Origin of the sequence: Micromonospora sp. NPDC000207 (genome assembly GCF_040300925.1) — a bacterium.
Classification (GTDB): domain Bacteria; phylum Actinomycetota; class Actinomycetes; order Mycobacteriales; family Micromonosporaceae; genus Micromonospora.
Map to the genome: position 1 here is coordinate 1 of NZ_JBEPEQ010000020.1, position 57,671 is coordinate 57,671.

Below are 57,671 nucleotides of genomic sequence, written 5' to 3' on the forward strand. Positions count from 1 at the left end.
GCTCGCGCAACGACCCACCGGCCCCACCGGTCGGCACCCCGACGTCGTCCGGGACCACCGACGACGGTCCGGGGCCGGGCGAGCCCGCCGACCCCCCGGCCTCCCCGGGAACTCCCCCGGCCGGGTTGAAGCTGCGTGACACCCGGGACACGGTGGTGTTGAGCTGGCGTTATCCGGTCGGGGCGGAGGGGCCGGTGGTGGTCTCCGGCAGCCGTACCGGTGAGGAGCCGCGCGCCTTCACCGAACTCCCGGCGGGCAGCGACACCTACACCGTCCACGGTCTGGACCGGGGCGTCGACTTCTGCTTCACGGTCGCCGTCGTCTGGTCCACCGACTCGGTGGGCCGCTCCCGGCAGGTCTGCACCGACCGCCGCTGACCCTCCGCCCGCATCCGACCCTTCCGGTCAGCGCGCCGGACAGCCGCCGTCGGGCAGGGGGCGCGCGGCGGCCGGGTCAGCAGCCGGGTTCCGGGCGGCACGGCGGAGACGGCGGCGGCGGTGGCGGTGGGGTGGCCCGGGCCGGAAGGTGGACGGTGACCCGGAGGCCGGGGGCGTCCGGGAGGTCGGCGAGTTCGACCCGCCCACCGGTACGGCGGACCAGGTCACGGACGATGGCCAGCCCCAACCCGGCACCCCCGGCGTCGCGCGCCCGCGCGTCGTCCAGCCGGGTGAACCGACCGAAGACCCGCTCCCGGTCGGCGGGCGGCACGCCGGGACCGTCGTCGGTCACCGTCACCCGGTGGTACGCGGCCTCCCGCACCCCGTCGACGTGCGGCTGCACCGCCAACGACACTGCGGTACGGGCGTGCCGCACCGCGTTGTCGACCAGGTTCGTCAGGACCCGGTGCAGTTCGTCGGGGTCCCCCTCGGTCCAGGCCGGCTCACCTGTGGCGGCCTCGCCCCGTACCGGTGGCGAGGGGTATCGGGCGGCGACGGCGGTGAGCAGGGCGTTCAGCTCGACCGGTCTGCTCCGGGGTGGGGACTCGGTGGCGTCGAGGCGGGCCAGCAGGAGCAGGTCGTCGACGAGACGGCTGAGCCGCTCGGTGTCGGTGAGGAGGTTCTCCGACACCGTCGACCAGTCGGTGCGGTCGCCGAGCCGCTGGGCCACCTCCAGCTCGGTCCGCATGTTCGTCAACGGGCTGCGTAGCTCGTGTGCGGCGTCGGCGACGAAGGCGCGCTGCCGGTCCCGGGCGCTGGCCAACCGGTCGAGCATGTCGTTGAGTGTCACCGCCAACCGGTGGATCTCGTCGTGTGACGCCGGTACGGGCAACCGTCCCGTCCGGGCGCTGCCGGTGATCTCGGCCGCTCCGCTGCGCAGCGCCTCCACCGGGCGCAGGGCGGCACCGACCACCCGCCAGGCGACCACCGCGAGCAGCGCCACGAACAGGGGAAACGCCACCACGAGGAGGTTGCGCACCACCCGTACGCTCTGGTCCACGTCCGTCGTCGACTTGCCGACCAGGACGGTCAACGGTTCGGCCGTCGTGCCCACCGGCACCGCCACCACCCGTACCCGTCCGTCGAGCCCGAGCCGCTGCCCCGACACCTCGGTACGCTGCGGCACCCCCTGGTCGATGCGGTCGACGGGGAGCATCGGGACGAGCCGGTCGGCGTCGATGGAGGCGGCGACGACCCGCCCCTGGGCGTCGACGACCTGGACCCAGGAGGGTCCACCGGCCACCGGGAGGGGGTCGGGCAACGCGTCGGCGGCGGCCAGTCGGGCGACGGTGTCGGCGGTGCGCAGCGCCTCCGTGTCGACGATGCGCTGCAACGTGTAGTCGAGTACGCCGAGCAGCAGCACCCCGCCCGCTCCCAGGCCCAGGGTCAGCCCGAACACCCCGAGCACCATCAGCCGGGACCGCAACCCCCACCGCCTCGGCGTGAGCAGAGGCCCCTTCCTGTCTCGGAAGCGACGAGAAGGGGTCCTTCCCTCCGTCATACGCGGGGGGTGAGGCGGTAGCCGGCCCCACGGACGGTCTCCAGACGGTCCCGGCCGATCTTGCGGCGCAGGTAGCCGACGTAGACCTCCACCGCGTTCGGGGCGGTCTCCAGGCTGTCGTCCCAGACGTGGTCCAGCAGTTCGATCTTCGAGACCACCTCGCCGGGGCGGCGGATCAGGTACTCCAGGAGGGCGTACTCGCGGGCGGTCAGGGCGACCTCGACGTCGGCCCGGGTGACCTGTCGGCGGGCCGGGTCGAGACTGAGGTCGCCGACTGTCAACACGGCGGGCCGCTCGGGTGCCCCGCGCCGCAGGAGCGCCCGCAGCCGGGCCAGCAGGACCACGTACGAGAAGGGTTTGGTGAGGTAGTCGTCGGCTCCGCAGTCCAACCCGTCGGCCTGGTCGTACTCGCCGTCCTTGGCCGAGAGCATCAGCACCGGCAGCCACTGCTGCTCGGCCCGGAGCCGTCGGACCACCTCGTACCCGGACAGGCCGGGCAGCATCACGTCGAGGATCATCGCGTCGTAGCCGCCGCCACGGGCCGCGTCGAGACCGGCGGGCCCGGTCCCGGCCACGTCGACGGCGAACCCCTCGGCCTGCAGGCCGCGTTGCAGGGCGGCCGCCAGCCGCGCCTCGTCCTCCACCACCAGCAACCGCACGGGTCAAGGGTGCCACCCGTTCGGGCTCCCGGCCGTACGTCCTCAGCCTGCTCACAGGGGGCACCCGGCACCATGGGGGACGGAGGTGCCAGATGTCCGTCCTGAGAAGTCGTCCCGTCCTGCGTTGGCTGGTTCCCGCAGCCGCCGCCGTCACAGTCATCGGCGGAGGTGCCGCGATCGGCACGTTCGCCGCCCAGGCCGAACCGAGCCTGCCGCCCCGAAGCGCCGCCCAACTTCTTGTCGACATCCAGACCGCACGGCTGGAGGGGCTCTCCGGCACCGTGGTGCAGCGCGCCGACCTGGGCCTGCCCCCGCTGGCCGGGCTGGCCGCCGGCGGCAACGACCTGCTCGCCCTGGCCACCGGCACGCACACCCTGCGGGTCTGGCACTCGGGGCCGGACCGCCAGCGGGTCGCCCTGGTCGACACCCTCGGTGAGCGCAACATCGTCCGTGACGGCCGGGACCTGTGGACCTACGACAGCCGGACCAAGTCGGCGACCCACCGGACCCTGTCGGATTCGGGCGAGGAGCAGGTCCCGCCGAGCCTGCCGGCCACCCCGAAGGAGGCCGCCGACGCGGCCCTGGCCGCCATCGACCCGAGTACGGAGGTCAGCGTCGGCCGCTCCGCGACGGTCGCCGGGCGGGACGCGTACGAACTGGTCCTCAAGCCGCGGGACGAGGCGTCCCTGATCGACCAGATCCGGGTCGCCGTCGACGCCGAGGAGTACGTCCCGCTGCGGTTCGAGGTGTTCGCCGACGCCGCCGACCGGCCGGCCTTCGAGGTCGCCTTCACCCAGATCGACTACCGCCGCCCGGACGCCGACCAGTTCCGGTTCAACCCGCCGCCGGGCACCACAGTCACCGAGCAGTCGACCGGGGACAAGCCCGACCGGGACGGTTCCGGGCCGGGACGCCCGTCCGCCGACGAGCCGGGGCACCCGGGCGCGGGGGACGTGACGAGCGTCGGTGAGGGGTGGACCACCGTGGTGGTCGCCGAGCTCGACACCGACGAGGTCCCGAAGCCGGAGGCCGGTGACGCCGGGCCCGGTGGGGTGGTGGACGCGCCGGCCCTGATCGGCGGGTTGCCCGAGGTCAGCGGAGACTGGGGCAAGGGCCGGTTGTTCAGCACCAAGCTGGTGAACGTCCTGCTCACCGACGACGGCCGGCTGCTGGCCGGAGCGGTCACGCCGGAGCGGCTCTACCAGGTCGCCAAGGGCTGACCAGCGCGTACGACACACCCGGGGTCGGGTCGGCACCACGCCGACCCGACCCCGGCGTCGTCGTCGGGGTCGGTATCGGTCGGGCGACGGGCCAGGCGGGGCACAGAGCCAGGCGGGGCCGCGTCGTCGAGGCCGGGGCGGCTTCGTCTGTGGGTGGAGGGTGGGGTGCGAGACTGCTCGGGCACGGTGTGGGCTTGGCCGGAGGCGGCACGGCACGGTAGATTGACCCGTTCAGAAACGCAAAAAGGAATGGCGCGCGGCCATTCCTGCAAGGATCCTAACTTCCGAGGAGACAGCTTGTCAAGACACTCCGACGCCCCCGGTGAGCTGCCCTCCGTCGACGAGATCGACAGCGAGCAGGAGTACGTCTCGATGCTCTACGGCCGGTTGGACGCCCTCCGGGAACAGGCCGCCACCCGACTCACCGAGGCGCTGCGGAGCACCGGCGGCACACTCCAGGACCGCTCCCAACGCGACAGCTCGGTACAGATGTACACCGAACAGGTCGACCAGTACGCCGCAGTCGAGAACGGTCTCGCCTTCGGTCGACTCGACACCGACGACGACGGCCGGCACTACATCGGCCGGATCGGCATCTTCGACCCCAGCGACGACTACGACCCCCTGCTGATGGACTGGCGGGCCCCGGCCGCCCGGCCCTTCTACCTCGCCACCGCCGCCAACCCCCAGGGCGTACGGCGTCGACGCCACCTGCGGACCCGACGGCGTACCGTCGTCGGCCTCGACGACGAGGTCCTCGACCTCGCCACCGCCACCCCCAACGGCCACGAGGAACTGACCGGCGAGGCCTCCCTCCTGGCCGCCCTCAACGCCGGACGCACCGGGCGGATGCGCGACATCGTGGAGACCATCCAGGCCGAACAGGACCAGGTCATCCGCGCCGACCTGCCCGGCGTCCTCGTGGTCCAGGGCGGGCCCGGCACCGGCAAGACAGCGGTGGCCCTGCACCGGGCCGCGTACCTGCTCTACACCCACCGCCGGGAACTCTCCAGCCGGGGTGTCCTGCTGGTCGGCCCCAACGCGACGTTCCTGCGCTACATCTCCCAGGTCCTTCCCGCCCTCGCCGAGACCGGGGTGCTCCTGCGTACCCAGGCGGATCTCTTTCCCGGGGTCAGCGCCCGGCGCACCGAGTCCGCCGAGGCCGCAGCGGTCAAGGGCCGCCCGGTGATGGTCGAGGTCCTGGCCGCCGCGGTCCGGGACCGGCAGTGGGTGCCCGACGAGCCGTTGGAGATCGAGGTGGAGCGGGAGGCGCTGCACCTCGACCCGCAGACCTGCCGCGCCGCCCGGGACCGGGTCCGACGCTCCGGTCGACCGCACAACCTGGCCCGACCGCTGTTCGACGTCGAGATCGTCCACGCCCTCGCCGCGCAGGTCGCCGAGCGGATCGGCGCCGACCCCCTCGGCGGGGACAACCTCCTCGCCGAGGCCGACATCGCCGAGATCCGCCGCGAACTCGCCGAGGAACCCGGGGTACGGGCCGCGCTCGACGAACTCTGGCCGGTGCTCACCCCGCAGCGCCTGCTCGCCGACCTGTTCGCCGACCCCGACCGGATCGCCACCGCCGCACCTCAGCTCACCGACGCCGAACGGGACCTCCTCCACCGGGAACCGGGCGGGTGGACCCCGGCCGACGTCCCGCTGCTCGACGAGGCGGCCCACCTGCTGGGTGAGGACGACCGGGCCGCCGCCGCCCGCCGGGACCGCATCCGCGTCCTGCAACGGGAGTACGCCGAGGGCGTCCTGGAGATCTGGAGGGGTTCCCGCTCCATCGACGTGGAGGACGAGGCCGACGGCGGCGAGATCCTGGGCGTCACGGACCTCATCGACGCCGACCGGCTCCTGGACCGCCAGGAGGAGTCCGAGCGGCTCACCACCGCCCAACGGGCCGCCGCCGACCGGACGTGGGCGTTCGGACACGTCATCGTCGACGAGGCACAGGAGTTGTCGCCGATGGCCTGGCGGCTGCTGATGCGGCGCTGCCCGAGCCGGTCGATGACGATCGTCGGGGACGTGGCACAGACCGGTGCCCTCTCCGGCACCCCGTCCTGGGGTGACGCGCTGGAGCCGTACGTGGCCCAGCGCTGGCGGCTTGAGGAGTTGACTGTCAGCTACCGTACGCCGGCGGAGATCATGGCGGTCGCCGCCGACGTACTCGCCGAGATCGACCCGGCGTTGACCCCACCCCGCTCGGTACGCAGCAGCGGCGTGCCGCCGTGGGACCGTACGGTGTCCCCCGACTCGCTCGTCCGGGAGGCGGTGGCAGCGACCGCCAAGGAGGCCGTCGACCTCGCCGAAGGCCGACTCGGGGTGATCGTCCCGGCCGGACGGGTCGCCGACCTGGAGGCCGCCCTGGTCGGCGAGGTGCCCGAGGTGGCGGTCGGGGAACACCCCGAGCTGGAGAGCCGGGTGGTCCTGCTGACCGTGGCGCAGGCCAAGGGGCTGGAGTTCGACAGGGTCCTGGTGGTCGACCCGGCCGGCATCGTCGCCGAGTCCCCCCGGGGCCGCAGCGACCTGTACGTCGCCCTCACCCGCGCCACCCAACACCTGGGCATCCTCCGCCCTCGGTGAAAGGAGGGGCCCCCTGTTAACGCGTACGGCATAACGGGGCACCCCTCTCACACCCCGTCCACCCCCACCGCCGGACCGGTGGTGGGGGGTGGACGGAGCTCAGTCGTCGGTGAACCCGCCGATCTGGCTGGCCGACGAGGACTGGTCGCTCGTCGGACCGCCGGCCGGCGTACTCATGCCCCCCGTGGTGGCGTCCCCGGTGGTGGTCGGTGCCACCCGCCCGGGGTGCTGCTCCGGTTGCCGGGCGACCCGCCGGACACTCGCCGGTCCGGCGGTTCCCCCGGTGGTGGTCACCGCACCCTGACCTCGGGTGGGTCCACCGTCCCGCAGCACCTCCGGGTCGATCGGTACGTCGGCGGGGTCACCGGGGTCGACGTCCTGGATCACCCGTTCCACGTCGGTCTGGGGGACGGTGACCTCGTCGAGCGCCCCCGCGCCGTACTGGTCCCCGAGAATCCGGTCCTCGGCCTTGCGGGCGGATTCCCGCATCGTGTCGTCCTCACGCACCACGATCACCTCGCAGAAGTGTCGGCAACTCCCTGCCTGCCCGCCCCCACCCCCGCCAAACCTCGACACCTACCCACGGAGGTGCGCGGCGAATGCCTGGCAGCGCGGGCGCTGCCCACAAGGTGTACGGCGAATGCCTGGCAGCGCGGGCGCTGCCCACGGCTGGGTGAGTAGGAAGGCCGTCTCCACCGGTGGCGTCGAAGGGGCCCTTCCCTCCCGAGGGTCGCAGAGATTGTCGGGGGTGGGGGCGGTTACCTTCCCCCTGGCCTCGGGTAGACCCGACGTGCCGCCGCCGAGCACGTCGACCGTGCCGTGGCAGAGACACGGTAGCGGGGCGGAGGACGCACTCATCGCATCCGAGGAGGACAAGATGAGCACGCAGGCTGCATCCACCAGGCCGGCCAACCGGTCCATGCAGGACATGCCGACCCGTTCGATGGACCCGGCGCAGAACCGGGCCATGCAGAACGCGGAGACCCGGCAGATGGCGGCCATGAACGACGGCCACCGACAGCCGATGATCTCCCCTGGTACGGAGACCAAGCCGGCCTTCGCGACCACGGAGTTCTGGGTCTACATCGCTGCCGTGGTAGGTGTGCTGGCCGCCTCGCAGCTGGTCGGTCAGAACGCGCAGGGGGTGGACATCTTCCGCGCCCCGCAGGCCTGGTTCTTCGTCACGCTGCTGACCATCGGCTACCTGGGTAGCCGTGGCCTGGCCAAGGCCGGGAGCAACTTCCGCAGCGGTCGGGAGCGCAAGGGCAAGCACTGACCTGCGAGCACCGATGGCCTCCGGGGTGACCACCCCGGAGGCCATCGTCGTACGCGGGGCGCCGAGGTCCACGTCGACGACCCGCCACACCGCCGTCGCGTGACCGGCACACCCCACATGCCCCGGCCACGTCGGCGGCGGGTTACTCCTCGCCGCCGAAGTCGTCGCCACCGGCGAAGTCGTCGCCGCCGTCCTCGTCGTCACCGTCGAAGGCGTCGGCGACCATTCCGCCGACGACCATGCCGCCGACAGCGCCGATCGCCGCTCCGGCCACCACGCCGCCCATTCCGACGCCGCCGCCACGGCCCTGCTGGTGCTGCGGGTAGCCCGGGGCACCGTACCCGGCCTTCGCGGGGTATCCGGGGGCACCGTAACCGGCCGGGGCACCGTAACCGGGCTGCTGCGGGGGGTAGCCGGGCGCACCGTACCCGGCCTGCGGCGGGTAGCCCGGGGCACCGTATCCGGCCTGGGCCGGGTAGCCGGGGGCACCGTAGCCGGCCGGGGCGCCGTACTGGGCGCGGAGGTTGCCGAAGGCGGCGGTGGTCTCCTGGAGCCAGCCGTCCACCACCTGGACCCAGTCGCCGCGCTCGGCGTCGCTGTGCGGCACCGAGTACCTGCCGAAGACGTCGTGCCCGGGGCGCAGGAACCCGCCCCGCTTGTCGCATTCCAGGACGATGTCGACGCCGTGCGGGTTGGTGACGAAGGTCAGTTCGACCTCGGTGATGTTCTGCGCGTACTGCGGGGCCGCGAAGTACTCGATCTCCTGGTAGAAGGGCAGGGTCTGGTTGACGCCCCGGATGTGCCCCCGCTCCAGGTCGGCGTTCTTGAACCGGAACCCGAGCGCCAGGAACGCCTCCAGGATCCTCTCGTGCACCGGCAGCGGGTGCACCGCCACCGGGTCCAGGTCACCCTTGTCGACGGCGCGGGCGATGGCGAGCTCGGTACGCAGACCCATCGTCATCCCGTGCAGGCGCTGGCCGTACACGTCGGTGATGGGGGTCTCCCAGGGCATCACCAGCTGGAACGGGATGGACATCTGCTGCTTCGGGGCGAGCTGGAGGGGCCCGCTGACGGTCATCCGGTGGAACTCCATCGTCCCGGCGTACTCGCTGTCGCCGCTCTCCATCTCGACCCGGGTGACAAGCCCGAGGGTGATGTGCTCGATGTTGGTGGCGGCGTCCCCGCCGACGAGGTTGACCTGCCCGTCGAGCGGCATCCCGGGACGGGTGTTCGGGTTGGCCAGGACCGTGTCGACACTCGGACCGCCCACACCGAACGCGCTGAGCATCTTCTTGAAGACCATCGAAACTCCCGTACGAGGCACGCCGTGGTCCACCGTGGACCCCGGCCATGGCTCACAGACCCTAGGGGGACCCCCTGTGAAGTGTCTGTGAGCGACCACGGCGTGTCAGGAAGAAGTGTTTCCCTCGCGTCACACCGGCCGGGTCACTGATGGCGGCCCGCCGTCCGCTGCTGGTCGGTGTTCTGCCGTTGCAGATGAGCAGGGGTGGCAGTTGCGCCGCCGGGGCCGGACCGGCCGGAGGCCGTGCGGGTGTCGGCCTGGGTCGGTACCCGCATGGCGGCGATGGAGGCGTACGGGTTCTGCTCCAGGCTGGGGCTCGACGGGGGGCTGTCCGACGTCGGCAGGCCGAGGAAACTGCCGAGCTCACGCCTACTGGCCGGATCCCTGCTGGTCAGTGGAGTGGTGGCAAAGGAGTCCGACTGCGCGGCGTAGACGTCGGGATCCTTGTAGGGGGGTGCCGTATCCTCGGTTCGCCGGGAGTCGGGAGCCGGCCGAGCGAAAGCACGTCGAGCCTGGAGGATCCTCTCCGCCCGTTGTGCCTGCACCGGGTCCAGGTCGTACTGCGCCTGTCGGTAGGTGGGTAGTTCCGACATGGACTGGTCCCCGGCCTGGCCGTCGAGACCCTGCTGCTGGTAGTTGCCGTAGTTGTGGCTGGGTCCGGACATCTCCTGGCTCCCCGATCTCGTGGGGGACGGATTCATTCGGATCTCCGTTCGGTCGGGCCGCAGCGGTCGCGCGACTCACAGAGATTACGAACATCGGCGCGACGGGTTCAACGGCGCATCGGTGACCATCGTCATCCGGTGACGGTGTTTCACTCCTCCGGCGGGGAGGATTCGCGGATCACCGCGATCTCCCCGGCCGGGACCGTCACCTCCGGGTCGTGGGTACGCCCGGTGAGCAGGTCCGTGCCGGTGGCCTCCACAGTGACGTCCTGCTCCGTGTGGTTGATCACGAACAGCCAGCTCTGCCCGTCGGTGCGGCGGCGGACCACCTCCACCTCGGACGGGCTCGGTACGGGCGGCTGCACCCCGGACTCGGTGACCAGGCGGGCCACCAGTCGGGCCGTGCCCGCCCGGTCGAGGCGGGTGCCGACGTACCAGGCGACGCCGGAACCGTACGGGTGTCGGGTGACAGCGGGTACGCCCGCCAGCGGCCCGTCGGCGTACCCGGACATCACCTCGGCGCCGAGGGGGTGCAGCAGCTCCGCCCAGACGTCGGCGGTGCAGCCGTCGTCGAGGTTGACCCGCTCCCCCTCGCCCAGAGGGAAGAACTCCTCGGTGCGGACCCCGAGGAGGTCCCGGAACGCACCCGGGTACCCGCCGAGACGGATGTGGTCGTGCTCGTCGACGATGCCGCTGAAAAAGGTGACGAGCGCGGTCCCGCCCTGGCGGACGTAGCGGTCCAGGGCGTCGACGTCGGCGTCACGGACCAGGTAGAGGGTGGGCACCACGACGAGCCGGTACCCGGTGAGGTCGGCCGAGGGGTGGACCACGTCGACAGTGGTGCCGCACCGCCAGAATGCGTCGTACCAGGAGCGCATCCGCTCGGCGTAGTCGAGGTCCACAGTCGGGTGGGCGTCCAGTTCGGCACCCCACCGGGCCTGCGCGTCGACCAGGATCGCCACGTCGGCGTCGACCCGGCTGCCGCGTACCTCCCCGAGTGCCCGCAGGTCGGCACCGAGCCGGCAGACCTCGCGGAAGACCTTCGTCTGGGTGCCCGCGTGCGGGACCATCGCGGAGTGGAACTTCTCCGCCCCGGCGCGGGAAGCCCGCCACTGGAAGAACAGCACCCCGTCGGCGCCCCGGGCCACGTGGGCGAGGCTGTTGCGGCGCAGCTGCCCGGGGGTCTTCGCCAGGTTGCGGGGCTGCCAGTTCACCGCACTCGTGGAGTGCTCCATCAGTAGCCACGGCGCACCCCCGGCGACACCACGGGTCTGGTCGGCGGCGAGCGCCAGGCCGACGTGCGCCTGCGGGTCGGCGGCGGTCAGGTAGTGGTCGTTGGAGACCAGGTCCATGTCGTCGGCCCAGCTGTGGTAGTCCAGGTACCGTCCGCCGTCACCGAGCATGAGGTTCGTGGTCACCGGGTGGCGCGTCAGCCGGTGCAGGACCTCCCGTTCGGCGCGCAGCTGCGCGCGGTGCTCGTCGGAGGAGAACCGGAGGAAGTCGAGTTGCTGGGTGGGGTTGACGAAGGTCGGGGCGGTACGGGGCGGGTTGATCTCCGCCCAGTCGTGGTACCGCTGGCTCCAGAAGGCGGTGCCCCAGGCCGCGTTGAGCCGGTCCAGGTCGACGTAGCGTTCCCGCAGCCAGCCCCGGAACGCCTCGGCGCTGACGTCGCAGTAGCAGTGGGTGTTGTGGCAGCCCAACTCGTTGGAGACGTGCCACATCACCACCGCCGGATGGTCGGTGTACCGGGTGGCGAGCGCTTCGACGAGCGCCAGGGACCGCTGCCGGAACACCGGCGAGCTGGGACAGTACGCCTGCCGGGCGCCGGGCCACAGCAGGGTCCCGTCGGCGCGTCGGGGCAGCGTCTCCGGGTGCCGGTGGGCCAGCCAGGGCGGTGGACTGGCGGTCGCGGTGGCCAGGTCGACGGCGATCCCCCCGTCGTGCAGCAGCGCCAGGACCCGGTCCAGCCATTCGAACTCGTACCGGTCGGGGGTGGGTTCCAGCATCGCCCAGGAGAAGATCCCGACGGAGACCAGGTTGACCCCGGCCTGGCGCATCAGCTGCACGTCCTCGGCCCAGGTCGACTCCGGCCACTGTTCCGGGTTGTAGTCCGCACCGAACCGAAGTCCGTCGGCGTGCCAGATCCCCATGTGGGCTGAGCCTGGCACCCGGACCGACCCCCGTCAATCGTCGGCGCACCGCGTGGCGGACAGTGACCCGATGACCATTGTTCACCTGAGTCGGGGCGATACCCGGCTGGTGCTCGACTGTCGCGGCGAGGGTCTGCCCCGGATCGTGCACTGGGGAGCGGACCTGGGTCCGGTCACCGGGGCCGACCTCGCCGCACTCGTCGAGGCGGTCCGCCCGCCCGTCGTACCGAGTGGCTTCGACGCCCCCACGGTGCTCTCCCTACTGCCGGAGGCGAGCGCCGGGTGGGGCGGCCGGCCCGGTCTCGCCGGTCACCGCGACGGCACCGCCTGGTCCACCGCGTTCCGGCTGGTCGACGTGGACGTCGCAGACGCCCCGGAGCAGACCGCCCGGGTACGGGTCCGGGCCGTCGACCCGGACGCCGCGTTGACCCTCACCGTCGAACTGGACCTGGACCCGACCGGGTTGCTGACCGTCCGCCACCGGGTCCGCAACGACGGCACCACCGCGTACGAGGTGCGGGAGCTGGTCCCGGTGCTGCCGGTCCCGCCGGTCGCCACCGAACTGCTCGACCTGACCGGCCGGTGGTGTCGGGAACGAAGCCCGCAGCGGCACCCGTGGCAGATGGGGACCTGGGTCAGGGAGGGCCGGCACGGGCGGACCGGGCACGATGCGACCCTGCTGCTGGTCGCCGGGGAGCCCGGGTTCACCTTCGGCCGGGGCGAGGTGTGGGCGGTGCACACCGCGTGGAGCGGCGACCACGTCACCTTCGCCCAACGGCAGCCGACCGGGGAGTCCACCCTCGGCGGCGGTGAGCTGCCGGCCCCCGGGGAGGTACGGCTCGCCCCGGGCGAGGAGTACGCCACCCCCCTGCTGTACGCGGTGCACTCCACCGAGGGGCTGGACGGGATCAGCGCGGTCCTGCACACCCACCTGCGGTCTCGCCCGCAGCACCCGGGTACGCCCCGACCGGTGACCCTGAACGTCTGGGAGGCCGTCTACTTCGACCACGACCTGACCCGGCTGACAGCGCTCGCCGACGTCGCCGCCGAGGTGGGGGTGGAGCGGTTCGTCCTCGACGACGGCTGGTTCACCGGCCGCCGACACGACCGGGCCGGGCTCGGCGACTGGTACGTCGACGACACCGTCTGGCCCGACGGGCTGCACCCGTTGGTCGACCACGTCACCGGGTTGGGGATGGAGTTCGGGCTCTGGGTCGAACCGGAGATGGTCAGCGAGGACTCCGACCTGTTCCGCAGCCACCCCGAGTGGGTGCTCCGGGTCCCGGGGCGGCTTCCCCCGTCCTGGCGTCACCAGCAGGTCCTCGACCTGGTCGAACCGGCCGCGTACGGGTTCGTGCTCGACCGACTCGACGGGCTGCTGGCCGAGTATCCGAAGATCGCGTACCTGAAGTGGGACCACAACCGGGACCTGACCGAGGCCGGTCACCAGGGTCGCCCGGCGGTACGGGCACAGACCCTGGCGGTGTACCGGCTCCTGGACGAGCTGCGACGTCGACACCCGGCTGTGGAGATCGAGAGCTGCGCCTCCGGTGGGGCCCGGGTGGACCTGGAGATCCTGCGCCGCACCGACCGGGTCTGGGCCAGCGACACCAACGACGCCCTGGAGCGGCTGCCCGTCCAGCGGTGGACGGGGTTGTTGCTCCCGCCGGAGCTGATCGGCACGCACGTCGGTCCGGAGCGGTCGAAGACCACGGGCCGTCGGCACGACCTGGGTTTCCGGGCGGCGACGGCGCTCTTCGGCCACAGCGGGATCGAGTGGGACCTCACCTCGGTCGGGCCCGCCGACCGGGCGGAGCTGGCGGCCTGGGTCGCCCTGCACAAGCGGCTCCGGCCGTTGCTGCACTCCGGTCGGACGGTCCGGGTGGATCATCCGGACCCGGCGGTCTGGGTGTACGGCGTCGTCGCGGCCGACAGGTCGGCGGCGGTGTACGCGGTCGCCCAGCTGGCCACCTCGGCGACCCGGGTCCCCGTCCCGGTACGCCTGCCCGGGTTGGATCCGCACCGCCGATACCTGGTCCGGCCGGCCGAGGGGGTGCCCGGCCCGGCGGTCCTGCAACGGGACGCTCCGGGATGGCTCGCCGACGACGGGGTGGTCCTCACCGGGGCGGCCCTGGCCACCCTGGGCCTGCGACCTCCGGCCCTGCACCCCGAACAGACCCTCGTCCTGGAGCTCACCCCGGCCACCTGACCCGGACCCGTCCCGGTGGTCACGGGGTCGGCGGGTCGCACCGCCGACCCCGTGATCGTCACCCGGGGGTCAGGGTCAGGTGGCGTTGCAGGAGAGGGTGGGGGCGGGGTTGGAGCCGTTCCAGGTGCCGATGAAACCGAAGCTGGTGCTGGCACCGGCGGCGAGTCGACCGTTGTAGGACACGTTGCCAGCCGTCACGGTGGAGCCGCTGCTGGTCACCGTGGCGTTCCAGGCCTGACTGACGGTCTGGCCGTTGGCGTACGTCCAGCGGACCACCCAGGAGTTGATCGGCGACACCCCGGCGGTGATCTTGACGTCACCCTGGAAGCCGCCCTGCCACTGACCGGTCACCGAGTACGTGGCGGTGCACCCGATGCCGACCGGCGGGCTGGTCGGCGGGGCGGTCGGGGGCGTGGTCGGCGGGGCGGTCGGGGGCGTGGTCGGCGGGGTGCCGGTGTAGACCGACGCCTCGCGGGCGGTCTGCTTGATGCCGTTGGTGCCGTTGAACAGGCGCTGACCCCAACTGCTGAGGTCGGCCGGGTTGAAGTTCACCGCCAGGTCGAGGTACTCCACGCCGCCGCCGTTGCCACTCCACGACCAGCCCAGCCAGCCGATCCGGTTGGCCTGGGTGTACGACAGGATGGCGTCCTCGTCCGGGTCGCCGTCGGAGTGGTTGTGCCCGAACTCGCCCACCACGATGGGCAGCTTCGCCGTCCGGAACCGGCCCAGGTAGTCGCTGATCTCGGCGGCGGTGTCGAAGACGCCGTACATGTGGATCGAGAAGACGGTGTTGCGCTGCGGGTCGGCGGCGAAGACCGACGCCGCGTTGTCACGCATGGTGAACGACCAGTCCTGACCCCAGTTCGGGCCGTCGACCATGATCGTGTGGGCGAACCCGGCGGTCCGCAGCCGCTTGATCGCGTTGGCGGTGTCGGTGGCCCAGGTGCCGTAGTTCTGGTTGCCGTACGGCTCGTTGCCGATGTTGACGATGACGTACTTCTCCTGGCCGGTCAGGGCGCTCTGGACGCTGATCCAGTAGTCGACCGCCTGGCCCAGGGTGGCCGCGCCGGCCTGTTCGCCGTACCCGGTGGTGTCGTGCACCTCCAGGACGCAGATCAGGCGGTTGGCCTTGCACAGCGACACCACGTTGGCCACGTCGGCGGCCTCGTTCTTCGTCCAGCGCTGACCGCTGGCGAGCACCACCCGGACGGTGTTGGCACCGAGGGCCTTGATGTTGGCGAACGAACTGGTCTGCTGCTGGTACCAGGTGTGGGCGTGGTTGACGCCCCGCATGACGAACTCGTTGCCGTTGGCGTCGTACAGCTTGCCGTCGGAGACTGTGAAACCGGCGGCGGCTCGGGCCGGCTGACCGACGAGGAGGATTCCGGCCAGGAGCGCGAACAGCGCGATCCCGGCGGTGATCAGACGTTTCTTCATGGCACTCCTCAGGGACGGGTCCCCCGGTGCCCAGGTGGGGGTGCGGTCGTGACAGGGGCCGGCGGCTGCAGCCCGACAGCCACCGTCCGGCTCCGGCGGACGCGGCATCAGCTGCCGGCGGCCGGGCAACCGGTTCACACGCTCGGGTCCTGCGACGCGGTGTGGCCTGTGACGACCCAGGGTGACGAGCCGCCACAGGCGCGCCATCCCCACCACAAGGATGTCCGCCAACCCGGCTGAACCGGTTAAGCCGGAACCTTATCCATCGACACCCATCACGTCAAGCGACACTGCGCGCCCCCCGACAGCAAGCGCGAAACGGCGGCGGACGCCGGACGGCGGCGGACGGCGGCGGGCGGGCGGCGGGCGGACGGCGGTGGGCGGTGGGCGGTGGGCGGACGGCGGTGGGCGGACGGCGGTGGGCGGTGGGCGGTGGGTCCCGGCCGGGTGGGTTGACCGGCGAAGCCGGGGGTATCCGAGGACGTTGCGTCGCCCACGAGACGGGTCGTCGGCGAGCGAGTCGAGTGAGGAGCGCCCGAGATGGTGACCGTCGGCTACACCCTCATGTGCGAGCAGGCCGGCCCGAAGCAGCTGGTCGACCACGCGGTACGGGCGGAGGCGGCCGGCTTCGACCAGCTGGTCATGTCCGACCACTACTACCCGTGGCTCGACTCGCAGGGGCACTCACCGTACGCCTGGTCGGTGTTGGGCGCCGTCGCCCACGCCACCTCCCGGGCCGAGCTGATGTCCTTCGTGACCTGCCCGATCCGGCGCTACCACCCGGCCGTGGTGGCCCAGAAGGCGAGCACGATCGGGGTGCTGTCGGACGGTCGGTTCACCCTCGGGCTGGGCGCCGGGGAGAACCTCAACGAGCACGTGGTCGGCGGCTGGCCGCACGTGCAGCAGCGGCACGAGATGTTCGAAGAGGCGCTCCAGATCATCCGTCCGCTGCTCAACGGCGAGACGTTGACCTTCTCCGGAAACCACTTCGACGTACCCGACGCCTACGTCTGGGACCGGCCGCAGCGCCCCGTACCGCTGGCGATCGCGGCCTCCGGGCGGTCCTCGGCGACCCTCGCCGCCGAGTACGGCAACGGCATCATCGCCACCGAACCCGACCGCCGCATCATCGAGATGTACGACGAGGCGGGCGGCATGGGCCAGCCCCGCTTCGGTCAGGTGGCCATCTGCTACGGGCCGGACGAGGCGGAGTGCCGCAAGACCGTGCACGACCAGTTCCGCTGGTTCGGCAACGGCTGGAAGGTCAACGCCGACCTGCCCAACCCGGAGGCGTTCGCCGCGGCGACCCAGTTCGTCCGCGAGGAGGACGTGGCCGAGGGCGTCTCCTGCGGCCCGGACGTCGACAGGCACGTCGAGGCGTTCGCCAAGTTCGTCGAGGCCGGCTTCACCCACGTGGCGATCGTGCAGGTCGGCGGGGACAGTCAGCCGATGTTCCTCGACTGGGCGCGCGAGGAACTCCTGCCCCGCCTCCGGCGACTCTGACCCGACCCCGGTCCGCAGGCCACACCCCTGCCCTCAACCTTTCCGCCCCCTCGACCTTCCGTCTCTTCGCCGCTGTCCGCCCTTCGCCGCTGTCCGCCCTCTCGCTTCCCGCCACCTCGCCACTGTCCGCCCCTCGCCACTGTCCGCCCTCTCGCCACTTCCCGGGAGACCACCATGCGCGTCGGCAACACGGAGATCCGGTTCCTCGGCGGCGGCCTCGGCTGCCTCGGCATGATCCTCTTCTCCATCCTCGCCTCGATCCTCCTCACCATCCTCGTCAACACCCTCCTCTAACCACCCCAAACCCCCACCCACCCCCACCCCTCCCCCGGGGTCCGGGGTCGGGGGTCGGGGTCAGGGCCCCTCCTCCGGGGTCCGGGGTCCGGGGTCCGAAGGGTTGATCAAGGGATTTGCGTCAGATCCGGCCTGGAACCTGACGCAAATCCCTTGATCAACGCACCGGGGCCGGGGGCAGGACCGGGGCCGGGGGCGGGGTGGGGTTCGGCCGGGGTGGGGGTTAGGGGTGGAGGGGGAGGGTGAGGGTGGTGTGTAGGGGGTAGTGGTCGGAGGCCCACTCGGTGTCGCCGCCGCGCAGGACGGTGACGGTGGTGGCCAGGCGAGCCAGGGACGCGGTGGCGTGCAGGTAGTCCAGGCGCATGCCCCCGGCGAACTCCGGTCCCCCGCCGGCCGTCGTCGGGACCGTCTGCCCGGGGTCGCCCGGGTTCCGGGCCGCGTACAGGTCGACCAGGCCGGCGGCGGCGAGGCGGGCGGTCGCCCGGGTCTCCACCGTCCGTCCGTCGCGGCGCAGGTGACGACGCTGGTACGCGGTCGGCAGCCCCGCCACCCGGGCGGTGTGGTCGGTGTCCGGGGCGAGGGTGTTGAGGTCGGCGGCGAGTAGCGCCAACTCCCCCGGGGCGCGGCGGACGGCGGCGGCCAGCCATCCCGCCTCCACCAGCCGACGGGTTCCCGAGTACGGGTCCAGGTGGGCGGCCAGGACGGTCAGCGGGCCGGCGGAGGTGGCCACAGTGACCCGCTGGGCGGCGTGGTGGAACGGCCGACGCAGCGGGGCGACGGTGAGGACCCGTAGCGGTGGGCGGACCGCCACGGCAACCGGTTGCCCGAAGAGGCTGCGGGCCGGGTACAGCCGCATCCCGATCGCCGAGGCGAACCGCCGGGCGTGGTCGTCCCGGTCGAACCCGCGCAGTTCCTGGAGGGCCAGCAGGTCGGGGCGGTGGGCTTCGACCACCCGGGCGACCGCGTCCAGTCGCCCGGTCCCGCCGTCGGCGTCCCGCCCACCGGTCCGGATGTTCCAGGTCATCACCGTCAACATCGCGACCACCCGGCAGCCACCGACCCGGCACCGATCGTCCAGGTCATCACCGTCAACATCGCGACCACCCGGCAGCCACCGACCCGGCACCGATCATCCAGGTCATCACCGTCGACATCCCGTCCACCAGGTGGTCGTCGGCTCAGTGCGGGTGGGCGGCCTTGGCCAACTCGTCGTCGAGGGTGTCCACGTCCTCGGACTCGATGGCCGGCTGGTTGCCCTCGTCGACGTCGGCGTTGGGGCGGACCACCCAGTAGAGCAGGCCGATCCAGGCGGCGGTGAGCAGCATCGCGCCCATGAAGTCGGTCGGGTGGTGCATGCCCCGGTACATCCGGGAGATGGCCACCCCGACCGGCATGACCACCGCCAGGGCCACGAAGACCCACCGCCACCACCTGTCGGTACGCGGGAAGACGACGACCGCGATGGCCACCCAGAGACACAGGGTGGCGGCGATGTGGCCGGACGGGAACGACGAGGTCGGAATCGGGCCGTCCAGGTTCTCGATCGGCGGCCGGGGCCGGTCCACGGCGGCGGCCGTGGCGAGGAAGAGGGTCAGCTCGCCGAACATGGTCAGCGCGACGAACAGCACCGGTCGCCACCGCCGCCACACCGCCAGCACCAGGGGGCAGAACACCATGGAGATCAGCAGGATGGCGTGGGTGTCACCGATCTTGCTCCACCAGTGGCTGACGTCGTCGCCGAAGGCGGTGCGCTGGGCGTCGAACCAGGCGGGGACGTCGGTGTCGAGGGTCTCGAAGAAGGTGCCCCCGGCGTAGTAGCTGACGTACATGCCGAAGCCGTAGAGCAGCCCGAAGATCAGCACCCAGCCGACGACCAGTTCGGCGATCCCGGCGCGGGTGTGCGGGAGCAGCTTCTCCTCCTCCGGGGCCAGGGCCACGTCGCGGGCCGCCTCCGGCTCCAGCCCTTCGGTCAGGTGCGCCACGGGCCGCCCCCGTTCCAGACGCCACAGCCGGAACGCGTACGCGGTCACGCCCAGCCAGGCCGCGCCGAGCAGCCAGGCCCCGAGCACGTCGGAGAGGAAGTGGACGCCGAGAGCGACCCGGGTGAAGCCGATGAGGAAGACCACCAACCCGGTCAGGGCGATCGCCGGCTTACGCCAGCGGGGGGCCATCGCCGGGAGGAAGACCAGCAGGATCGCACCGTAGGCCACCATCGAGCCCAGGGCGTGCCCGCTGGGGAAGCTCTGCCCGGCGAAGTCACCGATCGGCACCTCCACCTCGGGGCGGAACCTGTCGACGAGGGTCTTCAGCGACGGATCGAGGATCAGCGCGCCGAGGCCGGTGACGATCACGTAGACCGCCAGGCGTCCCTGCCGACGGATCAGCAGGCCCACCACCGCCACGCTGACCAGCCAGATGATCACCGGGCGGCCACCGAGGTCGGTGATCGCCGTCAGGACCGTCACGAGTGGACCGATCGGTGCCACCAGCTCGTTGAGCCGGGCCGCGACACCGTGGTCGACGTCGTACAGGGGCTGCCACTCGACCCGGACCAGGACCAGCAGGAGTCCGAACCCGACGCCCGCCCCGAGGATCACCAGGAGTCCGAGGAGACTTCGTTCGGTGAAATGTCCCAGTGGCCGCCGCAGCAGCTCTTTGACCCCGGTCACGGCAGCCTCCCTCGCACGTCCTGGCGTGCCGCGCATTACCCGATGCCCGCCTTCGATACACCAGGACGGCGCGGCGGGGTCACAGGGCTGTCATCTCACCGGTGTCGTCGAGGTTGGCCCGCCGGATCTCCGGCCGCCACAGGTCGGGTCGGGCCGGTTCCCGTACCCCGATGCGCAGCGCCTCCAACTGGGCGGCGAAGGCCAGCCCGCCGAAGAGCGCCATCCCGGTGAGGTTGGCCCACAGCAGCAGCGCCATCATCCCGGCCAGTGCCCCGTAGGTCTGTCCGAACCCGTCGCTGAACGCCACGTACGCGGCGAGCAGGAGGCTGGCCAGCCACCACAGGACGGTGGCGGTCCCGGCCCCGAAGAACAACCAGGACAGTCCGGGCTGGCGGCGGCGGGGCGCGTACCGGAACAGGACCGCGACCGCGATCACCGTCAGTCCGAGGCTCAGCGGCCACCGGATCACGTCCCAACCGGCGTCGAGGCCGCTGCCCCACCGGTAGTGCCGCTGCACCGAGTCACCCATCGGCCCGCCACCGACCAGGATCAGGAACCCGACGAGGGCCGGCAGACCGGCGGCGGCGGCCAACGCCGCGGCGCGCAGGTACTTCCAGAGTGCGGGGCGGTCACGCTCCACCCCGTAGATCCGGTTGGCGCCCCGCTCGATCTGCGCCATCGTGCTCGTCAACGCGAGCAGCCCGGTGATCAGGCCCAGGGTGAGCGCCAGCTCGCCGGCGCGTTCGGTGCGCTCCCCCTCGCCGAGCAGTTCCTTGACCATCGCCTCGCTCGCGCCGGGGGTCAGCGCCAGCACCGTGTCCGCGACGACCTCCCCGCCCTCCTCGACGCCGAGTTCACTGATCAGACCGGTGAGGGCGATGAGGAACGGGACCACGGCCAGGCAGAGCTGGAGAGCGAAGGCCCGGGAGTGGCTGAACCCGTCGCCGTAGCGAAACCGGACGAAGGCGTCGCGCAGCAACGCCCACCCGCCGTGCCGACGCAGGGTGTGCCAGGCGTCGTCGGCGGAGAGTTCCTCGTCGGGCATCAGCCGGGTCTCCGGCACCAGGCGGGTGCTACTCACCGCGGGTCTCCTCGATCAGCTCCTCCCCCCGCTCGCTCGCGGCCTCCGCGTCGGTGCTCAGGTCCGGCGCCTCCTGCGGCTGGGGTACGCACAGCCACAGCGCCTCGGGCCGGACCTCGGCACGCAGGGACCGCCCCGGCTCGATCAGGTCACCGTCGAGTTCCCGGGGCTCGGCCCGGTTGCTGGTGATCTCGATCCGGCGCCCCCGGTACACCTCCATCCGGGGAACCCGTTCCCGGCGTCGTACGACAGCCCAGCCCAGGGCGACCCAGTGGCGCAGACTGTGGGGGGTGAGCACGGCGACGTCGAGGCAGCCGTCGTCGGGCTTCGCGTCGGGGAGCAGACGTACCCCGCCCTGGAGTCGACCCACGTTGGCGATCAGCACCGACCGGGCCCGACGGCGCAGCGGGGGCCGGTCGTCGATGGTGACGGTGACCCGCATCGGCCTGTCGCGCAGGTTGCGCAGCGCCCCCACCACGTACGCCGGCCACCCGATGCGCGCCTTCGTCGTCTCGGAGGTGTCGGCCAGCATCTTGGCGTCGAAGCCCATCCCGGCCATCACAGTGAAGTAGCGGTCCTCCACCGCTCCGACGTCCAGCCGACGCCGGCCGCGCTCCACGGCGACCTCCAACGCGGCGGGCAGGTCGACGGAGAGGCCGAGGTTGGCGGCGAGCAGGTTGCCGGTGCCCTGGGGCAGGACGGCCAGCGCCACGTCGGTGCCGACCAGCGCGCTGACGCAGGACATCACCGTACCGTCGCCGCCGCAGGCGAAGACCACCTCGGCGCCCGCCGCGACCGCTTCCTCGGTCTGTCCCCGCCCCGGGTCCTCGGGGGTCGTCTCGTACCACCGGGGGGCCGGCCAGCCGGCACCGGTGAGGGCCGCGTCGACCGTCTGCCGAAGGTCGTCGAGGTCGGTCACCTTGGCCGGGTTGACCACCACTGCCGACCGGGGTCCCGGCCCTGTTCCGGCGTCCTGTCCACCTGTCACCGCGTCAGTGTGCAGCACCCGGGCGGGTTCGGCACTCCGACCGGAACCGCCGACGGCGGGGGTCTGCGGGGGTAGGCTCACCTGAGAGGCAGCGGCGCCCCGGGAGGTGATGCCGGATGTCCGCACCCGACGGGTCGGCGGCGGTCGTGGCCGGGATCGGTACGACCGGGGAGGACCTTCCGGTGGTCCGGCTGGCCGCCCAGGAGGCCGTCACGCACGGCCGGGCGTTGGCCCTGCTGCACGCCTTCAACTGGGCCGCCTCGACGCCCCAGCCCACCACCATCGGTCCCCGCGCCGAGGCCGAACAGCTCATCGACCGCGCTCTCGTCGTCGCCCACCAGGTCAGCTCGGCGCTGCCAGTCGCCGAGGAGATCGTCGAAGGCGACGCGGTGGTGGCGCTGATCCGCCGGTCGGCGTCGGCGTTCCTGGTGGCCGTCGGCGACGGCGGCATGACCGACTGCGGCCGGTGCGTACCGGCGGACACCCCGGCGGTGCAGGTGGCCGCCCGCGCCGACTGCCCGGTCCTGGTGGTCCGCCGTGACCCGCCCCCGCAGGGGCCGCTGCTGGTGGGGGTGGACGGCTCGCCGAGTTCCCGGGCCGCGCTCGGTTTCGCCTTCGACTGCGCAGCCAACAGGTCCGCCCGGATGCTGGCCGTCCGGGTGGTCGAACCGGACCGGCCCGCCGACACCGGGGAAGGGCTGGCCGAGATCGTCGCCGGGTACCGACAGCGGTACCCGACCGTCGGCGTCGAGTGCCACACCGTCCACGGCGACGCCGAGACGGTCCTCGTCGAACAGTCCCGCTCGGCGCAGCTGACGGTGGTCGCCGCGCGGGGTGACGAGCCCCGGCGGGGAATGCTCGGCCCGGTCGCGCAGACGCTGATCTACCACTCACCGGCCCCGGTGCTCGTGGTCCGGGGGTTGACCGACTCCGCACCCGGAAGGGGCTGACCGGCATGGACGCCGCGCTGGACCCGCCCTCCCCGCTGACCTCCGACGAGCTGTACCGGTTGGACGCGTACTGGCGGGCGGCGAACTACCTGACCGTCGGGCAGATCTACCTGCTCGACAACCCGCTGCTGCGCGAACCTCTGCGCCCCGAACACGTCAAGCCCCGCCTGCTCGGACACTGGGGCACCAGCCCCGGGTTGAACCTGCTCTACGCCCACCTCAACCGGGTCATCGTGCGACGTGACCTGGACGCCGTCTTCGTCACCGGCCCGGGGCACGGCGGGCCGGCGCTGGTGGCCAACACCTGGCTGGAGGGGACCTACAGCGAGCTGTACCACTCGGTGAGCCGCGACGGGGCGGGCATGGCCAGGTTGTTCCGCCAGTTCTCCTTCCCCGGGGGCATCCCGAGCCACGTCGCACCGGAGGTGCCGGGCTCCATCCACGAGGGCGGCGAACTCGGGTACGCCCTCAGCCACGCCTACGGGGCGGCGTTCGACAACCCGGACCTGCTGGTGGCCTGCGTGATCGGCGACGGGGAGGCGGAGACCGGCCCACTTGCCGGCAGCTGGCTGTCGAACGTCTTCCTCAACCCGGCCCGGGACGGGGCGGTCCTGCCGATCCTGCACCTCAACGGGTACAAGATCGCCAACCCGTCGGTGCTGGACCGGATCGGCCCCGACGACCTGCACCAGCTGATGCGCGGCTACGGCTACCAGCCGTACCTGGTGGAGGGCGACGATCCGACGACGGTCCACCAGAGCCTCGCCGCCACCCTGGACCGGGTGGTCGACGAGATCGCCGCCGTCCAACGCCGGGCCCGCACCGGCGGCGACGGGGGACGACCCCGCTGGCCGATGATCATTCTCAGGACGCCGAAGGGCTGGACCGGACCCCGGGAGGTCGACGGCGTGCAGGTCGAGGGGACCTACCGCGCCCACCAGGTCCCCGTCGCCGGGGTCCGCAACGACCCGGAACACCTCGCCGAGTTGGAACGCTGGCTGCGCAGCTACCGCCCGCAGGAGCTGTTCGACGCCACCGGCGCCCCCGTCGCCGAACTGGCCGCCCTGCCGCCGACCGGTGCCCGCCGGATGAGCGCAAACCCGGCCGCCAACGGTGGCAGCCTGCTGCGCGACCTCACCCTGCCGGACTTCCGTGACTACGCCGTGGAGGTGCCCACCCCCGGCCAGCCGGCGGCCGGGGCGACCGGGGCGCTCGGCCCCTGGATCCGCGACGTGATCACCGCCAACCCCCTGACGTTCCGGCTCTTCGGCCCGGACGAGGTCGCCTCCAACCGGCTCGGGGCGGCGTTCGAGGTGACCGACCGGGCGTTCGTCGGTACGACCGTGGCCGGCGACGACCACCTCTCCCCCGACGGCCGGGTCATGGAGGTCCTCTCCGAGCACCTGTGCCAGGGCTGGCTGGAGGGGTACCTGCTGACCGGCCGACACGGCGTCTTCACCAGCTACGAGGCGTTCGTCCACATCGTCGACTCCATGGTCAACCAGCACGCCAAGTGGCTGAAGGTGACCCGGACGATCCCCTGGCGACAGCCGGTGGCCTCACTGAACTACCTGCTCTCCAGCCACGTGTGGCGGCAGGACCACAACGGCTTCTCCCACCAGGACCCCGGGTTCATCGACCACGTGGTCAACAAGAAGGCCGAGGTGGTCCGGGTCTACCTCCCCCCGGACGCCAACACCCTGCTCTCCACGATGGACCACTGCCTGCGCAGCAGGCACTACATCAACGTGGTGGTCGCCGGCAAGCAACCGGCGCCGAACTGGCTGACGATGGACGAGGCGATCCAACACTGCCGACGCGGCCTGGGGATCTGGCAGTGGGCCGGCAACGACACCGGCACCGAACCCGACGTGGTGCTCGCCTGCGCCGGGGACGTACCGACCCTGGAGACCCTCGCCGCCGTGGACCTGCTCCACAGGCACCTGCCGGACCTGCGGGTACGGGTGGTCAACGTGGTCGACCTGATGCGGCTGCAACCCCCCTCGGAGCACCCGCACGGCCTGCCCGACGACGAGTTCGACACCATCTTCACCACCGACCGACCGGTGATCTTCGCCTACCACGGCTACCCGTGGTTGATCCACAGGTTGACCTACCGCCGGACCAACCACGGCAACCTGCACGTACGCGGCTACAAGGAGGAAGGCACCACCACCACCCCCTTCGACATGGTGATGCTCAACGACCTGGACCGCTTCCACCTGGTCATCGACGTCCTCGACCGGGTGCCCGGGCTGGCCGTCCGCACCGCCCACCTGCGTCAGGAGATGGTCGACGCCCGCCAGGCGTGCCGCGACCACACCCGCCGGTACGGTGAGGACGACCCCCGGGTCGCCGAGTGGCGCTGGGTCCGCGAGACCGACCCGACGAACAACTGAGCAGACCGGGAGAACCGAGGCGTTGAGCAGACCGGGAGCACCCATGGACGACCAGGAGATCGTGGTCGGCTACGACGGATCGGCCGACGCCCGTGTCGCCCTGGACTGGGCCCTCGACGAGGCGACCCGCAGCGGACGCCCGGTCCGCCTGGCGTACGTCTTCGAGTGGTTGACGGTCACCGACTGGCTCGGCCCCGGGACCACCCCCGGAACGTGGCCGGACGAGACCGCCCGCCGGGAGGTCGAACAGCAGGTCCGACACGATGCCGCAGAGGCCGCCGCCCGACGACCCGGCCTGCGGGTGCAGGGCGACGTCCTCGACGGCCCGACCGCCCTCGTCCTGTCGGAACGGTCCGCGCGGGCCGCCCTCCTGGTGCTGGGCAGCCGGGGACGCGGCGGGTTCAGCGGGCTGCTGGTCGGCTCCACCGCCGTCACCGTCAGCGCCCACGCCGCATGCCCGGTGGTGGTCGTCCGCGAGGACGCCGAACGTCCCGCCCCGACCGGCGCCCCGGTCGTCGTCGGCTTCGACGGCTCGCCCGGGTCACTGCCGGCCCTCGGCTGGGCCGTGGAACGCGCCGCCGGGCTGGACGTCCCACTCCGGGTGGTCCGGGCCTGGTCGCCGATGCAGTACCGCACCCAGGGATTCGAGGCCGAAGAGGCCACCGCTGTCGAACGGGCCGACACCGACGAGGCCCTGGCCCCCTGGCGGGACCGCCACCCGCAGGTACGCGTCGACGTCGAGGTGAGCGCGGGCAGCCCCGGTGCCCTGCTGTTGGCGGCGGGTCGGGGCGCGCAGGTCGTGGCGGTGGGCACCCGGGGTCGCGGCGGGCTGCGCGGGATGCTGCTCGGGTCGGTCAGCCAACAGATGATCAACCACGCACCCTGCCCGGTCGCCGTGATCCGGCAACCGTCGGAGTGAGCGGGGCGGTTCGGGGAACAGGAGTAGCGGGACCCGCCGTTCCGGGTCGAAGGACCCGGTCCCGGTGGACCGTTCTCCCCTGCGGACCCCACCGGCGGTCGACGACCATGGAGACGACCCGCCCCGACACGGCGGCACGCCGGGGCACGACGGCAGGAACGGAAAGGTCGTGACGATGAGCCACCAGACACCGGGTACCGACAGCTCACTCGTCGACGCCCTCACCGAGGCCGCCGCGACGGCAGGTCACGCCCCGTCGGTGCACAACACCCAGCCGTGGCGGTGGCAGGTCCGGCCCGACGCCCTGGAGCTGCACGCCGTCGCCGACCGGCAGCTCACCGCCACCGACCCGCAGGGCCGACTGCTCGCCCTCAGCTGCGGTGCCACCCTGCACCACGCCCGGGTGGCGCTGGCCGCCGAGGGCTGGACGCCCGTCGTCGACCGCCTGCCCGACCCGGACCGGCCGGACCTGCTGGCCCGGTTGACCGCCCTGGGTCACGAGGGTGCCGACCCGGCCGCCATGCGGGCCGTGCAGTGCATGCGGATCCGACACACCGACCGACGGCCGGTCAGCGAGGACCCGGTACCCGACGCCGCCGTCGAGGAGATCGTCCAGGCCGCCACCGCCGAAGGGGTCCACCTGCACGTCCTCGACCGCGACCAGGTCCTGGCGCTCGCCGCAGCCGCCTCCCACGCCGACACCGTCGAAGCCGAGGACCCGCAGCTGCGCGAGGAACTCGCCTACTGGACCAGCCGGGCCGACACCGGCACCGGGCTGCCCCCGGAGGTGCTGCCCGAGCAGACCCCGCAGACCACGGTCCCGGGCCGTGACTTCGGCCGCCCCGGCACCCTCCCGGTCGGGCCGGGACACGACCGGGCCGCCCGGTACGCAGTGCTCTACGGCGACGAGGACGAACCCGTCGACTGGCTACGGGCCGGGGAGGCGCTCTCCGCCGCCTGGCTGACCGCCACCCGGCTCGGGGTGTCACTGGTCCCGCTCTCCGGGGTGGTGGAGATGCCCGGCACCCGGCAGACCCTGCGGCAGCTCCTCGCCGACCTCGGATACCCGTACCTGGCGCTGCGGATGGGGCTGGCCGACCCGGAGCACGCCGGACCACCCCACACCCCGAGGCTGCCCGCCACTCAGACCGTCGACACCTCGGCGGTACGCGACCCGCAGGGGTGACCCGGTCGACGGAACGAACACCTGCTCACGTTCCGGCGTCGTCACCTCATCTCAGCGGGTGACCGGCGGTAACATCCCCCGGTGCCCTCCACCGCACCCGACTCGGACCACGACCACACCACCCCGTCGTTGGGTCTGAGCCCCCTGTCCCGGGTCCGCCTCGACGAACTCCTCCAGGAGATGCTCGACCGGGTCGGCGAGGTGGTGGCCAGCCGGGAACGACTGCGGGCGCTGCTCGACGCGGTGGTCGGCATCAGCACCGACCTCGACCTGCGCAGCACCCTGGAACGGATCGTCAGGTCCGCCTGCGAACTGGCCGGAGCCCGCTACGGGGCGCTCGGCGTCATCGGCCCAGACCGGATGCTGCACGACTTCATCGTGCACGGCATCGACGACGAACTCCGCGCCCGGATCGGCGACCTCCCGCACGGGCGGGGCGTCCTCGGCCTGCTGATCGACGACCCCCGCCCGCTGCGCATGCCGGACATCACCCAACACCCCCGCTCGTACGGCTTCCCCGCCAACCATCCCCCGATGCACAGCTTCCTCGGCGTCCCGGTCCGCATCCGCGACCAGGCCTTCGGCAACCTGTATCTCGCCGACAAGCAGGGCGCCGCCGAGTTCACCGAGGACGACGAGGAGATCGTGGTGGCGCTCGCCGCCGCCGCCGGGGTCGCCATCGAGAACGCCCGGCTGTACGCGCTCGCCCACCGTCGGGAACGCTGGCTCGCCGCCACCGCCGAGATCACCTCGGTGCTGCTCGGCGAGGTCCGGCGTACCGACGCCCTCACCCTCGTCGCCCGGCGGGCCCGGGAGGTGGCCGAAGCCGAACTGGCGCTGGTGCTCCTCTACGACGAGGACGCCGGCCAGTTCACAGTCGAAGTGGTCGACGGCGCCGACGAGCACGCCTTCGACCTGGTCGGCACGGTGATGCCCGCCGCCGAGACCACCTTCGCCGGGTCGGTCACCGACCGCCGCCACGAACTGCTGGCCAACCTCGCCGAGGCGGCCCCCTGGCCGGTGCCGGTCACCACCGGCCCCGCCCTGATCTCCCCCCTGGCCGCCGCCGACACCCTGCACGGCGTCCTGGTCATCGCCCACGCCCCGGAACGGGGCGTCCAGATCACCTCCGACGACGACGTGGCACTGTTGGGCAGCTTCGCCGGGCAGGCCGCACTCGCCATGGAACGCGCCCGGGGGCAGGAGGAACGGGAACTCCTCGTGGTCCTGGAGGACCGGGAACGCATCGCCCGGGACCTGCACGACGTGGTGATCCAGCGGCTCTTCGCCACCGGCCTGCAACTCCAGAGCGCCGCCCCGATGAGCACCCGCCCCGAGGTCACCAGACGGGTCAACGCCGCCGTCGACGACCTCGACGCCACCATCCGCGACATCAGACGGACCATCTTCGAGCTGCGTACCCCGATGAGCGCCGAGTTGCGGACCGAGATCCGCGACGCGGTCGCCGCCGCCACCCCGGCCCTGGGACACCGCCCGGCACTGGAACTGACCGGCCCGATCGACAGCGCCGTGCCCGACGCGGTCCGCCCCGACCTGACGGCGGTACTCCGCGAGGCCCTCTCCAACGCGGTACGCCACGCCGAGGCCGACCGGGTGTCGGTCGCGGTGACGGTGGCCGACGGCAGGTTGACGGTGACGGTCACCGACGACGGGATCGGAATGGACCCCTCCGCAGCCCGCAGCGGCCTGGTCAACCTGCGGGAACGCGCACACCGCCACGGCGGGGAGTTCACGGTGACCCCGGCCGACCCGCACGGGACCGTAGTGCACTGGAGCGTCCCGCTCTGACCGGCACGGCACCGGCCACCGTCAGGGGCGCTGCCCCAGCAGCCGGGTGGCCAGGACCGCCGCCTGGGTACGACGTTCCAGCCCCAGCTTGGCCAGCACACTGGAGACGTAGTTCTTCACAGTCTTCTCGGCCAGGAACATCCGTCCGGCGATCTCCCGGTTCGTCAGCCCCTCGGCCACGTACTCCAGGATCCGTCGCTCCTGCTCGGTGAGGGACTTCAACTCCCGGGGCTGCTCCACGCCGTTGCGGATCCGCTCCAACACCCGGGTGGTGATCGCCGGATCGAGCAGCGACTGCCCGGCCGCCACCCGCCGCACCGTGTCCACCAGGTCGGTGCCCCTGATCTGCTTGAGCACGTACCCCGCGGCGCCGGCCATGATCGCGGCGAAGAGCGCCTCGTCGTCCTCGTACGAGGTGAGGATCAGGCCCTTGATCGACGAGTCGACGGCCCGGACGTCCCGACACACGTCGATGCCGTTGCCGTCGGGCAGCCGGGCGTCGAGGATCGCCACGTCGGGCCGGAGCGCCGGAATACGGCGGGCCGCCTCCGGGGCGGAGCCGGACTCGCCGACCACCTCGATGTCGCCGCTGCTGGTCAGCAGGTCGGCCAGGCCACGACGGACGACCTCGTGGTCGTCGAGAAGGAACACCCGGATCATTCCTCGTTTCTACCCGGCCGATCCCGGCTCCGCACGGGCCGAAGGTCCCGGCCCCCGTCCGACACCGGCGGTGAGACCCGGTACGACGGGACGTCCGGCCCTGCCCGCCACCGGCCCGAACGGGGCACCGTGACTGTGGAAGGGAGCCTCACCATGGACACCGGTTTCACAGTCGACCACCTGCGGGCCGCCGTCCGGGACGCCGTCCGCGCGCCGTCGTTGCACAACACCCAGCCGTGGCGGTTCCGGCTGCACGACGGCGGGATCGAGGTGGCGGTCGACCCCCTGCGTCGCCTTCCGGTGACCGACCCGTCCGGCTGGGGTGCCCGGCTCTCCTGCGGGGCCGCCCTGTTCAACCTGCGGCTGTCCCTGGCAGTGGCGGGCCGACCGGCCCGGGTACGGCTGCGCCCGTACCCGAACGACCCGGAGGTGGTGGCCCGGCTGGTACCGGACCGCCCCCGCCCGCCGACCCCGGCGCAGCGGACCCTGCACGCGGCGGTGCCCCGGCGGTTCAGCAACCGCGCCCCCTTCGGACCCGACCCGGTCCCGGCCGATCTGCGGTGGCGGCTCGGCGAGGCGGCCCGGGCCGAACGGTGCTGGCTGGAACTGGTGATCGGGGTCAGCGCGGTGAACGCGTTCGCCGAGATCGCGCACACCGCCCACCGGGTCCTGCACCGCGAGGCCGCCTACCGGGCCGAACTGGCCGACTGGGTACGGACCGGACCGGCCGACGACGGGGTCCCGGCCGCCGCCGGTGGCCCGGTGTCCCAGCCCCAGGACCTCCTACCCACCCGGGACTTCGGCGACCGCGACCGCGCCCCCGGCCGGGACTTCGAGGCCGAGCCCCTGGTGGCGGTGCTCGGTGCCCCCGGCAACACCAGCGTCGACCAGATCCTCGCCGGGCAGGCCCTGCAACGGGTACTGCTCACCGCCACCGACGCCGGGCTCTCCGCGTCCCTGCTGTCCCAGCCGATCGAGGTGCCGGGTGCCCGGGAGGTGCTGCGCCGGTCCCTGGGCCGGTTCGGGACCCCGCAGATGGTGTTGCGGGTCGGCTACGGCCGACCGGGGTGGGCGACCCCCCGCCGGGACGTCGACGAGGTGGTGGACCTCCTGGTCGACCAGGTGTGAGGCCGACGCCGCAACGACAACGGCCCGGGAGGGACCCCGGGCCGACTGCGGACGTTCTGATGATCGATGGTGGGCGATACTGGGTTTGAACCAGTGACCTCTTCCGTGTCAAGGAAGCGCGCTCCCACTGCGCCAATCGCCCGTGGGGCCGAACCGGAATCACCGGCTCCGGCAACGGTCTCCCCTGTGGGGGAAGACCACGAGCGGACGACGGGATTCGAACCCGCGACCCTCACCTTGGCAAGGTGATGCGCTACCAGCTGCGCTACGTCCGCGTGCCACCGATCGGTATCGGTGACGGCACCAACTGTACCCGATCCCAAGATCAGGCGTCGCCCACCCCCGTCCACCGGGATTGCCCCGCTCGCCGTCGGGGTACTGGATCCATCGACAGCACACCGCACCCCCGAAGGAGGCTGTCGTGGGAATCGGAACGAGCATCTTTCTGATCGCGGTCGGAGCGATCTTCACCTTCGCCATGGACGCCACCGTCGGCGGCGTCGACCTCGACGTGGTCGGCTGGATCCTGATGGGCGCCGGCGTGCTGGGGCTCATCATGACCGGGCTGATCTGGGGACGCCGCCGTCAGGTGGTCGCCGCCCCGGCCGCGCAGCCGTACGTCGAGGAGCGCCGCGACCCCGCCCCGCCGCTGTAGGGGCGCACCGCCGCTGGGCGCGGGGCCATATGCTGGTCCCGCCCCTGTCGGCCCGCACCACCGGAGGTCGTCGCGTCCAGGCAGACCGGTCGTCAGGTCGTCGCGTCGAACCGTCGGGCGCGACACGACTACGACATCCTCAAGACCTACGAGGCGGGCCTCGTCCTGGCCGGCACCGAGGTCAAGTCGCTGCGCGAGGGGCGGGTGTCACTGGTGGACGCCTTCGCCCAGGAACTCGACGGCGAGCTGATGCTGCACGGCCTGCACATCGCCGAGTACGGCTACGGCACGTGGACCAACCACCAGCCCCGGCGCACCCGCAAACTGCTGCTGCGCCGGGTGGAGATCGACCGGATCCTGACCCGGCTCCGAGAGGACGGGACCGGGCTGACCCTCGTGCCGCTGTCGATGTACTTCGCCGGCGGCTGGGCCAAGGTGGAACTGGCCCTGGCCAAGGGCCGCCGCTCGTACGACAAGCGGCAGGCGCTCGCCGAACGGGACGCCAACCGGGAGATCGCCAGGGAGTTCGGCCGGCACCTCAAGGGCCGACGCCGCTGACCGTCCGGAGGCGGGCGGGGGCGGGTGACAGCGGGAACCGCAAGCGGTTCGGTGCAGCTCCCCCGAGGAATCCCGAAACTGCCGAAAAGCAGCGAGGCGGTTCACCGGTTGTCCGGTGAACCGCCTCGCTGCGCTGGTGGGCGATACTGGGTTTGAACCAGTGACCTCTTCCGTGTCAAGGAAGCGCGCTCCCACTGCGCCAATCGCCCTCGTTCTTGCCGAGGTGGAGACGGGATTTGAACCCGTGTACACGGCTTTGCAGGCCGTTGCCTCGCCTCTCGGCCACTCCACCGAGGTTGCCCCTGTCGTGGCGGCATCTCCGAGCGGACGACGGGATTCGAACCCGCGACCCTCACCTTGGCAAGGTGATGCGCTACCAGCTGCGCTACGTCCGCACGTCTTCCGGTGTTCCCGGGTGACGGATGGGAACTTTAGCCGAGCCCGGGAAGGGTTGCCAAATCGGGGGCGAATTCCGGCGCGGCGGAGTCGGGCCAACTCCGCCTAGAGCTTCCTAGGAGGATGGGTAGGGGCCGGTGGTCGGTCGGGGTGGAGTGGTGGCGGTGCCATCGACGGGAGCCCATCGGAGGATGACGGGTTCCCCTGAGCACGGGGCGCGAACAAACCGACAAACTTGAATGAACCTCGGGGTTCGGTCAGTCCAGGCAACATCACCCGGGCGGTAACTGTTTGTGCACGAACGGATAGGCTACGGTAACGCCGTGACGAGACGCGCGGTCGAAATCCGGCTGGATGCCCTGCTGCGTACGGCCTGCGACGTGATCGCCGAACGGGGCCTGGCCAACACCCGGACAGCCGACGTTGCCCAGGCCGCCGGGGTCAGTCAGGCGCTGGTGTTCTACCACTTCGCCACGAAGGACCGACTGGTGGCGCAGGCGTACGCGTACGCGGCCGAGCAGGATCTGGCCCGGTTGGACGCAGTGGTCCGCTCCGCCGCACCACCCCTGACCAAACTGAAGCGGATCCTGCGGCTCTACCCGCCGACCGGCCGGAGCACCTCCTGGGCGATGTGGATCGACGGGTGGTCGGAGTCACTGCGTACCCCGGAGTTGGAGAAGGTCTCCCGCCGCCTCGACCTGCGCTGGCGCACGGACCTGGCGGCGGTGATCTCCGCCGGGGTGGCCGACGGCACCTTCGAGTGCACCGACCCGGACGGCGCGGCCTGGCGGATCAACGCGGTGATGGACGGCCTCGCCGTGCAGTTCGCAGTGCACGACCGGGTCATCTCCCGTCGCCAGTTCACCGAGTGGATCCGGCTGGTGGCAGCGCGCGAACTCGGCCTCGATCCGTCCCGGTTGGACTGACGAGGCCGGACCGGAAGGCGACGGACCGAGGGACCGACGGAGACCGGACCGAAAGCCGACGTACCGACGGCAGCCGGACCGAGGAAGACCCGAGGAGACCCGGCCGAGGGCGTCGACGCTGTCAGCGGCGGGCGGGGCGCCAACGTTGCGCACTGGCGGGACGCTCCCACCGTTGCCGCAGCGCCGCCCGGTCGTCCGGATCGACCGAGACGGTCAGGTCGTTCGGCTCGTCCGGGGCACCGGCCGGGCGCATCAGGTGCCGCAGGCGCAGCAGCAGACTGACCCCCAGGAACAACAGCAGGCCACCGAGGAGGAAGGCGGCGTGCACCACGCCGAAACCGCCGCCGGTCTGGGCGGCCGGTCGGCCCGCAGCGCCCGCCGAGACGTCGTTGCTGTCGGTGGACTCGATCGGTTCCTCGGCCGGGATCGTCGCCTCGACAGTCGGTTCGAGACTCGGCTCGACAGTCGGTTCCACAGTCGGCTCCGGCGTCGGCTCCGGCTCACGCGGGGCGGCGGTGGTCGGCTCCGGGCGTCCGCCCGCCCCGAACACCGACCGGGTGGCGGTCTGCCGGGACAGCAGCCGGTTGTTCACGTCGTAAGCCTCGGCGGCCAGGCTGATCCGGCCCGGCCCGACGTCCCCGGTCACAGCCAGCCGGTAGGTGGCGGTCACCGTCCGGTCCGGGCAGCTGACCCCCGGGTCGAGCTGCCTGTCGGTCACCCGGGCCGTCGAGCCCTCGGTCCGGACCGACACCGGGAAGGAGCCGGTCTCCTCGATCCGGTCCACCCGGACCTGGTCGAGCCGCAATCCCTGCACCTGCAACACCATCGACCAGCGGACCTTGACGCATCCGCCGTCCCGGTCGGTCCGGGCCACCACTGCCTCGATCGTCTCCACCCGGCCGTCGGCGGTGAACTCCTGCGGCACACCGCGCAGTTCGGTGCCGAACGCCGCCTGCGCCGGCAGGGCCATGGCCCCCTGCACGCCCGCGAGGCAGGCCAGCACCACCCCGACCCGTAACGCGTACCGCCACACCGTCACCACTCCCTCGTGCCTACCGGGTCCTGTCCAGTGATCAACGCTAGGAGCGGACCCGACCCGGCGGTAGACGGGCGTGTTCGCACGCACAGTGAAGTAGAGGGGCCCCTTTCACCGACAGTGGTGAACCCTTCACCCCCCACCCGTGACACGCCCGGGATCCCGCACCGGGCACAATCGGGGCATGCCCGACCTGTCCGCGACCTTCGTCCGGCTGCACGCCCGGCTCGCCCCGGTGGCCTTCGTCCCCGAGGTACGCCTGCACCAGGCCGACGAGCCGATCGGGCTGTGGGAACTGACCGAGGGCGAGTTCCACAGCGCCCAACCCCCACCGTTCTGGGCCTTCGCCTGGGCCGGTGGGCAGGCCCTGGCCCGCTACGTCCTCGACGAGCCGACTGTGGTCGCCGGCCGCCGGGTGCTGGACCTGGCCGCCGGGAGCGGCCTGGTGGCGATCGCCGCCGCCCGGGCGGGCGCGGCAGCAGTCCGGGCCGTCGAGATCGACGAGCGGGCGGTGGCCGCCGTCGCGCTCAACGCCGAGGCCAACGGGGTACGCGTCACCGCCGACCACGCCGACCTACTCGAATCCGACACCGCCGACACCGACGCCGAGGTGATCCTCGCCGGGGACGTCTTCTACAGCGAGGCGATGGCGAACCGGATGCTGCGGTTCCTGCTCCGGTCGGCACGCTCCGGGGCGCGGGTCCTGGTCGGCGACCCGGATCGGGCGTTCCTGCCCCGGGAACGGTTCCGGGAGTTGGCGACCTATGAGGTGCCGGTCCCCCCGGCGTTGGAGAGCGTACGGGTGAAGCGCACCACGGTGTGGGAGCTGAACCCGGCCCGGCCGGGCGCCTCCCGCTAGCGTGTCGGAGTGCTGTTCAGCAGCTGGACGGCGGTCGCCGGTCCCCCTCCCCCGGGTCTGACGAGCGCGCCCGGGACCGACGGGGCCCGGACGGGGTGGCCCGACGTGGCGGTGGTCGCCGACCACGTGGGGGTCGAACATCTGGTGGTGACCCGGCACGCCCTGGTCCGGCAGGTCCTCGCCGACCCGGTGACCTACCGCCCGGACAACGCCCTGGACGCGGTGACCCCGGTGCCGGTGGCGGCCCTGCGGGTGCTCGCCGAACACCGGTTCCGGCTACCGCCCACCCTGGCCAACAACGCCGGGGCGAGCCATCCGGCGATCCGGGCGATAGTCGCCGACGCCCTGCACCCGTCCCGGGTCGAGGCCCAGCGTCAGTGGTTGACAGGGGTGGTCCGGCGGCGGGCCGCCGGGATCGCCGCAGCCCTGGCCGTCGGGGGTGAGGTCGACCTGCACGCCGAGGTCGCCGCCGACCTGCCGCTGCTGGCCCTCGCCCGGCTCGTCGAGTTGCCGGACGCCCCGGTCGGCGTGGTCAAGGACTTCGCCCGGGCCGCCCTGGAACTGTTCTGGGCCCCGGTGGACGCCGACCGGCAGCGGGTCCTCGCCGCCGAGGTCGGACGCTTCCACCTGGTGTTGAGGGAGTTCGCCGCCACCGGGGGCGGCCTGGTGGCCCGGCTCAGGGCCGCCGGACACCCGCCCGACGTGGTGGTCGGCGCGCTCTTCTTCCTCCTGGTCGCCGGGCAGGAGACCACCTCCCAGTTCCTCACCCTGCTGCTGCACCGGCTGGCCGGTCACCCGGGGGTCGTCGCCGGTCTCCGGCGGGGTGAGGTGTCGGTGGCCGACGTGGTCGAGGAGGGGCTTCGGCTGGAGCCGCCGATCGTGACGTGGCGGCGGGTGGCGACGACCGGGACCCGGCTCGGGTCCACAGTGGTGCCTGCGGGAAGCAGCGTCGTCCTCTGGCTCGGCCGGGCCGGCCGCGACCCGGCGGTGGTCGCCCACCCCGACGACCTCGTACCCGGGCAGCGGGGTTCCCGCCGGCACCTGGCCTTCGGCGTCGGCGCGCACCGGTGCGTCGGAGCGCAGTTGGCCCGGATGGAGGCGGGCGTGGTGGTCGAGGAGGTCGCGCCGCTGCTGTCCGGGGCGACTGTGGTCCGGGCCCCCTGGTACCCGGACAATCTGACCTTCCGGATGCCTGACGCCTTCGTGATCCGCCGACCCCGCTGACCGGCGAGGCCGATCAGCCGGCGTCCTCGGCCCAGGCCCGCCAGTCGTCGAGGACGCCGTACAGGGCCGGGGTCAACCAGCCCGGGGCGGAGCGGCGGAACACCCCCGGGTCGATGGCACCCGCGCCGTCGGGCAGCGCGCCGAGCAGATCCGGTACCAGGTCGGTGAGGTTGGTCCAGTGGACAAGTTCGGGCTCGGCGGGCCACGCCCCGATCACGATCCCGGCCGGTACCGCCCGCCGGTGCAGCGCCTCCAGCGTCAACGCGGTGTGGTTGAGGGTGCCCAGCCCGGCCCGGGCCACCACCACCGCCGGGGCGTCCAGGGAGACCGCCAGGTCGGCCACCGTCCAGGGCTCACCGGAGGGGCGTACCCCCATCGGGACGAGCAACCCACCGGCCCCCTCGATCAGCACCAGGTCGTGCTTGTCGGCCTCGGCCCGGATCGCGTCGACGGCGGTGTACAGCTCCAACGGCTCCAGCTCGGCGACCCGGGCCGCAGCCAGGGGTGCGAGGGGGTCGGGAAAGCTCGCCAGCGTACGGCCGGTCATTGGCGCGGCCAGCCGGTTCACCTCGTCGAGGTCGGTCGGGGTGCCGTCGGCCGTACCCGTCTGGCCGGGTTTGACCACCGCCACCCGCAGCCCGGCGGCCTGCGCGGCGGCGGTGATCGCGGCGGTCACCACGGTCTTCCCCACGCCGGTGTCGGTGCCGGTGACCAGCACCGGCCCCTGCCAGGGCGCGGTCACGACGGCACCGTGGCGCACGATCCGGAACGGTCCGCGCCGGCCTCGGTGGGACCGCCGGGTGGCGCGCAGTCGACGACGACCTCCAGTGCCCTGTCGAAGTCGGCTCGGGGCACCCCCGTGTTGATCGTCAGCCGCAGCCGGGACCTGTCGTCAGGCGTCGAGGGCGGCCGGAAACAGCCCACCGCAACGCCCCGGTCGGCACAGTCGGCGGCCCAGGCGGTGGCGGCCTGCGGGCTCGGGGCGGTCACCGACACCACTGCCCCGTCCGGCACCGGAACCGTCAGACCGGCGGCGCGGAGGCGACGGACCACGGCGGCGGCCCGGTCGGCGAGTTCGGCGCGCTCGTCGTCGGCGTGCTGCGCCAACCGCACCGCGGCGAGCACCCCGGCGGCGACGGCGGGCGGCAACGCCGTGTCGAAGATGAAGGTCCGTCCCGTCTCGACCAGGTGCCTGACGAACCCGGCGGGACCCGCCACCACCCCACCGGCACCGCCGAGCGCCTTGGACAGGGTCGCGGTGACCACCACGTCGGGTTCGCCGGACAGCCCCGCCGCCGCCACCCCGCCGGCTCCGCCGGGGCCGAGGACACCCACCGCGTGGGCGTCGTCGACGAGCAGCAACGCCCCGTACCGACGGGCGACGGCGTGCAGGTCGGCCAGGGGGGCGAGGTCACCGTCGACGGAGAAGACCGACTCGGTGACGACCACCGCCGGTCGGCCGGGCGCGGCGGCCAACGCCCGGGCCACCGCCGCCACGTCGGTGTGCCCGGCCACCACCGTCTCCGCCCCGGACAGGCGGCACCCGTCGATCAGCGAGGCGTGGTTGTGGGCGTCACAGACCAGGAGGGTACGCGGACGCACGAGACCCCTGATCGCACCGAGGTTGGCCAGGTAACCGGAGGAGAAGACGAGGCTTGCCTCGACGCCGAGCCAGTCCGCCAGAGCCGTCTCCAACAACTGGTGCGCCTCGGTCGAGCCACGGACCAGTCGGGACCCGGCGGCACCCAACCCGTACCCGGTCAGGGCCTGCGCGGCGGCGGCGACGACCTCGGGGTGGGTGGCCAGGCCGAGGTAGTCGTTGCCGGCCAGGTCGACCACCGCGTCGTCGACGGGGCGAGGTCGCAACCGTCGGGTGAGCCCGGCCCTCGCCCGCAGTTCGGCACGACGATCGAGGGCCGCCAGCCAGTCCGCCACCGTCACTCCCCTCACCGTCCGTCGGGCGAAAATTACCACCCGGCCGCCCCGGACCGGCGTGGCGTGGAGGCCACCCCGCCGTCCCCGGGCGCGTCGCGTACGCGAGCCCTGGTGGGCGCGGAGGGTGGTCGGCGGCGGCGTTCCCGCCGCCTCGGGGGCCTTGTAGGGTACGAGCCATGGCAGAAATCCTCGATCAGGCTCGGGCGCAGGTGCTGGACGACGGCGTCGGCCTGGACGAAGCCGGCGTCCTCGCCGTTCTCACCCTGCCCGACGAGGACCTCTCCGCCACTCTGCAGCTCGCCCACGAGGTGCGGATGCGCTGGTGCGGCCCGGAGGTCGAGGTCGAGGGCATCGTCTCGCTCAAGACCGGCGGATGCCCCGAGGACTGCCACTTCTGCTCCCAGTCGGGCCTGTTCACCTCGCCGGTCCGGTCGGTCTGGCTCGACATCCCGTCGCTCGTCGAGGCGGCGAAGCAGACCGCGGCGACCGGGGCGACGGAGTTCTGCATCGTCGCCGCCGTACGCGGGCCGGACGCCCGGCTGATGAAGCAGATGCGCGAGGGGGTGGCCGCCATCAAGGCGGAGGTCGACATCCAGGTCGCCGCCTCGCTGGGGATGCTCACGAAGGAGCAGGTCGACGAACTCGTCGACATGGGCGTACACCGTTACAACCACAACCTGGAGACCTGCCGGTCGTACTTCCCCAACGTGGTCACCACCCACTCGTGGGAGGAACGCTGGGAGACCCTCCGGATGGTGCGCGAGTCCGGGATGGAGGTCTGCTGCGGCGGCATCCTGGGCCTCGGTGAAACCGTGGAGCAGCGGGCGGAGTTCGCCGCCCAGCTCGCCGAGCTGAACCCGCACGAGGTTCCGCTGAACTTCCTCAATCCCCGCCCGGGTACTCCCCTGGCCGACCGTCAGGTGGTCGAGGGGAAGGACGCGCTGCGGGCCATCGCCGCGTTCCGCCTGGCCATGCCCCGCACCATCCTGCGGTACGCGGGCGGCCGGGAGATCACCCTCGGTGACCTCGGCACCCGGGACGGGCTGCTCGGCGGCATCAACGCGGTGATCGTCGGCAACTACCTGACCACGTTGGGCCGTCCGGCCACCGACGACCTTCGGCTCCTCGACGACCTGAAGATGCCGGTCAAGGCGCTCTCCGAGACCCTGTGACGGGGACCGGGCACGTGGCCCCACTGTGGTGTGACAGGTGTGGCGAGCCGGCGGCGACCGGCACCCATCCGACCTGTGCGTCCGCCAGGTCGCTGGAGCCGCCACGGTTCTGTGCCCGGTGCCGCCGCCGGATGAAGGTGCAGATCCTCCCGGCCGGATGGTCGGCGGTCTGCGTCGAACACGGCGACCTCCGAGGCTGACCCACCCCGCCCGTCGCACCTCCGCGCCTCTCGCACCCTCCACACCTCTCGCGCCCTCGCGCTCTCCGCGCTTGTCGCCGCGAATTTCTTCTCGCCGGAAACGGTCGACTCACCCGTGACCAGCAACTATGGGTGGCCGCACTCGCGCTCGGCCCGGACGCGTTCCTCGCCGGAGTGACAGCGGCAGCCGAAGCGGGCGTACGCGGGCTGCGCCAGGAACCGCTGCACCTGCTGGTTCCCGCTGCCCGGCGACCGGGGCGGGGGGTGCTGCGTTCGATGCCGATCGACATGCCTGCGGTGCTGGTGCACCGGACGGCCACCCTTCCCGAGGCGCACGTGCAGAACGCCCGGCCGATGCGTACCACGACGGCTCGCGCCCTGGTTGACGCGGCGGGTTGGGCGCGGACCGAGGCTGAGGCGGCGACGGTGCTGGCGGCGGGTTGTCAACAGCGTCGGGTCCGGCCCGAGGAGCTACGGAGGGTGCCGCAGGAGCTGCCCCGGACAGCCCGACGGGGGCTGGTCAGGCAGATCGTCGCCGATCTCGAGGGCGGGGCCGAGGCGCTGTCGGAGATCGACTTCCTCCGGCTGTGCCGACGGTACGGGCTGCCCCGCCCCGGGACTCAGCACCGCCGGGCGGACGTCGACGGGCGGACCCGCTGGCTCGACGCGTACTGGCCACGGTGGCGGCTACAGGTGGAGATCGACGGCGCGCACCACATGGACGTACACCACTGGGCTGCGGACATGCAGCGGCAGAACGACGTCTGGGCGGTGGGCGACCGGATCCTGCGGTTCCCGGCCTGGCTGGTACGACCCGCCCGGACGAGGTGGCGGCGACAGTGCGGCGGGCCCTGACCGCCGCCGGTTGGCGTCCCACCTGAACGACGACCGGGCCGGAGGCCGACGGACGACCGGGCCGGAGGCCGACGGACCGCCGGGCGGGCCGTCGGCCGACAGCGGGACGAATCGGATCCGACCTTCGGCCCCGCGCGGAGGTGGGCCGGAGATGGACCAGAAGCTGGCCACCCTCCGGGCCGGCCGGAACACACCGGAAGCACGGACTCTTGCCAGGCCGGCTGCCGGTCACCGCCTGTGAGGGGAGGTGACCGGCGGCCGGGGGGTCGAAGGGTGGTCAGCCGGTGGTGCAGGTCTGACCGTTGAGGGTGAAGGCTGTCGGCTTGGGGTTGGTGCCGGTGTGGGTGCCGTTGAAGCCGAAGCTCGTCGACGCCCCGGGGGCGAGCGCCCCGTTGTAGGACAGGTTCGTGGCGGTCACCGCCATACCGGTCTGGGAGACCGTCGCCGACCATGCCTGCCCGGCTTTCTGGCCGGTGGTGGGGAAGGCGAAGGCGAGGGTCCAGCCGGTCAGCGGGGTGGTGCCGGTGTTCGTGACCGTGACGTTGGCGGTGAAGCCGGTGCTCCAGTCGTTGGTGGTGTAGCCGATCGCGCAGGACGAGGTGGGATTGGCCGGGGTGGTGGTCGCCGTCACCGTGGGTGACGGTGGGGAGACGTTGCCGGCGGCGTCGAGGGCGACGACGTAGTAGGTGTAGGTGGTGTCCGGGGTCAGCCCGGTCACGGTGTGGGTGGTGCCGGTGACGGTGGCGATCAGGGTCTGCGACGGAGCGGCCTGGCGGTAGACCCGGTAGCTGGTCACCCCCACGTCGTCGGTGGCCGGGGGCCAGGTGAGGGTGAGTCCGGCAGCGCCGACGGCGGAGGCGACGGGGCGACCGGGTGCGGCCGGTGGGGTGGTGTCGCCGCTGTTGCCGGCCGGGGTGGTCACCCGGATCTCCGGCGCGGTGGTGGACTGGTTGCCGGCCCCGTCGCGGGCGTTGACCCAGAAGGTGTACGTCCGGGCCGGCATGAGGCTGTTGACGGTCAGGCTGTTGGTGGTGGTGTTGCGGACCACCACCACGTCGCTGCCGGTCTGCTGCTCGCGGACCACGTACCCGGCCAGCCCGCTGCCGCCGGTGTCGGTGGAGGGCGGCCAGGTGAGGGTGACCGAGGTGGAGGTGAGTCCGGAGGCGACCGGGGTGCCCGGGACGGTGGGTGGGGTGGTGTCGGGGGCCGACGGTCCGGGCTCGGTGCCCCAGACCCGGGTGGTCCCGGCGTAGAGGGGAACGTTCCGGTTGGGTCCGGCGGTGCTCTGGTACGAGGGGTCGTCGGCCGGGTTCCAGGTCCCGCCCTCCGGTACGCCGACCTTGAACTGCACCTCCATCCGGTGGGCCGACTGTCCGGCGGGGGCGATGGTGTGGCCGGTGCAGTCGACCTCGACGTACCAGAGGTCGGCGGAGTGCTGCTTGGCGGTGGTCGGGGACGGACAGCCCTGGGTGTAGCCGGGGGTGACCTGGACCGGCCCGGTGCCGTCGGGGCGGAAGTAGTAGCGGAACCTGCCGTCGGTCAGGGCTCGGGCGGGGAAGGCCGACTTGTTGTAGACGATCACCTTCAGTCCGGTGGCCCGGGGCTCGTTCTGCATCACCGTGGTCTCCACGGTCAGCTCGTCGATGTCGGGGGTGGCTACCGGTGGGAATCCCGCGAGCGGGGTGCCGCCGTACTCCTGGGTGAGTCGGGCCAGGGCGGAGGTGAATCCCGAGTTGTAGTCGGTGGCGACCTCGTTCATCACGTAGTCGTCGCGGTCGTCGGTGTACGCGTCGTTCGGCGAGGAGGGTCCGCCGACGAGCGCGCCGTAGAGGACGTGTCGGGTCTCGGTGGGCACCTTGCTGCTGTCCCACCAGGAGCCGTGGGCGGTACGGTGGTGCGGGTTCTTCGGGGAGTTCGCTCCGAAGCCGACCACGTAGCTGGAGTTGCGGGGGTTGTCGCCGAGGGCGTAGTCGATCTGCCGGACGGCGAAGTCCTTGTACCGGGCCTTGCGGGTGGTGTCGGTGGTCTTGTCGCTGTAGACCAGGGCGGCGAAGGCGGTGTTGGCGGCGTACCGCAGCGCACCCCAGGAGTCGAGGACGGCCATCCCACCCGGGGAGTACCTGACCCTCTCCCCGTTGACCCCGACGGTCCAGTAGTCGAGCCAACGGTTGGCGTCGTCCACGTACTTCTGCCTACCGGTCAGGTTGGCCAGCAGCACATAGGCCCCGAACTGCTTGTTGTCCCAGGCGACTGTCCACTTGTACGAGCGAAGGCTGGACTGGTTCTCGGTGCCGAGCCTGTCGTACTCGGTCTCGGCCTTGGCCAGGTAGGCGGCGTCCCCGGTGGCCCGGTACAGCCAGATCGCGCCCCAGACCAGCTCGTCCTGGTAGCCGCTCCAGGACCGGTAGAAGCTGGTGGCGTCGGTGATGCACTCGCTGTAGCTCTTCCGAACCGTGTCGGCGAAGGTGTAGAGCTGCCTGGCGTGGCCGAGCAGCTTGTCGGCGTAGGCGGCGTCGGTGGGGCGGAACACCATCGACGACGCGGCCATCGCCGCCGCCGTCTCCCCCGCCAGGTCCGCGCCCCCACAGCTCGCATCGATCTTGTACGCGGGTCGGGCCATCGGCATCACCTCGGCCGGCCCCCACCACTTGTGGTCGTCGTCGCCCTTGCCCACCTGTCCGTAGAGGACGTTCGGGGCGGGGTGGGCCTTGACGAAGTAGTCGTTGACGAAGCGCAGGTTGTTCAGGAGGTGGGTGAGCTGGCCGGACTGGACGTACCCGGCCCGGTACTCGACGGCTCCCCAGGCGAGCATCGTGGTGCTGAACGCCATCGGGAAGCCGAACTTCACATGGTCACCGGCGTCGTACCAGCCGCCGGTGAGGTCGACTCCGACGTCGGCGCCGTCGGTGAGCGCCGAGTCGCCCCGCCAGGAGACCCGGTTCCAGGACGGTTTCGGGCCGGACTGCTGCGCCTCGTAGAACAGCAGCGACTTCTGCAACGCCTCGGCGTAGTTGAAGGCTGGTGCCGCTGTGGTGGTGGTGGTGGGGGCGGTGGCGGTGGTCGGGGCGGCGACGGCGGCCGGGGGTGCGGTGAGGGCGAGGGCGAGTCCGCTGGTCAGGGCGGCACCGGCGGCGACGAGGCGGCGTAGCCGGCCACGATCGAGCGGTGGGCGGGGGCGGTGGCGCATCGGGGGCTCCTGTCGGAAGGTGCCCGGCAGCCGACGAGGTACGCGAGACGGCGTCGGGGGAACTCGCCGGTGGCCGGTGGTGGGGTGGGTCCGCAGATGAGCGCCCGGGAGCGCTCCCATGGATGACAGACAATGTATCCACCGATCGACGGCTTGGGAACCCCGTCGACCACCACCCGAGCCGTGGCCCCCGGTCAGCCCGTGATCGCCGGGGTCACAGTCAGCGGCAGGGTGACGGTGAGCAGCGGCCCGTCCCGGTCCACCGGGGTGGGGCGGCCCAGCCGACGGAGGGTCTTCAGCATCGGCACGTTCTCCGCCTGGACGTGCAGCACAAGGGCGGCGTACCCGTCCCGCTCGGCGCGGCGGACCACCCGGCGCAGCAGGGCGGTGCCGATCCCACGTCGTTGCCAGTCGTCGCGGACCAGCAGCGCCACCTCGGCCTCGTCCCCCTCGCCCAGCAGGTTCGCCATCGCCACCACCGGCTCCCCCGGGGCGTCGAGGTCGAGGGCGACGAGGGTGACCCCCCGCTCCGGTTCGACCAGTCGGCGCAGCCGGGACGGGGCGGGCACCCCGCAGCCACCGAGGTAGCGTCGCTGTCGACTGCGCTCCGAGGACCTCTCGTGCAGATCGACAAGCGCCGGTACGTCGTCGACGCCCGCCGGGCGTACCCGGACCTCGGCACCGTCGGCGACGACGACGGTGACCTGGTCCTCGGCGCGTCGGGCGACTGTCGCTGCCAACTCCACCAGGGCCTGTGCCCGGGCGTACTCGGCCGGGGTGAAGCTCGGGGCGGCCCGCCGCAGGGTGAAGGTCCCGCCGGTCGGGTCGGCCAACCGCATCCGGTGGTCGTCGAGGCCCGGACGGTCGACAGACGGGGCGGGACGCCAGCTCACCTCGTCCGCGCCGAGCAGGACCCGCAGCGCCTCACCTGACGCCTCCGGGTCCCGGACCAGCCGGGTGGCCAGGCCGAGGACCCGGGTCGGCGGGTCGGCCAACCCCCGCGCCTCGCTGCGCTGGACCCAGCACCGGCGACCGCGCCCCCGCTCCACGGCGGCCGTCAACTCGGCCTCGTCGACCGAGTCGGGGGCGTCCACGAGGAAGTCGTCGATCGCACCGGCCTCGGTGGTGTGCACCTGCACGCTGAGGATGTTCACCCCCCGCAGCGCGAGACTGGCAGTGAGCACCGACAGGAAGCCCGGTCGGTCGTCCACCGTCGCCCGGATCCGCCACAGCGCCATCTTCGTTCCCTTCCTCGCCTGGTCCGACCTTCGCCGCCCGCTGTTGCGAGAGCGTTGCCCTGCGGTGACGGGCCCGGTACCGGGCGCAGATCACATTCACCCGGAATCGGATCGGGCCGACCCCGAACCGGGGTCGGCCCGTCGCCGGAGACCCCGAGGGGTCGGGCGACAGCTCGGTCCCGAACCAGGGCCGAGCCGACGAGGAGGGGTCGGGCCGAAGGCCCGACGGTCAGGACCCGGCGACCGCCGAGGGCGCGCCGACCAGGTCCAGGCGGTCGCCGAGGATGACGGCGCTGGCCCGGACGAGCTGCGCCAGCCGGTCGACCTCGGTGCTGTGGAACGCCGCCGGGGTGAGGGTGTCGGTGCGTTCCCGCGCCACCAGCAGGACCAGCCCGGCCCGGCCGAACGGTGCCACCGCGAAGTGCCCACCGTCGACGCTCGTCAACGCCCGGGCCCGCAGCGGGGTCACCTCCGGCAACCGGGGCGGGGCGGGGGCCCGCCAGCTGGCGTGCGCGACGCTCGCCTGCCCCCCACCGGCGCGGGAGGCCCAGTCGACGGGCACCACGGCGGCCACCGCCCAGTCGGCGGCCAGCAACCCGGGGACCGCGTCGACAACTGTGGCGAGCCCGTCGGTCGGGTTCGCCGCCACCTGGGCCAGCAGCTCCGCGTCCTGGCCGGTGGTGGTGGGTGCGCCGATCGCCTGCCAGACCCCGTCCACCTGGACACCGGGAATGGCCGCCAACCCGATCAGCAGCCGCTCGACCCGACCCGCGCCCGGCCAGACCACCGTGAAGTCGTCGACCGCCCGCCCGCCGAGCCGCTCCAGCACCACGACCTGGACGATGTCGGCGCCGCAGACCCCGAGGGTCCGGGCCACCTGGCCGAGGGTTCCGGGCCGGTCGGGCAGGGTCACCCGAACTCTGAGCAACATGTCTGTCCCTCCACACGGCGGGGCCGGCACATCCGGCAGGCTGGGTGCCAGCCTGCCGGATGACCATTTCGTCCGTGTTGCGGGTGGATGACCCGGGTGCAACTTCCCTGACGGCCGATGCTGGACCGCACCGACCGTCACCGCCGACGGGGTCGGGTGGACCGCACCGACCGTCCCCGCCGACCGGGTCGGGCGGACCGCACCGACCGTCACCGGCGACCGGGTCAGGCGGAGGCCCGTCGCACCATGTGCGTGTCCAGCAGGACGTGCGGGGAGGTGACCTCCTCGCCCCGGATCCGGGCGACCAGGAGCAGGGCCATCTGGCGGCCCATCTCCTCGATCGGCTGGAAGACTGTGGTCAGCGGCGGCTCGGCCTGCCGGGCCACCGGCGCGTCGTCGAAACCGATCACCGCGACGTCCTCCGGGACCCGACGACCGGCCTCCCGCAACGCCCGCAGCGCGCCGAAGGCCATCAGGTCGGAGGCGACGAAGACCGCGTCGAGGTCCGGGCACTGCTCCAGCAGCCGCCGCATGCCGGCGGCACCACTGCCCTCGCTGAAGTCGCCGTACGCGATCAGGTCGGGGTTGAGGCCGGTGCCGACGGCCTTGACCGCCTCCCGGTACCCGCTCAACCGGGCCAGCCCGGCCCCCATGTCCTGCGGGCCGGCGATCGTGGCGACCCGCTGTCGCCCCTGGTCGACCAGGTACTCCACGGCGTGTCGGGCACCGCCGACGTTGTCCACGTCGACGTACCAGCCGGGGGTCGCGGCGGGGTGGAGCATCCGCGCCGGCCGACCGCCCAGGACTGTGGGCAGGCCGCGCTCCTCCAGCAGGGTGGGCAGCGGATCGGCGTCGTGCAGCGAGAGCAGCAGGACCCCGTCGACGTGCTGGTTGGTGAGGTGGTGCTCGACGCGTTCCCGCTCGACCGGGGACTGGGCCATGGCCAGCCAGAGCTGCATAGGCGTCTCCAGCAGGCCGGAGCTGATCCCCCGGACGATGGCGGCGAAGAAGGGCTCGGTGAAGACCCGGTCCCCCGACTCCGAGACCACCAGGGCCACCGAGTCCGTGCGCTGGGTGACCAGCGCCCGGGCGGCACGGTTGGGGACGTACCCCAGCTCGGCGATGGCCTGCTGCACCGCGGCCCGGGCCTCCGGACTCACCTGGGGTGAGCCGTTGACCACCCGGGACACCGTCCCCCGGCCGACGCCGGCACGGGCCGCGACGGCGTCGAGGGTCGGGCGCCCGAGTGACCGGGTGCGCTGCGTAGTCATGGTCTGCTCCTCCGACATCGGGCGGTTCCGGCGTCACCCCAGCTGGGAGAGGCGCCGGAGCCGCCCGCCACTGGCTGGCCCTCGCCTATTGTGCGGCCAGACCGTTGCGTCGGATCACCTCGGCGTACCACCTGGCGCTGGACTTGGGGATCCGCGCCTGATCGTCGTCGTAGTCGACGTAGATCATGCCGAACCGCTTGGTGAATCCCCAGGCCCACTCGAAATTATCCATCAGTGACCAGGCGAAGTAGCCGACCAGGGGCACCCCCGCGCTGATCGCGGCGTGTGCGGCCCGCAGGTGCGCGTCGAAGTAGGCCACCCGGTCGACGTCGTCCACCCGGCCGTCGACGACGGTGTCGACGAAGGCCGAGCCGTTCTCGGTGACGTAGAGCGGCAGGTCGGTGTACTCCTCGTGCACCCGGCGCAGCGTCTCCACGAGGCCGGGGGCGTCGATCTCCCACTGCATGTCGGTCACCGGCACACCCCGACTGACGAACCGGACGTCCTCGCTGCCCGGCCAGGTCGAGCCGGAGACGAAACCGGACGAGGCCGGTTCCGGCGGCCCGGCGGCCACCACGTGTCGGCTGTAGTAGTTGATCCCGACCAGGTCCAGCGGGGCCGCGATGACGGCCAGGTCACCCTCGCGGACGTGGCCGAAGTCGCAGATCCGGCGCAGGTCGTCGCGGACGTCCTGCGGGTACGAACCACGCAACAGCGGGTCGAGGAAGAACCGGTTGGCCAACCCGTCGATCCGTCGGGCGGCGTCGACGTCCTCCGGCGAGTCGGTGGCCGGGTCGACCGGGTACAGGTTCACGGTCACGCCGACCTGTGCCTCGGGGCGGGCGGCCCGCAGCGCCTGCACCGCGAGTCCGTGACCGAGCATCAGGTGGTGACCCGCCCGGACGGCCGCCGCCGAGTCGGTGCGGCCGGGGGCGTGGACCCCCGAGCCGTACCCGAGGAAGGCGGAGCACCACGGCTCGTTGAGCGTGGTCCAGTGCCGCACCCGGTCACCGAGGGCGTCGACGACCAGCCGGGTGTAGTCGGCGAACCGGGCTGCGGTGTCCCGGGCCGGCCAGCCGCCCTCGTCCTCGAGCCGCTGGGGCAGGTCCCAGTGGTAGAGGGTCAACCACGGTTCGATGTCGCTGGCGAGCAGGTCGTCGACGAGGCGACGGTAGAAGTCCAGGCCCTTGGCGTTGGCCGGGCCGGACCCGGTGGGCTGCACCCGGGGCCAGGAGACCGAGAACCGGTACGACTTCAGACCCAGGTCGGCCATCAGCGAGACGTCGGAGGCGAGCCGGTGGTAGTGGTCGCACGCCACGTCGCCGGTGTGCCCGGCCACCACGGTGCCCTCGGTGTGACTGAAGGTGTCCCAGATCGACGGGCCCCGACCGTCCTCGGTCGCCGCCCCCTCGATCTGGTACGCCGCCGTGGCGGCTCCCCAGAGGAAGCCGGACGGGAAGGTCAACTCTGCGCCCTGGTCGAGTACGCCGACCCCGGGCGACGGTGCCGGGTTGCTCACGACTTGACGGCGCCTTCCATGATCCCACCGATGATCTGGCGACCGAAGATGAGGAAGACCAGGACCAGCGGGATGGTGCCGATCGCCGTGGCGGCGAAGACCTGCGAGTAGTCGGTGTAGTAGGCGTACGACAGGAACGACAGCGACACCTGGAGGGTGGGGTTCTCCGGGGTGAGGATCGCGTACGGCCACAGGAACGAGTTCCAGGTCTCCATGAAGGTGAGCAGACCCAGCACACCGGCCGCCGGACGCAGCGCCGGCAGCACGATGTTCCAGTAGATCCGGAAGGTGCTCGCGCCGTCCACCCGACCGGCCTCGATCAGCTCGTCGGAGATGGCCTGGCTGGCGTACTGCCGCATCATGAACACCCCGAAGGCGCTGACCAGGAACGGCACGGTCACCGCGTAGAGGGTGTCGAACCACCCCAGGGTCTGCATCATGCCCCAGAGCGGGATGAGACCGAGCTGGGTCGGGATCATCATCGTGATGATGATGCCCAGGAGCAGGATGTTGCTGCCCCGGAACTTCAGCTTGGCGAAGGCGAATCCGGCCAGCGAGCCGGTCAGCACCACCGAGATCGTCACCACCGAGGAGACGATGATCGAGTTCATCATGCCGGTGAGGAAGTTGGCGGCGTCGTTGTCGAGAACCCGGCCGAAGTTGGCGCCGAACTCCCCGCCCGGGAGCATCGGCGGGGGCACGTCGTTGATCTGGTCGAGGCTGCGGGTACCGATGACGATCATGTAGTAGAACGGGTAGATCGACAGCAGCGCCGCGAGCACGAGTGCGATGTAGGTCAGCGGGCTGGTGCGCCACAGGCGCTGGGATGCGGAGGTCACAGGTCGTTCCTCACTTGGCCGAGCGGCGGACGAGTACGAAGTTGAGCAACGACATCAGCACGATGATCAGGAACATCGCCCAGGCGACGGCGGCACCGTAGCCGGCGGTGTTCAGGTTCGTGATGCCCATTTCGTACATGTACATCGCCAGGGTCTGGAACTCCCGCTGGTCGCCGCCGAGGATCACGCCGTTGGCGAAGAGGAGGGGCTCGGTGAAGAGCTGCATGCCGCCGATCGTGGAGAGGATGACCACGAAGATGAAGGTCGGCTTGAGCATGGGGAGGGTGATCTGCCAGAACTGCCGCCACTGGCTGGCGCCGTCGAGGGCTGCCGCCTCGTAGAGGTCCTTCGGGATGGCCTGCATTCCGGCGAGCAGGATCAGGGTGTTGTAGCCGGTCCACCGCCAGTTGACCATGGAGGCGATCGCCGTCCAGGAACTCAGTCTGCCCGCGTCCCAGTCGACCGGGCTGACCCCGACGAAGCTGAGCAGCCAGTTGAACATGCCGAAGTCACGCTGGAAGAGCATGCCGAAGACGATCGCGACGGCGGCCACCGAGACCACGTTGGGGATGAAGATGGCCATCCGGAAGAACGTCTTGGCCCGCAGGAAGGTGCGGTTGAGCAGGTTGGCGAGGAAGAGCGCGAGCAGCAGCTGCGGGATCGTCGACAGGGCGAAGATCCCGAAGGTGTTGACGAGCGCGTTCCAGAAGTAGTCGTCGGAGATCAGGCGGGTGTAGTTGTCCAGCCCGATGAACGTCTGGTCGCCGACCATGTCCCAGTCGTGCAGGGACATCCAGGCGGTCCGCAGCATCGGGTACAGCCCGAACGCGCCGAAGACGATGAAGAACGGTGCGATGTAGAGGTACGGCGAGTACTTGAGGTCCAGGCGGTTGAGCAGGTTTCCCTTGGCACGCCCGGAGGTGGCGGCGGGGGGCCGGGGGGCGGCTGGCGACGGCGGTGCCGTCGTGGTCGACAGGCTCATGACGGCACTCCACTGCGGTGGGTACGGCCTGGGGACACCACGACGCCGGCCGGAGGGGTGGCTCGCTTGCGCTCGCTCATGGGGGTTCCTTTCCCGGCGAGGCCCGGGGTCCTCGCTCAGGGTGGTACGCGGAGGGGGGACCGACCGGTGGCGTTCGGGAGGATCCCGAACGCCACCGGATGGGACTGACTCAGAAGGCACCCTGGGTGGTGGCGTCCTTCGTGAACTGCTCCCAGGCCTTCTCCTTGTTGGCCTGCCCGTTCTCGAACGACCGCAGGGCCGGCTCGAGCGCGTTCTCCTTGACCGCCTGGTGCTTCGGACCCAGGTGGACCGGCTTGATGTTGGCGACGCTCTCACCGAAGATCTTGGCGGTGGGGGCCCCGCTGAAGTACTCGTTGGTGTAGCTGAGGAAGTCCTGGTTCTTCAGGGCCTCCAGGTTGGTGGGCAGTGGGCCCTTGAGCTTGAACGCCTCGACCTGGCTCTTGGAGCTGGTCAGGAACTCGGCCAGCTTCGCGGCCTCCTTCTGGTGGGCGCTCTGCTCCGGCACGGACAGCCAGGAGCCGCCCCAGTTACCCGCGCCGCCCGGCACGCCGGCGACGTCCCACTTGCCCTTGTTGGCCGGACCGGAGTTGTCCGCCACGATGCCGAGCATCCAGGACGGGCAGAAGGTCGCGGCGAAGCTGCCCTGCTTGAAGCCGGCCGACCACTCGGGCGACCAGGTCTGGGCCTTGGCGGAGATCTCGCTCATCGAGGTCGCGGTGTCCCACGCGGCCCGGACCGCCGGGCTCTTGTCCGCGATGACGTTGTTGTCCTTGTCGTAGAACAGGTCGGTGCCCTGCTGGAACAACACGCCGTTGGAGACCGCGGTGATCGAGTCGATCAGGGCCTTGCCGCCGCTGCCGGCCTTGTACTTCTTGCCTGCGGCGAGGAAGCCGTTCCAGTCCGGCCAGAGGGCGGTGACCTGGTCCCGGTCGGTCGGCAGACCGGCGGCCTGGAACAGGTCCTTGCGGTAGCAGACCGCGAGGCTGCCGACGTCGGTCGGCAGACCCATCAGCCGGCCGTCGGGGGCCTTGCCCAGCTCCCACTTCCAGGGCAGGTACTCGGTGGAGTGGTCGGCGACCAACGGCTGCAGGTCCACCCAGTTACGCGGGTTGGCCTTGAACTCGTTGAGGATGCCCTCCTCCAGGGCGACCACGTCGCCCGCGCCCTTGCCGGTGGCGAGGTAGCGGACCAGCTTGGGGCGGTAGTCACCGAGCTGGGCGGTCTTGCGCAGCTCGATCTTGATGCCGGATTCCTTCTCGTACTGCTTGACGAGCTCGTCGTAGCCCATCTCGCCGAAGGTGTCGACGACCAGCTTGGCCGGCTTTCCGTCGGCGGTGGTCGAGCTCTCGTCGTTGCCGCAGGCCGTGAGACCGCCCAGTGCGGTGATCGCGGCAAGGGCGGCGACGGCCATGCGGTTGCGCCGCGTGGTGACGCTCATCCTGACCCCTCTTTTCGGTGGTGAGGCAGTGGGTTTCCGTGGTGGGGTGTGCTGCTCGCGAAGCCGGGCCCGGCGGAGGGCCGGACCGTCTTCGAGTGCCCCGGTTCGCTGGATCCGCGAGCACCGGGAGCGCTCCCATGAGACTGCCGGGGGGTTACAGGAGTGTCAATAGACCGTTTGCAGCGTTCCCAGATCGTTACCGCCGACCCGGACGGGGCCACCCCCGGCAGAACCTCCCCGACCCCTGCCACAACCGATCTGAGCAGGCAATACGTCGCCCCAGACAGACGAAAAGACGGCTGCGGGGCACCGAAGCCTGCCCGTCTGCGCGATCAGGTCGGGCCGTACCGGCGGTAGGTAAGCCACCCACCCAGCGCCACCGTCCCACCAGTCGGGAGGTGACGCCGGGGGCACCGAACGGCCCCGCAGGGCCCGTTCGGACGCCCCTCGTCGGGGTCGGCGACGACGACGTCCTCCACCATCGGATCGTGCTCGCACCGGTCAGTCCCGCCGCTCCATCGCGTACCCCGCCACCCTGTGTGGTCGGTCCAGGGTGCAGCCCCCCGGCACCAGAATCCGCCACGGGGTCGGCCGGGGCCCGAACAGGGGCCCCTTCAGCTGAAAGATCTGACGGGACATGCGGCCCTGTCCTTCCTCGGCCTAGGCTGGCGGCATGATCTGCCGAGCGTGCCGGGCACGGCGGCACGACGAGTGCCCCGGCCGGAACTGGTGTGACTGCCAGCACCGTACTCCCGTACCGACCCCTGTGGTGACCGGGCCGGCCGGCGAATGAGCGTACCCACCGCAATCCACCGGCTCCTGCCGCCGTCCGAGGTCGATCCGCCGGCCCCCCGTACCGCCGCCGGGCTGTCGCAGACCGAACTGACCGCGTTGTACGAACGGGCCGACCGACCGCGCCTGCGGATGAACTTCGTGGCCAGTCTGGACGGGGCGGTCAGTGTGGACGGACTCTCCGAAGGGCTCTCCGGCGAGCCGGACAAGCGGGTCTTCCGGCTGCTCCGGATGCTCTGCGACGGTCTGCTGGTCGCCGCCGGAACGGTACGCGAGGAGGGCTACCGCGCCCTGCGCCTGGACGAACGACGCCGGGCCTGGCGGACCGAGCGGGGACTGCCTGCGTACCCGACGTTGGTGGTGGTCTCCGGATCCCTGGCCCTCGACCCCGGGCAGGCAGCGTTCGCCGACGCCCCGGTCCGGCCGATAGTGCTCACCCACGACGCCGCAGTGCCGCCCCCCGGGTTGACCGACGTCGTCGACCTCCTCCGGTGCGGCACCGACCGGGTGGACCTCGCCGCCGGGCTGGTCGAACTGCGCCGCCGTGGGCTCGGGCAGGTGCTCTGCGAGGGCGGCCCCCGACTCTTCGGCGCGCTCACCGCCGCCGACCTCGTCGACGAGGTCTGCCTGACCGTCTCCCCGCTGCTGGCCGGTCCGGGAGCGGGACGGATCACGGCCGGGGAAAAGACGCTCCCCCGCCGGTTGCCGCTGCGGCACGTCCTCGGCGCCGACGACGGCACCCTCCTGCTCCGGTACGCCCGCGACTGACCGTTGCAGGGCACCGCCGACCACAGGTCCGGGGTCGCCCGCCGCCGGTCCGGGGTCGCCCGCCGCCGGAGTCCGTCGACACCGACAGTGTGCCGGCTGTCGCTGCCGGTGGCGGCGGCACGTCGCGTGGCAACCTGTCACACTCCTCGGGCAGGATGCAGGACGTGTGCGCTGACCGAGACACCCGGCTGACCGGAGTCCCCCGATGACCGACGACGAGTTCGACGGCGCGGGCGGCGTCGGCCGGGTGCTCGGCACCGCCGACGCCACCCCGTTGCAGTTCTGGACGGCGGTGGCCCCCGGCAGCTACCTACAGCTCGACGACGTGGTGGTGACCCGCCGTGAGCTGCCCGACCGGGAGCCGGTGACCATCGCCGGGGTGGTGACCCAGGTCCGGGCCCGGCACGAGGGGGCGCAGTTCGACTCGGACGTCTTCGCCATCGCCGACGGCACCCTCCCGGCGATGGTCCAGGAGGCCGCCGAGATCACCACCACCCGGGTCGACCCGGAGTTCTACGTGCCGCCCTCGCCGGGGGCGGTGGTGCACCGCGCCGAGGGGGACGCCCGGGCCCGGGCGCTGCACTTCGACCGGATGGAGCGGCGGATCCCGATGGGGATGGGCCGCGACGGGGTGCCGGTCTACCTCAACGCCGACTTCCTCGACGGCACCCGGGGGGCGCACGTCTCCATCTCCGGCATCTCCGGGGTCGCCACCAAGACCAGCTTCGCCACCTTCCTGCTCTACTCGGTGTTCCGGTCCGGGGTCCTCGGCGGGGACGCTGTCAACGCCAAGGCGCTGATCTTCAACGTCAAGGGCGAGGACCTGCTCTTCCTCGACCATCCCAACACCCGCCTCGACGAACCCACCCGGGCCGGGTACGCCAAACTCGGCCTGGACGCCGGTGCCTTCGCCGACGTCCGGGTGTACGCCCCGCCCCGGGTCGGCGACTCCTCCGGCACCCCGGACGTGAGCAGCCGACTCAGCGGGGTGGACAGCTTCTACTGGACGCTGTCGGAGTTCTGCGCCGACCGGCTGCTGCCGTACGTCTTCGCCGACGCCGACGACGAGCGCCAGCAGTACACGATGGTGGTCCACTCGGTCGCCGCCCACCTGGCCCGGTACGCCCAGCCCGCCGACGGCGGGGTGAGCATCGACGGGGTGCGCCTGGGCAGCTACGGCGACCTGGTAGACCACATCGTGGAGCAGCTCAACGACGACGAGACCCGGAGCGACTGGGCGGGCAGCGCTGTCGGGTTGGGCACCGTCAACGCCTTCGCCCGGCGGCTGATCGGCAGCAAGAAGGACCTGTCCCGGCTGATCCGGGGCGACCTCGCCACCCGACGCCCGCACAGCATCAACACCGCCGAGAGCGCCCAGGTCACAGTGGTCGACCTGCACAACCTGCCGGACCGGGCGCAGCGGTTCGTGGTCGGGGTGACCCTCAAGAGCGAGTTCGAGCGCAAGGAAAAGGCCGGGACCGCCAAGCCGCTGCTCTTCGTCGTCCTGGACGAGTTGAACAAGTACGCCCCCCGGGAGGGTTCCTCCCCGATCAAGGAGGTGCTGCTCGACATCGCCGAGCGGGGACGCTCGCTCGGCGTCATCCTGGTCGGGGCGCAGCAGACCGCCAGCGAGGTGGAGCGGCGAATCGTCACGAACTCCGCGATCCGGGTGGTGGGTCGGCTGGACCCCGCCGAGGCGTCCCGCCCGGAGTACGGTTTCCTCCCGCCCGCCCAGCGGCAGCGGGCCCTGCTGGCCAAGCCGGGGACGATGTTCGTCAACCAGCCGGACATCCCGGTCCCGCTCTGCCTGGAGTTCCCCTTCCCGGCCTGGGCCACCCGGGTCTCCGAGGCCGGTCGGGCCCCCTCGCAGACCCTCCGGTCGATCACCGGGACGACCGACCCGTTCGCGGTGGTCGGCTCCGGCGGCGGCAGCGACGACGACATCCCGTTCTAGTAGTCAGGTGACCTCCCGATGAAGATCCTGCACACCTCCGACTGGCACGTCGGCAAGGTGCTCAAGGGGCGGTCCCGGGCCGAGGAGCACAAGCAGGTCCTCGCCGGGGTCATCGAGGTCGCCCGCACCGAGCGCCCCGACCTGGTGATCGTCGCCGGTGACCTGTACGACACGGCGGCCCCCACCCCGGAGGCGACCCGGCTGGTCACCAGGGCGTTGACCGCGCTGCGCCGGCTCGGGGCCGACGTGGTGGCCATCGGCGGCAACCACGACAACGGGGCGGCCCTGGACGCACTGCGCCCCTGGGCCGAGGCGGCGGGGATCACCCTGCGCGGCAGCGTCCGGGAGAACCCGGACGACCACGTCGTCGACGGGGTCACCGCCGACGGCGAGCGGTGGCGGGTCGCCGCGCTGCCGTTCCTGTCCCAGCGGTACGCGGTCCGGGCGGTGGAGATGTACGACCTGACCGCCGCCGAGGCCAACCAGACCTACGCCGACCACCTGGGCCGGATCCTGGCCCGGCTCTGCGAGGGGTTCGACGAGGCGGGTCGGGTGCACCTGGTCACCGCCCACCTGACGGTGGTCGGGGCGGCGGTCGGCGGCGGGGAACGGGACGCGCACACGGTCCTCGGGTACGCCGTCCCGGCCTCGGTCTTCCCCGGCACCGCGCACTACGTCGCCTTGGGACACCTGCACCGGTCACAGCGGATCAACGGCCCGTGCCCGATCCGGTACAGCGGCAGCCCGTTGGCCGTCGACTTCGGGGAGCAGGAGAACGTCCCCTCGGTGACGGTGGTGGAGGTGACCCCGACCACCGCGGCCCGGGTGCGGGAGATCCCGGTGACGGCGGCGCTGCCGCTGCGTACGGTCCGGGGCACCCTGGAGCAGCTGGCCGAGGCCACCGTCCCGGAGGGCTGGCTGCGGGTGTACGTCCGGGAGCAGCCCCGGGCGGGGCTGCGCGAACAGGTACAGGAGCTGCTTCCGACGGCGGTGGAGATCCGCATCGACCCGGAGTTGGTGCCGGCCCCCGGCAGCGGCACCCGGACCGCCCAGCGGGCCGGCCGCTCCCCCCGGGAGCTGTTCGCCGACTACCTGGACAGCAGGGGGCACGCCGACGAGGGAGTCCGGGAGCTGTTCGACGAGCTGTTCGAGGAGGTCGACCGGTAGTGCGACCGATGCGCCTGGACCTCGCCGGCTTCACCGTCTTCCGGGACCCGACCACTGTCGACTTCACCGACGCGGACTTCTTCGCCCTGGTGGGACCGACCGGTTCGGGCAAGTCCACGGTGTTGGACGCGATCTGTTTCGCCCTCTACGGCACCGTGCCCCGGTGGGGCGGGACCCGGGGACTGGGCAACGCCCTCGCCCCGTCGGCCACCGAGGCCCGGGTCCGGCTGGTCTTCGAGTCGGCCGGTGACAGGTACGTGGCGACCCGGGTGGTCCGGCGGGACGGCCGGGGCAACGTCAAGACCGCCAACGCCGGATTGCAGCTCATGCCACCCGGGTTCGACGTGACCAAACTGGACACCGGGCTGAGCCCGGAGGACCTCGGTGAGGTGGTGGCGGGCACCCCGGCCGAGATGGAGGCGGCGGTGCTGGCCGCGGTCGGGCTGCCGTACGAGCAGTTCACCAGCTGTGTGGTCCTGCCACAGGGACAGTTCGCCGACTTCCTGCACGCCAAGCCGGCCACCCGCCAGCAGATCCTGGTCAACCTGCTCGGCCTCGGTGTCTACGAGGAGGTGCAGAAGCGGGCCACCGAGCGGGCCGGGCGGGCCGAGGCGCGTCTGGAGGAGGTCGACCGGATGCTCGGCGGCCTCACCGACACCGACGACGCCGCCCTGGCCGCCGCGCAGGGGCGGGTC

Annotated in this window: 45 protein-coding genes, 5 tRNA genes and 2 pseudogenes (1 of these 52 running past the window's edge); 24 read left to right on the forward strand and 28 right to left on the reverse strand. The window is 72.1% G+C overall.

Annotated elements, in window-relative coordinates; all coding sequences use genetic code 11:
• A pseudogene (locus tag ABT336_RS07320) lies at positions 1-377 on the forward strand (tetratricopeptide repeat protein); the annotation flags it as partial.
• Positions 378-453: 76 nt separating this feature from the next.
• Here ABT336_RS07320 and ABT336_RS07325 read toward each other — a convergent pair.
• On the reverse strand, positions 454-1,848 hold the full coding sequence (locus ABT336_RS07325; protein WP_350895700.1) for a sensor histidine kinase: 1,395 nt from the start codon (positions 1,846-1,848) through the stop codon (positions 454-456).
• Positions 1,849-1,934: 86 nt separating this feature from the next.
• Positions 1,935-2,597, reverse strand: a complete 663-nt coding sequence (locus ABT336_RS07330; RefSeq protein WP_350895655.1) for a response regulator transcription factor — start codon at positions 2,595-2,597, stop codon at positions 1,935-1,937.
• 92 nt (positions 2,598-2,689) lie between these two features.
• On the opposite strand from ABT336_RS07330, the gene ABT336_RS07335 reads away from it, so the two are divergent.
• Positions 2,690-3,817: a LolA family protein gene (locus ABT336_RS07335; protein ID WP_350895656.1), complete on the forward strand. Its 1,128-nt coding sequence runs from the start codon at positions 2,690-2,692 to the stop codon at positions 3,815-3,817.
• 297 nt (positions 3,818-4,114) lie between these two features.
• Complete coding sequence (locus ABT336_RS07340; RefSeq protein ID WP_502891126.1) at positions 4,115-6,406, forward strand: HelD family protein; 2,292 nt, start codon at positions 4,115-4,117, stop codon at positions 6,404-6,406.
• 99 nt (positions 6,407-6,505) lie between these two features.
• Here ABT336_RS07340 and ABT336_RS07345 read toward each other — a convergent pair whose 3' ends face one another.
• A complete protein-coding gene (locus tag ABT336_RS07345) occupies positions 6,506-6,913 on the reverse strand; it encodes a hypothetical protein (protein ID WP_350895657.1) in 408 nt (135 codons plus the stop codon).
• A gap of 370 nt (positions 6,914-7,283) precedes the next feature.
• On the opposite strand from ABT336_RS07345, the gene ABT336_RS07350 reads away from it, so the two are divergent.
• On the forward strand, positions 7,284-7,682 hold the full coding sequence (locus tag ABT336_RS07350; protein WP_502891127.1) for a hypothetical protein: 399 nt from the start codon (positions 7,284-7,286) through the stop codon (positions 7,680-7,682).
• Between the two features lie 142 nt (positions 7,683-7,824).
• On the opposite strand, the gene ABT336_RS07355 is transcribed toward ABT336_RS07350, so the two are convergent.
• The 3 genes from ABT336_RS07355 to ABT336_RS07365 all read right to left on the reverse strand — a co-directional run bounded on the left by ABT336_RS07355 (position 7,825) and on the right by ABT336_RS07365 (position 11,800).
• On the reverse strand, positions 7,825-8,985 hold the full coding sequence (locus tag ABT336_RS07355) for a sporulation protein (RefSeq protein ID WP_350895658.1): 1,161 nt from the start codon (positions 8,983-8,985) through the stop codon (positions 7,825-7,827).
• Between the two features lie 143 nt (positions 8,986-9,128).
• Positions 9,129-9,650: a hypothetical protein gene (locus tag ABT336_RS07360; RefSeq protein WP_350895659.1), complete on the reverse strand. Its 522-nt coding sequence runs from the start codon at positions 9,648-9,650 to the stop codon at positions 9,129-9,131.
• A 149-nt stretch (positions 9,651-9,799) separates the two neighbouring features.
• The gene (locus ABT336_RS07365; RefSeq protein ID WP_350895661.1) at positions 9,800-11,800 is read right to left on the reverse strand and encodes a beta-galactosidase; all 2,001 of its coding nucleotides are present in this window, start codon (positions 11,798-11,800) and stop codon (positions 9,800-9,802) included.
• Between the two features lie 70 nt (positions 11,801-11,870).
• Here ABT336_RS07365 and ABT336_RS07370 point away from each other — a divergent pair, with 70 nt between their 5' ends.
• Positions 11,871-14,009, forward strand: coding sequence for an alpha-galactosidase (locus tag ABT336_RS07370; RefSeq protein ID WP_350895662.1), 2,139 nt, complete (start codon positions 11,871-11,873; stop codon positions 14,007-14,009).
• A gap of 75 nt (positions 14,010-14,084) precedes the next feature.
• Here ABT336_RS07370 and ABT336_RS07375 read toward each other — a convergent pair whose 3' ends face one another.
• The gene (locus ABT336_RS07375; RefSeq protein WP_350895663.1) at positions 14,085-15,446 is read right to left on the reverse strand and encodes a cellulase family glycosylhydrolase; all 1,362 of its coding nucleotides are present in this window, start codon (positions 15,444-15,446) and stop codon (positions 14,085-14,087) included.
• Between the two features lie 540 nt (positions 15,447-15,986).
• On the opposite strand from ABT336_RS07375, the gene ABT336_RS07380 reads away from it, so the two are divergent.
• Positions 15,987-16,949 carry a TIGR03557 family F420-dependent LLM class oxidoreductase gene (locus tag ABT336_RS07380; protein ID WP_350895664.1) on the forward strand — a complete coding sequence of 321 codons (963 nt, stop codon included), beginning with the start codon at positions 15,987-15,989 and terminating at the stop codon, positions 16,947-16,949.
• Between the two features lie 517 nt (positions 16,950-17,466).
• Here the strand turns inward: ABT336_RS07380 and ABT336_RS07385 are convergent.
• From ABT336_RS07385 to ABT336_RS07400, 4 genes are all read right to left on the reverse strand, one after another.
• Positions 17,467-18,279 carry an endonuclease/exonuclease/phosphatase family protein gene (locus tag ABT336_RS07385; protein WP_350895665.1) on the reverse strand — a complete coding sequence of 271 codons (813 nt, stop codon included), beginning with the start codon at positions 18,277-18,279 and terminating at the stop codon, positions 17,467-17,469.
• A 142-nt stretch (positions 18,280-18,421) separates the two neighbouring features.
• Positions 18,422-19,912, reverse strand: coding sequence for a phosphatase PAP2 family protein (locus ABT336_RS07390; RefSeq protein WP_350895666.1), 1,491 nt, complete (start codon positions 19,910-19,912; stop codon positions 18,422-18,424).
• Positions 19,913-19,991: 79 nt separating this feature from the next.
• A complete protein-coding gene (locus tag ABT336_RS07395) occupies positions 19,992-20,993 on the reverse strand; it encodes a YihY/virulence factor BrkB family protein (protein ID WP_350895667.1) in 1,002 nt (333 codons plus the stop codon).
• Positions 20,986-21,981, reverse strand: coding sequence for a diacylglycerol/lipid kinase family protein (locus tag ABT336_RS07400; protein ID WP_350895668.1), 996 nt, complete (start codon positions 21,979-21,981; stop codon positions 20,986-20,988). Before ABT336_RS07400 ends, ABT336_RS07395 begins: the two co-directional genes overlap by 8 nt.
• A gap of 116 nt (positions 21,982-22,097) precedes the next feature.
• Between ABT336_RS07400 and ABT336_RS07405 the strand changes: the two genes are divergently transcribed.
• From ABT336_RS07405 to ABT336_RS07425, 5 genes are all read left to right on the forward strand, one after another.
• Complete coding sequence (locus tag ABT336_RS07405; protein WP_350895669.1) at positions 22,098-22,931, forward strand: universal stress protein; 834 nt, start codon at positions 22,098-22,100, stop codon at positions 22,929-22,931.
• A 5-nt stretch (positions 22,932-22,936) separates the two neighbouring features.
• A complete protein-coding gene (locus ABT336_RS07410; protein ID WP_350895670.1) occupies positions 22,937-25,330 on the forward strand; it encodes a phosphoketolase family protein in 2,394 nt (797 codons plus the stop codon).
• Positions 25,331-25,373: 43 nt separating this feature from the next.
• A complete protein-coding gene (locus ABT336_RS07415; RefSeq protein ID WP_350895671.1) occupies positions 25,374-26,249 on the forward strand; it encodes a universal stress protein in 876 nt (291 codons plus the stop codon).
• Positions 26,250-26,424: 175 nt separating this feature from the next.
• Entirely contained in the window at positions 26,425-27,435 is a 1,011-nt protein-coding gene (locus ABT336_RS07420; protein ID WP_350895673.1) for an Acg family FMN-binding oxidoreductase, read from the forward strand.
• A 135-nt stretch (positions 27,436-27,570) separates the two neighbouring features.
• Positions 27,571-29,244, forward strand: a complete 1,674-nt coding sequence (locus ABT336_RS07425; protein WP_350895703.1) for a GAF domain-containing sensor histidine kinase — start codon at positions 27,571-27,573, stop codon at positions 29,242-29,244.
• 21 nt (positions 29,245-29,265) lie between these two features.
• Here the strand turns inward: ABT336_RS07425 and ABT336_RS07430 are convergent, their stop codons facing one another.
• Positions 29,266-29,904: a response regulator gene (locus tag ABT336_RS07430; protein ID WP_350895674.1), complete on the reverse strand. Its 639-nt coding sequence runs from the start codon at positions 29,902-29,904 to the stop codon at positions 29,266-29,268.
• A 153-nt stretch (positions 29,905-30,057) separates the two neighbouring features.
• Between ABT336_RS07430 and ABT336_RS07435 the strand changes: the two genes are divergently transcribed.
• Positions 30,058-31,032 carry an Acg family FMN-binding oxidoreductase gene (locus ABT336_RS07435; RefSeq protein ID WP_350895675.1) on the forward strand — a complete coding sequence of 325 codons (975 nt, stop codon included), beginning with the start codon at positions 30,058-30,060 and terminating at the stop codon, positions 31,030-31,032.
• Positions 31,033-31,099: 67 nt separating this feature from the next.
• Here ABT336_RS07435 and ABT336_RS07440 read toward each other — a convergent pair.
• Positions 31,100-31,174 (reverse strand) — tRNA-Val (locus ABT336_RS07440).
• Between the two features lie 60 nt (positions 31,175-31,234).
• Positions 31,235-31,307: transfer RNA gene (locus ABT336_RS07445), tRNA-Gly, on the reverse strand.
• Between the two features lie 146 nt (positions 31,308-31,453).
• Here ABT336_RS07445 and ABT336_RS07450 point away from each other — a divergent pair.
• The gene (locus ABT336_RS07450; RefSeq protein ID WP_350895676.1) at positions 31,454-31,687 is read left to right on the forward strand and encodes a DUF6458 family protein; all 234 of its coding nucleotides are present in this window, start codon (positions 31,454-31,456) and stop codon (positions 31,685-31,687) included.
• Positions 31,688-31,714: 27 nt separating this feature from the next.
• A complete protein-coding gene (smpB, locus tag ABT336_RS07455) occupies positions 31,715-32,245 on the forward strand; it encodes an SsrA-binding protein SmpB (protein WP_350895704.1) in 531 nt (176 codons plus the stop codon).
• A 134-nt stretch (positions 32,246-32,379) separates the two neighbouring features.
• Here the strand turns inward: smpB and ABT336_RS07460 are convergent.
• The 3 genes from ABT336_RS07460 to ABT336_RS07470 form a co-directional block, all read right to left on the reverse strand.
• Positions 32,380-32,454, reverse strand: a tRNA-Val gene (locus tag ABT336_RS07460).
• A gap of 12 nt (positions 32,455-32,466) precedes the next feature.
• Positions 32,467-32,537: transfer RNA gene (locus ABT336_RS07465), tRNA-Cys, on the reverse strand.
• A 30-nt stretch (positions 32,538-32,567) separates the two neighbouring features.
• A tRNA-Gly gene (locus ABT336_RS07470) sits at positions 32,568-32,640 on the reverse strand.
• Between the two features lie 324 nt (positions 32,641-32,964).
• On the opposite strand from ABT336_RS07470, the gene ABT336_RS07475 reads away from it, so the two are divergent.
• Entirely contained in the window at positions 32,965-33,567 is a 603-nt protein-coding gene (locus ABT336_RS07475) for a TetR/AcrR family transcriptional regulator (RefSeq protein WP_350895677.1), read from the forward strand.
• A 121-nt stretch (positions 33,568-33,688) separates the two neighbouring features.
• On the opposite strand, the gene ABT336_RS07480 is transcribed toward ABT336_RS07475, so the two are convergent.
• Positions 33,689-34,609 carry a hypothetical protein gene (locus tag ABT336_RS07480; RefSeq protein WP_350895678.1) on the reverse strand — a complete coding sequence of 307 codons (921 nt, stop codon included), beginning with the start codon at positions 34,607-34,609 and terminating at the stop codon, positions 33,689-33,691.
• A 178-nt stretch (positions 34,610-34,787) separates the two neighbouring features.
• On the opposite strand from ABT336_RS07480, the gene ABT336_RS07485 reads away from it, so the two are divergent.
• The gene (locus tag ABT336_RS07485) at positions 34,788-35,462 is read left to right on the forward strand and encodes a class I SAM-dependent methyltransferase (protein WP_350895679.1); all 675 of its coding nucleotides are present in this window, start codon (positions 34,788-34,790) and stop codon (positions 35,460-35,462) included.
• A gap of 9 nt (positions 35,463-35,471) precedes the next feature.
• Positions 35,472-36,686 (forward strand): cytochrome P450, encoded by a 1,215-nt coding sequence (locus ABT336_RS07490; RefSeq protein WP_502891128.1) that lies wholly within the window; start codon positions 35,472-35,474, stop codon positions 36,684-36,686.
• 13 nt (positions 36,687-36,699) lie between these two features.
• Here the strand turns inward: ABT336_RS07490 and bioD are convergent, their stop codons facing one another.
• A complete protein-coding gene (gene bioD, locus ABT336_RS07495) occupies positions 36,700-37,404 on the reverse strand; it encodes a dethiobiotin synthase (protein ID WP_350895706.1) in 705 nt (234 codons plus the stop codon).
• An 83-nt stretch (positions 37,405-37,487) separates the two neighbouring features.
• Positions 37,488-38,621, reverse strand: a pseudogene (locus ABT336_RS07500) (8-amino-7-oxononanoate synthase); the annotation flags it as partial.
• Positions 38,622-38,797: 176 nt separating this feature from the next.
• Here ABT336_RS07500 and bioB point away from each other — a divergent pair.
• From bioB to ABT336_RS07515, 3 genes are all read left to right on the forward strand, one after another.
• A complete protein-coding gene (gene bioB, locus ABT336_RS07505; RefSeq protein ID WP_350895680.1) occupies positions 38,798-39,793 on the forward strand; it encodes a biotin synthase BioB in 996 nt (331 codons plus the stop codon).
• On the forward strand, positions 39,790-39,993 hold the full coding sequence (bsaP, locus tag ABT336_RS07510) for a biotin synthase auxiliary protein BsaP (RefSeq protein WP_350895681.1): 204 nt from the start codon (positions 39,790-39,792) through the stop codon (positions 39,991-39,993). The genes bioB and bsaP overlap by 4 nt, the downstream gene beginning before the upstream one ends.
• 132 nt (positions 39,994-40,125) lie before the next feature.
• The gene (locus ABT336_RS07515; RefSeq protein ID WP_350895682.1) at positions 40,126-40,848 is read left to right on the forward strand and encodes a putative endonuclease domain-containing protein; all 723 of its coding nucleotides are present in this window, start codon (positions 40,126-40,128) and stop codon (positions 40,846-40,848) included.
• 277 nt (positions 40,849-41,125) lie between these two features.
• Here ABT336_RS07515 and ABT336_RS07520 read toward each other — a convergent pair whose 3' ends face one another.
• The 8 genes from ABT336_RS07520 to ABT336_RS07555 form a co-directional block, all read right to left on the reverse strand.
• Entirely contained in the window at positions 41,126-44,035 is a 2,910-nt protein-coding gene (locus ABT336_RS07520; protein WP_350895683.1) for a glycoside hydrolase family 9 protein, read from the reverse strand.
• Positions 44,036-44,229: 194 nt separating this feature from the next.
• On the reverse strand, positions 44,230-45,273 hold the full coding sequence (locus tag ABT336_RS07525) for a GNAT family N-acetyltransferase (protein WP_350895684.1): 1,044 nt from the start codon (positions 45,271-45,273) through the stop codon (positions 44,230-44,232).
• 229 nt (positions 45,274-45,502) lie between these two features.
• Complete coding sequence (locus ABT336_RS07530) at positions 45,503-46,204, reverse strand: ACT domain-containing protein (protein WP_350895685.1); 702 nt, start codon at positions 46,202-46,204, stop codon at positions 45,503-45,505.
• A 224-nt stretch (positions 46,205-46,428) separates the two neighbouring features.
• Positions 46,429-47,475 carry a LacI family DNA-binding transcriptional regulator gene (locus ABT336_RS07535; RefSeq protein WP_350895686.1) on the reverse strand — a complete coding sequence of 349 codons (1,047 nt, stop codon included), beginning with the start codon at positions 47,473-47,475 and terminating at the stop codon, positions 46,429-46,431.
• Positions 47,476-47,560: 85 nt separating this feature from the next.
• Positions 47,561-48,994, reverse strand: coding sequence for a GH1 family beta-glucosidase (locus ABT336_RS07540; RefSeq protein WP_350895687.1), 1,434 nt, complete (start codon positions 48,992-48,994; stop codon positions 47,561-47,563).
• Positions 48,991-49,833, reverse strand: a complete 843-nt coding sequence (locus ABT336_RS07545; RefSeq protein ID WP_350895688.1) for a carbohydrate ABC transporter permease — start codon at positions 49,831-49,833, stop codon at positions 48,991-48,993. The genes ABT336_RS07540 and ABT336_RS07545 overlap by 4 nt, the downstream gene beginning before the upstream one ends.
• Before the next feature lie 10 nt (positions 49,834-49,843).
• Positions 49,844-50,815 carry a carbohydrate ABC transporter permease gene (locus ABT336_RS07550; RefSeq protein ID WP_350895689.1) on the reverse strand — a complete coding sequence of 324 codons (972 nt, stop codon included), beginning with the start codon at positions 50,813-50,815 and terminating at the stop codon, positions 49,844-49,846.
• Positions 50,816-51,005: 190 nt separating this feature from the next.
• Positions 51,006-52,295, reverse strand: coding sequence for an ABC transporter substrate-binding protein (locus ABT336_RS07555; protein WP_350895690.1), 1,290 nt, complete (start codon positions 52,293-52,295; stop codon positions 51,006-51,008).
• Between the two features lie 789 nt (positions 52,296-53,084).
• Here ABT336_RS07555 and ABT336_RS07565 point away from each other — a divergent pair.
• From ABT336_RS07565 to ABT336_RS07580, 4 genes are all read left to right on the forward strand, one after another.
• The gene (locus tag ABT336_RS07565; RefSeq protein WP_350895691.1) at positions 53,085-53,855 is read left to right on the forward strand and encodes a pyrimidine reductase family protein; all 771 of its coding nucleotides are present in this window, start codon (positions 53,085-53,087) and stop codon (positions 53,853-53,855) included.
• A gap of 205 nt (positions 53,856-54,060) precedes the next feature.
• Entirely contained in the window at positions 54,061-55,809 is a 1,749-nt protein-coding gene (locus ABT336_RS07570) for an ATP-binding protein (protein ID WP_350895692.1), read from the forward strand.
• Positions 55,810-55,827: 18 nt separating this feature from the next.
• Positions 55,828-56,976: an exonuclease SbcCD subunit D gene (locus tag ABT336_RS07575; RefSeq protein WP_350895693.1), complete on the forward strand. Its 1,149-nt coding sequence runs from the start codon at positions 55,828-55,830 to the stop codon at positions 56,974-56,976.
• On the forward strand, positions 56,976-57,671 hold the 5' end (the start) of the coding sequence (locus tag ABT336_RS07580; RefSeq protein WP_350895694.1) for an AAA family ATPase. It continues 1,779 nt past the right edge of the window; 696 of the gene's 2,475 nt are visible here — the first part of the coding sequence; the start codon lies at positions 56,976-56,978; its stop codon lies off the right edge, out of view. Before ABT336_RS07575 ends, ABT336_RS07580 begins: the two co-directional genes overlap by 1 nt.

Bases quoted from the DNA above. Each gene is read 5' to 3' on its own strand.
- ABT336_RS07325 (WP_350895700.1), bottom strand. From the start codon at position 1,848: ATGGTGCTCGGGGTGTTCGGGCTGACCCTGGGCCTGGGAGCGGGCGGG.
- ABT336_RS07335 (WP_350895656.1), top strand. From the start codon at position 2,690: ATGTCCGTCCTGAGAAGTCGTCCCGTCCTGCGTTGGCTGGTTCCCGCA.
- ABT336_RS07350 (WP_502891127.1), top strand. From the start codon at position 7,284: ATGAGCACGCAGGCTGCATCCACCAGGCCGGCCAACCGGTCCATGCAG.
- ABT336_RS07355 (WP_350895658.1), bottom strand. From the start codon at position 8,985: ATGGTCTTCAAGAAGATGCTCAGCGCGTTCGGTGTGGGCGGTCCGAGT.
- ABT336_RS07360 (WP_350895659.1), bottom strand. From the start codon at position 9,650: ATGTCCGGACCCAGCCACAACTACGGCAACTACCAGCAGCAGGGTCTC.
- ABT336_RS07365 (WP_350895661.1), bottom strand. From the start codon at position 11,800: ATGGGGATCTGGCACGCCGACGGACTTCGGTTCGGTGCGGACTACAAC.
- ABT336_RS07370 (WP_350895662.1), top strand. From the start codon at position 11,871: ATGACCATTGTTCACCTGAGTCGGGGCGATACCCGGCTGGTGCTCGAC.
- ABT336_RS07375 (WP_350895663.1), bottom strand. From the start codon at position 15,446: ATGAAGAAACGTCTGATCACCGCCGGGATCGCGCTGTTCGCGCTCCTG.
- ABT336_RS07380 (WP_350895664.1), top strand. From the start codon at position 15,987: ATGGTGACCGTCGGCTACACCCTCATGTGCGAGCAGGCCGGCCCGAAG.
- ABT336_RS07385 (WP_350895665.1), bottom strand. From the start codon at position 18,279: ATGTTGACGGTGATGACCTGGAACATCCGGACCGGTGGGCGGGACGCC.
- ABT336_RS07405 (WP_350895669.1), top strand. From the start codon at position 22,098: ATGTCCGCACCCGACGGGTCGGCGGCGGTCGTGGCCGGGATCGGTACG.
- ABT336_RS07410 (WP_350895670.1), top strand. From the start codon at position 22,937: ATGGACGCCGCGCTGGACCCGCCCTCCCCGCTGACCTCCGACGAGCTG.
- ABT336_RS07415 (WP_350895671.1), top strand. From the start codon at position 25,374: ATGGACGACCAGGAGATCGTGGTCGGCTACGACGGATCGGCCGACGCC.
- ABT336_RS07420 (WP_350895673.1), top strand. From the start codon at position 26,425: ATGAGCCACCAGACACCGGGTACCGACAGCTCACTCGTCGACGCCCTC.
- ABT336_RS07430 (WP_350895674.1), bottom strand. From the start codon at position 29,904: ATGATCCGGGTGTTCCTTCTCGACGACCACGAGGTCGTCCGTCGTGGC.
- ABT336_RS07435 (WP_350895675.1), top strand. From the start codon at position 30,058: ATGGACACCGGTTTCACAGTCGACCACCTGCGGGCCGCCGTCCGGGAC.
- ABT336_RS07485 (WP_350895679.1), top strand. From the start codon at position 34,788: ATGCCCGACCTGTCCGCGACCTTCGTCCGGCTGCACGCCCGGCTCGCC.
- bioB (WP_350895680.1), top strand. From the start codon at position 38,798: ATGGCAGAAATCCTCGATCAGGCTCGGGCGCAGGTGCTGGACGACGGC.
- ABT336_RS07520 (WP_350895683.1), bottom strand. From the start codon at position 44,035: ATGCGCCACCGCCCCCGCCCACCGCTCGATCGTGGCCGGCTACGCCGC.
- ABT336_RS07525 (WP_350895684.1), bottom strand. From the start codon at position 45,273: ATGGCGCTGTGGCGGATCCGGGCGACGGTGGACGACCGACCGGGCTTC.
- ABT336_RS07530 (WP_350895685.1), bottom strand. From the start codon at position 46,204: ATGTTGCTCAGAGTTCGGGTGACCCTGCCCGACCGGCCCGGAACCCTC.
- ABT336_RS07535 (WP_350895686.1), bottom strand. From the start codon at position 47,475: ATGACTACGCAGCGCACCCGGTCACTCGGGCGCCCGACCCTCGACGCC.
- ABT336_RS07550 (WP_350895689.1), bottom strand. From the start codon at position 50,815: ATGAGCCTGTCGACCACGACGGCACCGCCGTCGCCAGCCGCCCCCCGG.
- ABT336_RS07555 (WP_350895690.1), bottom strand. From the start codon at position 52,295: ATGAGCGTCACCACGCGGCGCAACCGCATGGCCGTCGCCGCCCTTGCC.
- ABT336_RS07565 (WP_350895691.1), top strand. From the start codon at position 53,085: ATGAGCGTACCCACCGCAATCCACCGGCTCCTGCCGCCGTCCGAGGTC.
- ABT336_RS07570 (WP_350895692.1), top strand. From the start codon at position 54,061: ATGACCGACGACGAGTTCGACGGCGCGGGCGGCGTCGGCCGGGTGCTC.
- ABT336_RS07575 (WP_350895693.1), top strand. From the start codon at position 55,828: ATGAAGATCCTGCACACCTCCGACTGGCACGTCGGCAAGGTGCTCAAG.